At 64.0% G+C, this 57671-nt stretch carries 41 protein-coding genes and 2 riboswitches (1 of these 43 running past the window's edge); of the genes, 25 read left to right on the top strand and 16 right to left on the bottom strand.

Annotated features, from left to right (window positions below; all coding sequences use genetic code 11):
• Positions 1 to 611: 611 nt before the first annotated feature.
• From FHS03_RS14855 to FHS03_RS14885, 7 genes are all read right to left on the bottom strand, one after another.
• The gene (locus FHS03_RS14855) at positions 612 to 992 is read right to left on the bottom strand and encodes a DUF4279 domain-containing protein (protein WP_183441742.1); all 381 of its coding nucleotides are present in this window, start codon (positions 990 to 992) and stop codon (positions 612 to 614) included.
• A gap of 2 nt (positions 993 to 994) precedes the next feature.
• Positions 995 to 1369 (bottom strand): hypothetical protein, encoded by a 375-nt coding sequence (locus tag FHS03_RS14860; protein ID WP_183441743.1) that lies wholly within the window; start codon positions 1367 to 1369, stop codon positions 995 to 997.
• A gap of 451 nt (positions 1370 to 1820) precedes the next feature.
• A complete protein-coding gene (locus FHS03_RS14865; RefSeq protein ID WP_183441744.1) occupies positions 1821 to 6080 on the bottom strand; it encodes an RHS repeat-associated core domain-containing protein in 4260 nt (1419 codons plus the stop codon).
• Positions 6081 to 6322: 242 nt separating this feature from the next.
• The gene (locus FHS03_RS14870) at positions 6323 to 8368 is read right to left on the bottom strand and encodes a c-type cytochrome (RefSeq protein ID WP_183441745.1); all 2046 of its coding nucleotides are present in this window, start codon (positions 8366 to 8368) and stop codon (positions 6323 to 6325) included.
• A gap of 199 nt (positions 8369 to 8567) precedes the next feature.
• Positions 8568 to 9437 (bottom strand): hypothetical protein, encoded by an 870-nt coding sequence (locus FHS03_RS14875; RefSeq protein ID WP_183441746.1) that lies wholly within the window; start codon positions 9435 to 9437, stop codon positions 8568 to 8570.
• An 11-nt stretch (positions 9438 to 9448) separates the two neighbouring features.
• Positions 9449 to 9967: a transporter substrate-binding domain-containing protein gene (locus FHS03_RS14880; RefSeq protein WP_183441747.1), complete on the bottom strand. Its 519-nt coding sequence runs from the start codon at positions 9965 to 9967 to the stop codon at positions 9449 to 9451.
• A gap of 50 nt (positions 9968 to 10017) precedes the next feature.
• Entirely contained in the window at positions 10018 to 11154 is a 1137-nt protein-coding gene (locus tag FHS03_RS14885) for a YeiH family protein (protein WP_183441748.1), read from the bottom strand.
• Between the two features lie 96 nt (positions 11155 to 11250).
• On the opposite strand from FHS03_RS14885, the gene FHS03_RS14890 reads away from it, so the two are divergent.
• The 4 genes from FHS03_RS14890 to FHS03_RS14905 all read left to right on the top strand — a co-directional run bounded on the left by FHS03_RS14890 (position 11251) and on the right by FHS03_RS14905 (position 17520).
• Entirely contained in the window at positions 11251 to 12141 is an 891-nt protein-coding gene (locus FHS03_RS14890) for a LysR family transcriptional regulator (RefSeq protein WP_183441749.1), read from the top strand.
• A gap of 99 nt (positions 12142 to 12240) precedes the next feature.
• Complete coding sequence (locus tag FHS03_RS14895; protein WP_183441750.1) at positions 12241 to 13908, top strand: response regulator; 1668 nt, start codon at positions 12241 to 12243, stop codon at positions 13906 to 13908.
• Between the two features lie 18 nt (positions 13909 to 13926).
• Entirely contained in the window at positions 13927 to 14973 is a 1047-nt protein-coding gene (locus tag FHS03_RS14900) for an ABC transporter substrate-binding protein (RefSeq protein ID WP_183441751.1), read from the top strand.
• Positions 14974 to 14985: 12 nt separating this feature from the next.
• Positions 14986 to 17520, top strand: a complete 2535-nt coding sequence (locus tag FHS03_RS14905; RefSeq protein WP_183441752.1) for an ATP-binding protein — start codon at positions 14986 to 14988, stop codon at positions 17518 to 17520.
• A gap of 190 nt (positions 17521 to 17710) precedes the next feature.
• Here the strand turns inward: FHS03_RS14905 and FHS03_RS14910 are convergent, their stop codons facing one another.
• Positions 17711 to 19843, bottom strand: coding sequence for a hypothetical protein (locus FHS03_RS14910; protein ID WP_183441753.1), 2133 nt, complete (start codon positions 19841 to 19843; stop codon positions 17711 to 17713).
• 246 nt (positions 19844 to 20089) lie between these two features.
• Here FHS03_RS14910 and FHS03_RS14915 point away from each other — a divergent pair, with 246 nt between their 5' ends.
• From FHS03_RS14915 to FHS03_RS14925, 3 genes are read left to right on the top strand one after another with little or no spacing between them, the layout of a single operon-like run.
• Positions 20090 to 20548 (top strand): hypothetical protein, encoded by a 459-nt coding sequence (locus FHS03_RS14915; RefSeq protein WP_183441754.1) that lies wholly within the window; start codon positions 20090 to 20092, stop codon positions 20546 to 20548.
• A gap of 40 nt (positions 20549 to 20588) precedes the next feature.
• Positions 20589 to 21368, top strand: a complete 780-nt coding sequence (locus FHS03_RS14920) for a YdcF family protein (RefSeq protein WP_183441755.1) — start codon at positions 20589 to 20591, stop codon at positions 21366 to 21368.
• Complete coding sequence (locus FHS03_RS14925) at positions 21338 to 22897, top strand: chondroitinase-B domain-containing protein (RefSeq protein WP_229426229.1); 1560 nt, start codon at positions 21338 to 21340, stop codon at positions 22895 to 22897. Before FHS03_RS14920 ends, FHS03_RS14925 begins: the two co-directional genes overlap by 31 nt.
• On the opposite strand, the gene FHS03_RS14930 is transcribed toward FHS03_RS14925, so the two are convergent.
• Complete coding sequence (locus FHS03_RS14930; protein ID WP_183441756.1) at positions 22894 to 25188, bottom strand: PAS domain S-box protein; 2295 nt, start codon at positions 25186 to 25188, stop codon at positions 22894 to 22896. The two genes, FHS03_RS14925 and FHS03_RS14930, sit on opposite strands and share 4 nt — an antisense overlap.
• Positions 25189 to 25434: 246 nt before the next feature.
• Here FHS03_RS14930 and FHS03_RS14935 point away from each other — a divergent pair, with 246 nt between their 5' ends.
• From FHS03_RS14935 to FHS03_RS14960, 6 genes are all read left to right on the top strand, one after another.
• Positions 25435 to 26703: an alpha/beta hydrolase gene (locus FHS03_RS14935; RefSeq protein WP_229426230.1), complete on the top strand. Its 1269-nt coding sequence runs from the start codon at positions 25435 to 25437 to the stop codon at positions 26701 to 26703.
• Complete coding sequence (locus FHS03_RS14940; protein WP_183441757.1) at positions 26700 to 27101, top strand: Hpt domain-containing protein; 402 nt, start codon at positions 26700 to 26702, stop codon at positions 27099 to 27101. Before FHS03_RS14935 ends, FHS03_RS14940 begins: the two co-directional genes overlap by 4 nt.
• 266 nt (positions 27102 to 27367) lie before the next feature.
• Complete coding sequence (locus FHS03_RS14945; RefSeq protein WP_183441758.1) at positions 27368 to 27916, top strand: tetratricopeptide repeat protein; 549 nt, start codon at positions 27368 to 27370, stop codon at positions 27914 to 27916.
• Positions 27917 to 28028: 112 nt separating this feature from the next.
• A complete protein-coding gene (locus FHS03_RS14950) occupies positions 28029 to 28433 on the top strand; it encodes a response regulator (RefSeq protein WP_183441759.1) in 405 nt (134 codons plus the stop codon).
• A 67-nt stretch (positions 28434 to 28500) separates the two neighbouring features.
• Positions 28501 to 31266 (top strand): XrtA/PEP-CTERM system TPR-repeat protein PrsT, encoded by a 2766-nt coding sequence (gene prsT, locus FHS03_RS14955; RefSeq protein WP_183441760.1) that lies wholly within the window; start codon positions 28501 to 28503, stop codon positions 31264 to 31266.
• 127 nt (positions 31267 to 31393) lie between these two features.
• A complete protein-coding gene (locus tag FHS03_RS14960; RefSeq protein WP_183441761.1) occupies positions 31394 to 31594 on the top strand; it encodes a hypothetical protein in 201 nt (66 codons plus the stop codon).
• On the opposite strand, the gene FHS03_RS14965 is transcribed toward FHS03_RS14960, so the two are convergent.
• The gene (locus FHS03_RS14965) at positions 31591 to 32370 is read right to left on the bottom strand and encodes a nucleoside-diphosphate sugar epimerase/dehydratase (RefSeq protein ID WP_183441762.1); all 780 of its coding nucleotides are present in this window, start codon (positions 32368 to 32370) and stop codon (positions 31591 to 31593) included. The two genes, FHS03_RS14960 and FHS03_RS14965, sit on opposite strands and share 4 nt — an antisense overlap.
• A gap of 199 nt (positions 32371 to 32569) precedes the next feature.
• On the opposite strand from FHS03_RS14965, the gene nadB reads away from it, so the two are divergent.
• Positions 32570 to 34183 carry an L-aspartate oxidase gene (nadB, locus tag FHS03_RS14970; RefSeq protein WP_183441763.1) on the top strand — a complete coding sequence of 538 codons (1614 nt, stop codon included), beginning with the start codon at positions 32570 to 32572 and terminating at the stop codon, positions 34181 to 34183.
• Positions 34184 to 34192: 9 nt separating this feature from the next.
• On the opposite strand, the gene FHS03_RS14975 is transcribed toward nadB, so the two are convergent.
• Positions 34193 to 34999, bottom strand: a complete 807-nt coding sequence (locus tag FHS03_RS14975) for a substrate-binding periplasmic protein (RefSeq protein WP_229426231.1) — start codon at positions 34997 to 34999, stop codon at positions 34193 to 34195.
• 14 nt (positions 35000 to 35013) lie between these two features.
• Here FHS03_RS14975 and FHS03_RS14980 point away from each other — a divergent pair, with 14 nt between their 5' ends.
• Complete coding sequence (locus FHS03_RS14980) at positions 35014 to 35577, top strand: GNAT family N-acetyltransferase (protein ID WP_183441764.1); 564 nt, start codon at positions 35014 to 35016, stop codon at positions 35575 to 35577.
• 27 nt (positions 35578 to 35604) lie between these two features.
• Here FHS03_RS14980 and FHS03_RS14985 read toward each other — a convergent pair whose 3' ends face one another.
• Positions 35605 to 37695, bottom strand: coding sequence for a 3-hydroxyacyl-CoA dehydrogenase NAD-binding domain-containing protein (locus FHS03_RS14985; protein ID WP_183441765.1), 2091 nt, complete (start codon positions 37693 to 37695; stop codon positions 35605 to 35607).
• A 381-nt stretch (positions 37696 to 38076) separates the two neighbouring features.
• Positions 38077 to 38163, top strand: a riboswitch (cyclic di-GMP riboswitch).
• A gap of 121 nt (positions 38164 to 38284) precedes the next feature.
• Here FHS03_RS14985 and FHS03_RS14990 point away from each other — a divergent pair.
• Together FHS03_RS14990 and FHS03_RS14995 are read left to right on the top strand one after the other, a co-directional pair.
• Positions 38285 to 40057 carry a S8 family serine peptidase gene (locus FHS03_RS14990; protein WP_183441766.1) on the top strand — a complete coding sequence of 591 codons (1773 nt, stop codon included), beginning with the start codon at positions 38285 to 38287 and terminating at the stop codon, positions 40055 to 40057.
• A gap of 191 nt (positions 40058 to 40248) precedes the next feature.
• A riboswitch (cyclic di-GMP riboswitch) is annotated at positions 40249 to 40338 on the top strand.
• Between the two features lie 96 nt (positions 40339 to 40434).
• Entirely contained in the window at positions 40435 to 42264 is a 1830-nt protein-coding gene (locus FHS03_RS14995; RefSeq protein ID WP_183441767.1) for a S8 family serine peptidase, read from the top strand.
• A 66-nt stretch (positions 42265 to 42330) separates the two neighbouring features.
• Here the strand turns inward: FHS03_RS14995 and FHS03_RS15000 are convergent, their stop codons facing one another.
• Entirely contained in the window at positions 42331 to 43089 is a 759-nt protein-coding gene (locus tag FHS03_RS15000; protein ID WP_183441768.1) for a PEP-CTERM sorting domain-containing protein, read from the bottom strand.
• 139 nt (positions 43090 to 43228) lie between these two features.
• The gene (locus FHS03_RS15005; RefSeq protein WP_307729547.1) at positions 43229 to 44896 is read right to left on the bottom strand and encodes a 3-(methylthio)propionyl-CoA ligase; all 1668 of its coding nucleotides are present in this window, start codon (positions 44894 to 44896) and stop codon (positions 43229 to 43231) included.
• 277 nt (positions 44897 to 45173) lie between these two features.
• Here FHS03_RS15005 and FHS03_RS15010 point away from each other — a divergent pair, with 277 nt between their 5' ends.
• From FHS03_RS15010 to FHS03_RS15035, 6 genes are all read left to right on the top strand, one after another.
• Complete coding sequence (locus tag FHS03_RS15010) at positions 45174 to 46568, top strand: protein adenylyltransferase SelO (protein ID WP_229426232.1); 1395 nt, start codon at positions 45174 to 45176, stop codon at positions 46566 to 46568.
• 8 nt (positions 46569 to 46576) lie between these two features.
• Positions 46577 to 46975 carry a peptide-methionine (R)-S-oxide reductase MsrB gene (gene msrB, locus FHS03_RS15015; protein ID WP_183441769.1) on the top strand — a complete coding sequence of 133 codons (399 nt, stop codon included), beginning with the start codon at positions 46577 to 46579 and terminating at the stop codon, positions 46973 to 46975.
• A 7-nt stretch (positions 46976 to 46982) separates the two neighbouring features.
• Positions 46983 to 47612 carry a septation protein A gene (locus FHS03_RS15020; protein ID WP_183441770.1) on the top strand — a complete coding sequence of 210 codons (630 nt, stop codon included), beginning with the start codon at positions 46983 to 46985 and terminating at the stop codon, positions 47610 to 47612.
• A complete protein-coding gene (locus tag FHS03_RS15025) occupies positions 47609 to 47881 on the top strand; it encodes a BolA family protein (protein WP_183441771.1) in 273 nt (90 codons plus the stop codon). Before FHS03_RS15020 ends, FHS03_RS15025 begins: the two co-directional genes overlap by 4 nt.
• Before the next feature lie 134 nt (positions 47882 to 48015).
• Entirely contained in the window at positions 48016 to 48795 is a 780-nt protein-coding gene (locus tag FHS03_RS15030) for a peptidylprolyl isomerase (RefSeq protein ID WP_183441772.1), read from the top strand.
• A 70-nt stretch (positions 48796 to 48865) separates the two neighbouring features.
• Positions 48866 to 49642, top strand: coding sequence for a peptidylprolyl isomerase (locus FHS03_RS15035; protein ID WP_183441773.1), 777 nt, complete (start codon positions 48866 to 48868; stop codon positions 49640 to 49642).
• Between the two features lie 63 nt (positions 49643 to 49705).
• Here the strand turns inward: FHS03_RS15035 and FHS03_RS15040 are convergent, their stop codons facing one another.
• Together FHS03_RS15040 and FHS03_RS15045 are read right to left on the bottom strand one after the other, a co-directional pair.
• Entirely contained in the window at positions 49706 to 50392 is a 687-nt protein-coding gene (locus tag FHS03_RS15040; RefSeq protein ID WP_183441774.1) for an outer membrane protein, read from the bottom strand.
• Between the two features lie 14 nt (positions 50393 to 50406).
• On the bottom strand, positions 50407 to 55839 hold the full coding sequence (locus tag FHS03_RS15045; RefSeq protein WP_183441775.1) for a beta strand repeat-containing protein: 5433 nt from the start codon (positions 55837 to 55839) through the stop codon (positions 50407 to 50409).
• A gap of 265 nt (positions 55840 to 56104) precedes the next feature.
• Here FHS03_RS15045 and FHS03_RS15050 point away from each other — a divergent pair, with 265 nt between their 5' ends.
• Positions 56105 to 56767, top strand: a complete 663-nt coding sequence (locus FHS03_RS15050) for a DNA alkylation repair protein (protein WP_183441776.1) — start codon at positions 56105 to 56107, stop codon at positions 56765 to 56767.
• Between the two features lie 92 nt (positions 56768 to 56859).
• Positions 56860 to 57671 carry the 5' portion of a glycosyltransferase gene (locus FHS03_RS15055; protein ID WP_183441777.1) on the top strand. Its footprint extends 445 nt past the window's final position, so 812 of the gene's 1257 nt are visible here — the first part of the coding sequence; its start codon is at positions 56860 to 56862; its stop codon lies off the right edge, out of view.

Consider the following 57671-nt stretch of genomic DNA (forward strand, 5'->3'; position numbering starts at 1 on the left):
CGCGTCAAATCGAACGGAAATATGCTTGATCGGCTCATAGTTCCACCTTTTTTGCGCACCAATCTCGCTAAAAGGGTGAATTGATCAGCGCTTCCGTAGCTTTCCATAATTGCGACGAGTCCGAATCGCTCAAGTCTTCCCACGCTCGGATAGCCAACACCATCCGAGTACCTGTACTGATCTGGTGACCCACATTGGCCCGACCATATGGCGCCTCTTCAACACGTTGAATAAAAATCGATGCATTCTCGACAAGTAGGCACGTTATCGGAACCTTGGGAACGGGTTGATCCTTAGGAGCGCCAGCAGCCACAGATGCCGGGTATAACATGACTAGCATGACCACGAGCATCACTTTGATTTTTAATACAACTGGGAATGGCGTAATCATTATTTGTGCCTAACCGTACATTCCCATACCATTGATAGCACGTTGGTCTCTCGAAATCCTCAAGATGAAGGTGCACCGCATTGCCTTCAAGTTCCAGGTGTAAATAGTCAGCAGCCGTACCCGGATCCCGCGCGCGGAGCAGCGGGTGTGGGACGGCTTCTTTTACTTGACCAGGCAGATAGCCCGTAACGAGGGACTATCTGCAACTGCAGGAGCGGTGTCACTGTAGGTGATCGATGTCGATCACTGCATTTACGAAGCCAGCAAATTCCGCCATTGACGAGGGAATGATTATCGAAGGTAGCCTGTGTTGACTTTCGATTACAACGGTAAATTTTGCCGCCCCACTTTTTGCTATTTCTCTGATCGTGTCGCGCGCCCCATTCAGTACCGGCTTAAGCTTGTTCCAATGCTCGAGAACTTCATCAGACTCCAGGTCCGAATCTAATGCCCAGATATTTTGCCTAGGTAAATCCTTTGCTGCATTTCTTTCGCCGCGACGGAACTCTCGACTTGGCGAAATTCCGGTTTTTTGAGAAATTTCTGCTGGCAACATTTCTGTTCCGATCAGAACGAAACAAACTTTAATTATATGGTCCATACTTACAATCCCATTGTGTTCATAAAGTGCTGCTGATCGCCAGGCTGGAAAGCGGGCGTTAGCTGGCTTGCCGCGTCATATGAGAAGTCGGTAGAGAAGGCTGAATATATACCGTTTGCCAGGCTTTTCACGGTGTCGTCGGCGTAGTAGGCGAAGTCCAGCTTATGCGCGGTCGAGGCCGCCGTGCCGCCGGCCAACTGCGCAATACGGCCGTCGTTGTCCAAGGTCAACAGGCGAGACAAACCATTGCCGAAGCGCCAAGCGTAGAGCTTGCCGCTGGCGGGCTGGTACAGGAAACTGTTGGCCACCACCGCCGCACCCAGGCGAATATCGGCCAGTTTGCCGTTCGCATCGTAGACATTTTGTGCGACGCACAAAATACTTTTAAGATTTCCTTTGACCAGCCTCGCTGATCACGGCCACTTCATCGGCCGGGCCCGGCTCGTACGGCGCTCTGGCCCGGCTTATACTAGAAATTAACGTGCTTCAGCCATACATGCGAACTCCCCCCAAGATTAGGCCACCTAGGGAAAAGCTCGATTGCATGATCAGGTCTCGCGATTACGGAACCGCCATTGTGGCATCTTGTCATCGAGTTGCGGGAAAGAACCGGTGATTAAATCAGCGCTTCTTTAGGATAATTACCTATTACAAACCCCAAAATGCCTCAAAAAGATTGCGAATCCATTCTGAAAATGCCAGACGTTTAGATTCACCTTTTTTCAAACGATACATTAAAACCCATGTTGCATATACTATAATAAATAAAAATATAGTTATGCAGGCAAGAAAAAAAAGGATTTGAAATATAGTTACCATCATAAATAGTCAGAAATATCCAGATTCTTTGATGAACTGCCAAACTCCTCGGCTCTGAATATAGTCAATAGGCCCGTTGAACTCGTCAGGATCATCGTAGTGCGTTCCTCCAGGGAGCATTCCCATAAGGTTTTTCCAAGTTGCATCAGATTTTTTTTCGCACCCGGCCTCTTTCCACTGTTGACGAGCACGCTTCCATGCAGCTGAAGATGACTTCAGATTCCATGTTCCCCAAGCAGCAAGGGTTACAGAAGGCAAGGCTCCCACACCAGTAGCCGCCGCCGGAGAAAGACCAATAGCAATTGCAAGCTTTACGCCACCTGATCCTGCAGAGACGCCAGCGATTACGGTGTTGCCCAGCGCCGACACTCCTTTGGCAGGATTAAACAATCCTGTCGGGTCGGCATTGGTAACCGGATTTCCGTCAGCATAAAGATATGTGTTTACTCCGGCATTTAGACCTGCTGGATCAGATTGAATGTATCGCCCCAAGGATGCATCATAAAATCGATGCCAATTTTGCCACATCCCCGTTTCCTCGTCATAATACTGCCCTGGGAAGCCAATATTCATCCCACCCACGGCATCTGCAGCCAACGTCCGGTCAAAGGCCGTATTCACGGCACGCCAAGCCACCGTGCCATTCGGCGCCGTCAGTACTTCGGGTCGGCCCACTTGGTCGTTGTGGCTGGCATAGAAACTGCCCTGATGTAGTACACCCAGCAGCTCCCCGCTCAGCCAGGCAAAGTTCTTGTGCTGGCTAGTATCGGTTTCTGCAAGCAGTTCGCCTTGTGGGCCATAGATGAAGATTGTGGTTCTGCCCGAGGCTATCTTTAGCGCACGTTGGCCAAAAGCGTTGTAGCGGTAATCGCCAACCTGGCTGCCGTTGATGCTGACAGTCGCTAGACGGTTAAAACCATCGTAGGTATAGCTACGGCTACCGTCGTTGCGGCTTTCCGAACTGAGGTTACCGACTGCATCATAGCCAAAGTTTCGATATTTTCCGCCGCCGTTCCAGCTGACCAACTGGTTGCTGTCATTGTCCGCCGTGAATACATAACCGACATTTTGCCGGTTGTGCCCAGTGCGGTTACCCACGGCATCCCAGGAAAACAGCTGTACATCGCCGGTTTGGCTGGCGGCTGTGAGGCGTCCCGTCGTGTCATAGCCGAAATTGGCTGTGAGCGCGGGATATACGCCGTTGCTCAGGTTTTTCACCGTGTCGTCGGTGTAGTAGGCGAAGTCCAGCTTGTGCACGGTTGTAGCCGACGAGGCGCCCGCCAACTGCGCAGTACGGCCGTCGTTGTCCAGAGTCAGCAGGCGTGACAGGCCGTTGCCGAAGCGCCAGGCATACATCTGGCCGCTCGCTGGCTGGTACAGGAAGCTGTTGGCTACTACGGCAGCGCCCAGGCGGATATCGGCCAGTTTGCCGTTCGCATCGTAGTTGTAGTCCAGGCGGTTGCCGTTCGGGTAGGTCAGCGAGCGCAGCAAGCCGCTATTGTCATAGTTCCACACGGTGGTAAAGACGTGGCCGTACACCGTGTTGACTTGCTTGATCAACTCACCAGCGGGGTTGTATTCGAAGCCGGTATTGCCGGTGGCATCGGCGATGTTGGTCAAACGTCCCTTCGCCCAGTTACCCTGGTCGTAAGTGAATACCTCCGCCATCCCGGAGCCGCTGCGAACAGTACGGCGGCCGAGCTTATCCCAGGCATAGTTCAAGGACTTGCCATCCGCCCTGCTTTCGCGCGACAGCCAGCCCGCTGCATCGTACTCATAGCTGGTCAGGCCGGTATCGGGGCTGTTGATGCTGGTGACATCGCCAAAGCCGTTGTAGGTATAGGTGGTGCGCAGGCCACGCGGGTCGATCACGTATTGCAGATGGCCTTCGCTGTCGTACACGTTCTGTGTTATGCCATTGTCGGGCGCCGTCGTCTTGATGAGGCGGTTTTGCGCATCGTATTCAAAACTTGTGGTGTGACCCAACGCATCGCTGCGCGAGACCAGATTGCCGTTATTGTCGTAACGGTACTGCACAGCCTGGCCGTTATTGCCCTGCTCCGTGTAGGGTCGGCCCAAGCTGTCGAGCTGCGTGGTACGGGTAAAGTCGCTGGCAGCGCTGGGGCTGGTCGGCGTGCCGCTGTTCGGAACGTGGCGGCCGGAACTTTGCGTTACCGAATTGCCGCCAACATTGATATCGATACGTTCAAAGTTCGACTGTTTGTCACCCAGCATATACAGCCGTCCGCTGTCCTTGTAACGGAAGCGTTTGGCCGAGCCGTCGGCAAAGTTGATATCGCTCAGTTGACGATTGTGGTTGTAGCTGCGCGAAGTGACGCGCCAGCCGTTCGTCAAGGTCGTGCTGGTGGTCAGCAGATTGCCTTTCTCGTCATACGTCATATTGGTGTCGACACCGCTGGCATCCGTATATTTCTGCGGCAGACCCAGGCCGTTGAATTGCGCCCAGTTTTCCGTATGACCCAGCGCATTGATACGCTGCACGATATTGCCGGCCGTGTCGTAATTGACTGTGCTGGTCGCAGCGCCCTGGGGCAATGCCTGCGTCACCGTTTTGGATCTGATCGTGCCGTTGCTGTAGTAGCTATAGCCGTAGCTGATCGATTTCTGCTTGCCGGTTTTCAGATCGTCCCAGGTTTCGCTGGTCAGATTGCCCGAATCCAGGCCGGTGACAGGTGCATAGGTGTACTTCGCGCGCAGATACGTATTGTTGTAGGCATCGCGGTAATCGGTCTGAATAATCTGATTGCCGCTCCAGGCGTGGGCCGTGGTTAGCGCCGCCGGCGTACCGGCTGCCGTCGTCACTTGCTGCAGGCGGCCACCACCATCATAGCTATAGTCGGTGCGGTTGCCCTTCCAGTCTTGCGTGTAGTCAATATAGCCATTGCTGTCATAAGAGGTGAACGCGCTGGCGCCGGAACAGGTACTGGTGCCGGCACGCGAAATCGACGTGACCTTGAGCTCGCCCTGAATTGGCGTGAAGTTGTAGGTCGTAGTCTGACCGCGCGCCACGTCCGTTACCGTGGTCTGGTTCGCGCCATAGCTGAAGGTTTCGTTCTCCTCCAGGCCCGCCAGCGCGCTTCTACTGACGCGACGGTCGCCGTAATACTCGTAAGTGCTGTAACGGACGCCGTTGATCGAAATACCCGTCAGTAATGTCGGGTCGCTGTTCTCGTAATGGTATTCGCGTATATCCTGATTTGCGCCACTACCGGGGGATGTAACCCGGTTCAGCATGCCGTTCGCGTTATAGCCATAAGTCCAGATATTGCCCGCTGGGTCTTTCGCCGTCGCTACCCGGTTGTTGGCGCCCCAGGTGAAAGCAATCGACTGCCCGTTGCTGTTGCTGATGCTCGCAACGCGGTCGGAGGTGCCAATGTAGCTGTACATCACCGAGGACCCGGAGGCACGCGAAATCGCCTCGATGTAGCCGTACTGGTCGAAGCTGTAGGTGACGCCTTCCAGTCCCAGAACCCAGCCACCGTTCGCCTCATGGACCAAATGGCCGGTCGATGCCGCGGCACCGGACAGGTAAAGGTAATCGAATGGTTCTCCGGCCGTAGCCGCAGGCGCCGACCGCCGCGTTCTTTTCGCGCTGGCGCGTTTGGCATCTTCGCTAAAACCTTCCGGCACCAGCGCTTTGCTGAAGGAATTCGTCAGGGTATAGACATGCGCTTCGCCGCTGGGGTGCGTGATGGTTACCCCGCGCGGTATGCATTGGCCCGATGGGTTCATCGTGCAGGTCGGGTCGGTAATGCGAACGCGCGGCATATCGAGATTGGACAGCCAGTTAGGGCCGAAGAAACGGCCCGTCGCGTGTTTGCTGCGATATGTACGCTCCATACTGAGGCCATATTCACCGCGTCCGAAGAAATCCAGTTCGTCCTTGTATTTTTCGCCGGTAGCGATGATGACTGGATTTTTGGTCGAGCCGCCGCAGACGTCCTTATTGGAGTTGTCTTTCGTGGGAGGTGTCTCGGTATTCGCAGGAGCCGGACCACGATCTGGCGCCGGACTGGTGCCGCCGCCGCTGCCGCCGCCGCGGCTTCCACCGGATCCTTCTCCGCGCTCCTCGCGGGGTTGGCCTAAATCTCCCCAACCGCAACGAGCGGATAGTTTGCCGTAACAATCCGCTGTGCCGTGAATATACTCACGAGGCATTTCTGGGTATTCAACCGCCTTCTGGGCAAAAGCCGAACTCGCCCCCAAAAAACCAAGTGCCAGCGCTATCTTGCGTTTGATTCTGCTCATTTAAACTCCGCCATGTTGGCAATTCATTAAATATAAAATCATTGCAACAAGCGTAGCCCTGAATCATTTTATTTCATACCTGAGCATTTTTCCTTGTACCTAAAGGCGTTTCTTAGTATCAACAAAATAGTATGGTTGCCACACAGCACTTAGAACGGCGTTCCCTTGCCATAAAATCGCCGCCGGACCCACACGCATAAAACAGTGCGGGAATCCGGCGGCGTTGGCGCGGCACCTGATGATTAGTAGCGCGCGTCTTTCGGCTTGCCGCCTTTCGGCCAGTCCTTCACTTTTTCAGGGAAGTCCGGGCGCGGCATGTGGCTGAAGTATTCCGCCACGTCGACCGCCTCCTGGTCGCTCAGATTGCCTTGGCCCAGCGGGAACTTCTGGCCGTGGCCCATCACCATATTGGCCTTGACGAAGCCGGCGGCCGTGTAAGTCCGGGCCATGCCGGCGCCGATATTGAACGAGCGGTCGCCCCACAGCGGCGGGAAGACGGGCGTTTTATTGGCATCGGCGATGCCTTCGCCATTGGCGCCATGGCAAACCGCGCAATGCTCGCTATAGATCTTCTTGCCGTTTTCCGGATTCGGCACGATGCTGCGGTCGATCATCGCCACGCCACGTCCTGGCACCTTGTCGCCCGGACGATATTCGCCCTTCATCCAGTCCATATAGGCCACCATCGCCTTCATCTCGACACCCTCCAGAGGCAGCGGCGAACCGTTCATCGAACGCTTGAAGCAGCCATTGATCCGCTCGGCCAAGTTGATGACCCGGCCCGCGCGCGGCGCTTCCGCCGGGAAGAAGGCCGAGACGCCGAGGAAAGGCGAACCTTTGGCCACCGTGCCACCGTTCAGGTGGCAGCTGCTGCAGTTGATATCGTTGCCGACGTGCTTGGGCAGCAATTGCCGGGTTTCGGTCATCAGGCGCATGCCCTGCACTAGTTGCGGCGCGTTCTGCTCCTTGAGCAGCGCGGCGAAGCGCGGGGTCTTGGTGTCGCTGCCGGCCAGTTGCTGCAATTTCAGCTCTTCACGCACCTTGGCGATCTGTTTGGGCGTCACCGGCTCGCCGCGATTGCCCCACTGGGTGCGGACGAAAGTCAGGATCTCGGACAGCTCATTGTCCGACAGCGTCGCATAGGAAGGCATGCCGAACGAGCGCGGCGAGGTCTGCGTCACCGCCGATTGCCAGCCGCTAAGCGCGATGTGGATCACCGTGGTCGGATCTTTGGACTGCACGGAATCATTGCCCGCCAACGTGGGGAATATCTCGCCGACGCCACGGCCGTCGCGCCGGTGGCAGGTGGCGCAGAACTGCACGTAGCCAAGACCGCCACGGCTGTTGTACATGGCCTTGTCGGTGGCGGCGACCGGCGCGGGCGCCTGTTTGCGGGCCACGCGGTTTTTGTCGTCGGTCGGCAGCGCGTGCAGATATGCCGCCAGTGCCGCGAGGTCGCCGTCGGTAAAGTGCTGGGTGCTGTGGGTGATGACCTCGGTCATGCTGCCGGCGGCGGTGCCATATTGGCTGCGCCCGGTTTTCAGCAGGCTGACGATATCGGCCGGCGTCCACAGGCTGCGCAGATTGACTGCATGCCAGGCGTCGAAGGTGAAGCCGGCCAGGTATTTATCGCCATTGCCGCCAAGGTGGCCCATGGTTTTTTCCTGGAAGGCCATGCCGCGCGGCGTATGGCAGGAACCGCAATGTCCCAGGCCTTGGGCGATGTAGGCGCCGCGGTTGAATTCGGCCGATTTCTTGGTATCGGGCTGGAACGGTTTGTCGTCGAGGAAGACCGCATTCCACAGGCCCAGACCCCAGCGCATATTGAAGGGGAATTTCATATCGCTGGCGCGGTTCGGCTGCACGACCGGGGCAACGCCAGCGTTCAGGTAGGCGAACAGCGCCTGCATATCGTCCTTCGTCATCTTGGCGTAGGACGGGTAAGGCATGGCCGGATACAGATTGTGGCCGTCGGCCGCCACGCCCTTGCGCATGGCGCGGTCGAACTGTTCGAAGCTGTATTTGCCGATCCCGGTTTTCGGATCGGGCGTGATATTGGTACTGTAGATGGTGCCGAATGGCGTTTTCAGCTCCAGGCCGCCCGCCATGGGCGCGCCTTTCGGACTGGTATGGCAGGCAACGCAATCGCCAAGCCGGGCGACATATTCGCCACGCTTGACCAGGCTGGCTTTTGTGTCGGGAGAAACCACAGCCTGCGATAATGATGGCGCCGCTGCCTGCGCGCTAGTGCCGAAGAACGTGGCACTTAAGACAACAGCGGTGGCCATCCACTGGATTGCGCCGCCTGATCGGTTCCGCTCGGGGATCGGTGCGCATAAGCGTTTAAGGAAGGGACGGAGGGAGCGGCGTAAACCGGTTTCAACTACAGATGCGATGTTCATAATTACCCTTTGTGGATCCAGGGCAAGTTTACGCAGTCTGCTCCATCTCTGAAATCGGAAGAAATTGCAGGTGGTATAGGTAATTTTACCTATAGGAAATACCGGCGATGGCGTCGGCGTATTGTTTCACCAGCCCGTCATTTTGTCCGTTTATCAAGGAATCCAGCGTCCAGAGAAAGCCGCCGCCCACTGAAGGGTCTTGCCGGCAGCGGGCCATCAATTGGCCCACCTGTTGCGGACTGTCTTCCGTCCAGTCGCCCGTGATCAAAAAGCCATCCGTTGGAAACGATGGGCATGCCTGCTTGATTGCGGCGGCCCATGGACCAGGCTGATTTTCCCCACCGCCGTCGTAGCACTGCAAGTTAAACCATTTCAGGGCGCCAGGATTCGACGCATTTAGGGCGGCGAGCGCCCCGGTCCAGAATGTCGCCTTGATGTAAGGACAAAAAGTGATGCCGAAGCCAATGCTGGCCAGCAGCTGGCAGAACGCAATAAATGAGGGCGAATCGTAGGTTTCCTCGCAATCGAGGTCGATGATGCTGATGGCAGGCAGATAGCGGCGCAGCGCAGCCAGATTGGCAGCCAGGTTGGTCTGCTCGAAGGAATTGCCGTTTGCCTCATAGATTTTTTTCAGCGTCTGGAAGTCCATGACGCCGCCACCACCGATGGAGGCGCATACCTTTGCAACGCTGCCGCTCGGCAGCGAGGCGATCAAACTGGGCCAGGCGGCGTCGCCCACATATTCTCCCTGCGAAAACACCAAGGTCGTGTTGAAATACAAATCACCCAGGCGTTGCAGCGGGGAGACGTCGTAGTCGCGTCCGATGTGGAACAGGCTGAGAATGACGGTGGTAAAACCTGACTGCTGAACGACGCCTATCGTTTCGCTCACTGGGTAAGTGGCGGATGGGTACATGCAGCCTTCAGCATAAATGGCGATGTTTAAGCCCTGCATACCTGCCTCCCTTATCGGTAGTTGCGCGCACGCGCGCAGCGCGGCGGCGGCCTTAAAGTATAGCCATCTTTACCGGTTGGCTGGAGGTGGCGGAGCGGATCTGCATGGGCGATTTCCACCGCTATGCCGCCGCGCATGGCGCCGACCGCCTTGTCGCGCACCGCGCCCAGGCTGTCGATGACTTCTTCGGGATGTTTTTGCGTGATCAGCACGAACTCGTCTTCCAGCAGCACCACCCGCCATTGCGCATTCTTTTCGCGCGCCTTGCTGCGCCCCAGCGGCATGATCACATTGCTGCCCAGACGCACGGTTTCCAGCGCCCGGATAAAGGGCATCAACTCGATCTTGTGCGGATAGTGCATGCGGCGCGCCATTTCCGCCACCAGGGCGCAACTGGCGCCGCCGACGCCCTCGCCTTTCGCTTCGCAGAAGCCGGGAATGGTGCCGGCGATCAGGCGTACTTCCGCCGCCGGGGCCGCCGGCAAGGCCAGGACGGCGGCAAGAACAAGCAGCAGGCGGCGAATTTTCATGGGCGGGATGCGCTAAGCGGGCAGAAACTAGCATACCGCTACGACAGCACTTAGTTCAACAACAGCGCGACCCGGTTGAGTACGGCACCCCCGCCGATCAGCCAGATAAACAACAGACCGGCCAGCAGCAGCGGACGCCAGCCCGCCTGGCGCACGGCGCTCAAATGCGTGCTCAGTCCCAGGGCGGCCATGGCGGCGGCCAGCAGCAGCGTATCGGCCGCCAACAGGGCTTGCACCAGGGCGGCGGGCAGGATGCCGGCCGAGTTCAGCGCCGTGGCCGCCACAAAGACGAAGGCAAACCAGGGCACGGTGATGACTGGCGTGTCCGCCCCTTGCGCGCCACGCGCCGCGCCGCGGCGGCCCAGCCAGAAAGACAGGGCCAGCAGGAAAGGCGCCAGCATCATCACGCGCACCATCTTGGCGATCACGGCCAGATCGGCGGTTTCCGGACTGATGGCGCGGGCGGCGGCCACCACCTGCGCCACTTCATGGATGGTCGACCCAGCGTACACGCCGAATCCGGCGGCGCTGGACGGCAGCCAATGCAGCTGCTGCTGGTACAGCCAGGGATAGAGGAAGATGGTGACGGTGCCGAACAGCACCACGGTGGAGACGGCGACCGTGACCTGCTCCGCTTTCGCCTTCAGCACCGGCTGGGTGGCCAGCACGGCGGCCGCGCCGCAGATCGAACTGCCCGCGCCGATCAGCATGGCCGTGTTGCGTTCCAGGCCGAACAGGCGGCGGCCCAGCAGCAGCGCCAGCGCGAAGGTCGAGCACAGCACCAGCGCATCGCTGAGCACGCCGGGCCAGCCGATCTGGGCGATATCCTGCAAGGTCAGGCGGAAACCATACAGCACGATGCCGGCCCGCAGCAGCATGCCCTTGCTGAAGACGATGCCAGGCTGGGCTTTGCCCTGCAGATGGCGGCCGGCGGTATTGCCGAGCACGATACCGAGGCAGATGGCCAGGGTCAGCGCCGAAAAACCATGCTGTGCCAACCAGTCCAACTGGCCCAGCCCCATCGCCAGCCCGCCCAGCGCCGCCGACAGCAGCACGCCGGGCAGCACAGCACCCACCCACGCCGTCCAGACTGTGCTGAGAGCCGGCCCCGCAGCGTCCGACTGGCGCGGTGCGGCCCGCTGGCCAAGAGGGGATGCTGCGGCTGGGGGCGAGTGTTGCGGCTTCATAATCTTTCCTTGGTGAATCAGATACTGGAATGATAGGAAGCTTGCATCAATCTGAGAAACGAATTATTTTTCTATTTTCAAGTTAAAAAACAGCTTATGCGTCTCTCCCTCAAGCAATTGCAGGTCTTCGTGGCTGTGGCCGACAGCGGCAGCACGGCGGCCGGGGCCGATGCGGTCGCGCTGTCGCAATCGGCCGCCAGCGCGGCCTTGAACGAATTGGAACGCCAACTACGCGTGCAACTGTTCGACCGCGTCGGCAAGAAACTGCTGCTGAACGACAGCGGCCGCCAACTGCTGCCGCAGGCGCGCCAGATGCTCGACGCCGCCCTGCAGATCGAAGGCCAGTTCCAGCACGCCCATGGCGGCACGGTGCGCATCGCCGCCAGCACCACCATCGGCATTTATCTGCTGCCGCCCATCCTGGCGCGCATGCAGGCCGAGGGCGCCAGCGCCCTGCCCTCCGTGCGCATCGAAAACAGCATGGCGGCCGCCGCCGCCGTGGCAGCCTATCAGGCCGACTTCGGCCTGATCGAAGGCCCGTGCCGCGAGCCGGAGCTGCTGGTCGAACCGTGGCAGGAAGATGAATTGATCATCGTGTGCGCGCCGCGCCACCCGATCACGCGCCGTCTGCGCGACGGCAAGGCGCCGGTGGCGGCGCTGGAACAGGCGGGCTGGCTGCTGCGCGAAGCGGGCTCGGGCACGGCCGACGCCGTCGACAGCCTGCTGCTGCCGCACTTGCACCATCTGCGCGCGGCCGCGCAATTCGGCAACTCGGAAGCGATCAAGCATGCGGCGGCGGCCGGCCTGGGCCTGGCCTGCCTGCCGCGCCTGGTGGTCGCCGACCTGCTGGCCCTGGGCCGGCTGGTGGAATTGCATGCCGACCTGCCGCCGCTGCGGCGCCAGTTCTACCTGATACGCCAGCGCGGCAAGAGCCTCTCGCGCTCGCTCGAAGCGGTGCTGGACGCTTGCCGCGCACCACCGCTATGAGGGCGTCTGTTTTCGGCACAAACTGATAGTATTGGTGAGAATCTCGCGCATTCGCTTCGGCATAATCATGTAGGGAGTTCTACCTTGCAAGGAGATTGCATGATACAACCCGGATTGCGTCCCCGTATTCTGATCGTCGACGATCAGACGGCGCACATGGGGGCACTGTGCGATATCCTGCGCGAACACGGCTACGACACCACCGGCTTCGCTTCCGGCGAAGCGGCCCTGACCCGCCTGCGCAGGGAAAGCTTCGACCTGCTGCTGTCGGACTTGATGATGCCCGGCATCGACGGCATCGCCCTGGTGGAAGCGGCGCGCCAACTCGACCCCGAACTCGCTTGCGTCATCATGACCGGCGAAGGCAGCATCGCATCGGCCGTGAAAGCGATGAAGGTCGGCGCCCTCGACTACATCATCAAGCCGTTCAAGGCGTCCGCCCTGCTGCCGGTGCTGGCGCGGGCGCTGGAAACGCGCGACCTGCGCCTGGCCAACGCGCATCTGGAGCACCAGCTGCGCCAGCATGCCGAGGAACTGGCGGCGGCCAACCGGCATCTCGACCTGGCGCGGCGCGAAGCCGAACGCGCCAATCTGGAAAAGTCGGTCTTCCTGTCGAATATGAGCCACGAACTGCGCACGCCGCTCAATGGCATCCTCGGCTTCGCGCAAATCCTCGCCTCCGACGCGCTGCCCGCCACGCCGCAGGAAAAGCAGAAATTCGCCGGCCATATCGTGCAGTCGGGCCGTCATCTGCTGACCCTGATCAATGAAATCCTCGACCTGGCCAAGATCGAATCGGGCACCCTGAGCATGGCGCTGGAAGCGGTGCCGCTGGACCAAGTCTTCCTCGAATGCCACACCATGGTGGCGCCGCTGGCGCAGCAGCGCGGCGTGCAGCTGAACTTCCCGGCGCCGGCCGGCCTGCAACTGCAGGCGGACCGCACGCGCGTCAAGCAAGTGCTGCTGAACCTGCTCTCCAACGCCATCAAATACAACCGCGAGCACGGCAGCGTCTTCGTCGAATGCACGCCGCGCGCCAAGGACCGGCTGCGCATCGCCGTCAGCGACACCGGCCCCGGCCTGTCGGAAGAACAGCTCGGCGCCATCTTCCAACCCTTCAACCGCCTGGGCCGCGCCGACAACAGCGAGGAAGGCACGGGCCTGGGCCTGGCCCTGAGCAAGCGCGTGGTGGAAGCCATGCAGGCGCAGATGGGCGTGGACAGCACGGTCGGCGTCGGCAGCACCTTCTGGATCGAGGTGGCGCTGCAGGGCGGCGAGGCGGACGTCGGCGCCGCGCCGCCGCCGAGTGCCGCCAGTGTTCCCGCCACGGCGCCGCCCGCGGCGCCGGCGCCAACGCTGCGCACCGTGCTGTATGTGGAAGACAATACCACCAACCTGAAACTGGTCACCGAATTGATCCGCATCCGCGGCGACCTCGAATTGCTGTTCGCCACCGATGGCCAGCGCGGCCTGGAACTGGCGCGCCACCACCGGCCGGCGGTGATCCTGATGGACTTGCACCTGCCCGGCATGGACGGCTACGAAGCGCTGGCCCGCCTGCGCGCCGATCCGCAGACGGCCGGCATCCGCGTCATCGCCGTCACCGCCAATGCGATGAGTACCGATATCGCGCGCAGCGAAGCGAGCGATTTCTTCCGCTATCTCACCAAGCCGCTCGATATCGACCTGTTCAACCGGGCGCTGGACGATGCACTCGCCCCGTCCGCCCTGCGCCGCCAGACAGAAGCCCTCGGCCAACCGCATTAAGCCTTTCCCGGAGGATGAATGAGCAGCACACCGTCGCAACGCCTGATTCGCCGCGAAACCCTGCTCGCCATCGGCCTGGCCTGCGTGCTCGGCCTGTTGTTGGCCGCCTATGTCTGGGGCAAGCGCAGCACGCCGGCCACGGCGCCGGCCGGGCCGCTGGAAAAGCTCATCATCGCCACCAATACCGAGTACATCGGCGCCTGCCCCGTGATTGCCGCGCGCGACCGCGGCTATTTCGCGGCCCAGGGCATCCAGGCCCAGGTGCAGTCCCACTCCAGCGGCAAGGCTTCGCTCAACGCCGTGCTGCAGGGCCGCGCCGACTTCGCCACCGTGGCCGATCTGGCGCTGGCCCTGGCCATTCTCAACGAGCAGCCGATTTCCATCGTCACCACCATTTTCCGCACCGAGAAAGACCACGGCATCGTCGGCCGCAAGGACCACGCCGTGCTCAGTCCGGTCAGCCTGAAAGGCAAGCGCATCGGCGTCACCCTGGGCACCTCGGGCCATTTCACGCTCGACGTCTTCCTCAACCGCCAGCGCCTGCGTTCCAGTGAAGTGACCATGGTCAATTACCGGCCCGAGGAGCTCGGCGCGGCCCTGGACAAGGGCGAGGTCGACGCCATCGCCGGCTGGGAACCCTTCCTCAAGCAAAATGCCGCCAGCCAGGGCGGCAACGCCGTCACCTTCTACGGCGACGAGGTGTATGAGAGCATTTACAATATCGCCGGCATGCGCGCCTTCGTCACCGAGCATCCGCGCACGGTGACGCGGCTGCTGCGCGCGCTGGCCGAGGGCGCGCGCTTTTGCAGCGAACAGGTGGCCGAAGCGAGCCATCTGGTCGCGCCCTCGGTCAAGACCAGCGAGGCCGAGCTGCGCGCCGCCTGGCCGGCCTACCGCTTCGGCATCGACCTCGACCAGGGTTTGATCCTGGCGCTGGAAGACGAGTCGCGCTGGGCCATCAAGAACAAATTCAGCAACCGCAGCGACATCCCCAATTACCTCGACCATATCTATCTGGACGGCATGGTGGAGGTAAAACCGGGCAACGTCTCCATCATCCACTAGCGGACGGGCGCCGTGAAGATCACCACCCGACTCAAGCTGGCCGAACTGCTGTGCCTGGCCGTGGCCCTGATCATCGGCGCCATGCTGGTGGCCACCACCTTGCAGATGCGCCATGAGCTGCGCAAGAACGAGGCGGCCGGCAGCGTCCTGCAGGCGGTGACGTCGCTGCGCTACCTGTCGCTGGAATATGCGCTGCGCCATGAAAGCCGCACCCATGCCCAATGGCGCTTGCGCAAGGAGTCGCTGCAGCAAGAGCTGGAGACCACCCATGTGTTCGACGACGGCGCCGAGCTGGCCATCCAGCGCGGCCTGGAAGGCCAGCTCGAGGGCGTGGCCCACCATTTCGACGAGCTGCTCAGCATCCAGCGCGAGCTGCAGGGCGCGCCCGAGCGGCGCGACGTGCTGGGCGAGCTGGAGTCGCGCGTGCACGGCCAGATCGCCAACAAGACCCAGAATATGATCGCCGACGCCGAGGAACTGGCCGAGCGCAGCCGCCAGGGCGTGCTGGCGGCGCAGCAGGCGGCCAATATCGTCACCCTGGCCTTTGGCGGCCTGCTCTCGGCCATCGTGGTCGGCAGCATCGTGATGACCATCCGCAGCGTGGCCAAGCCGCTCGAGCGGCTACGCCAGGGCACCATCGTGGTCGGCGCCGGCCAGCTCGACTTCACGCTGGGCGTGACCACCGACGACGAAATCGGCGACCTGGCGCGCGCCTTCGACGGCATGACGGAAAAGCTGCGCCAGACCACGGTCTCGCGCGACGACCTGGCCCAGGCCAATGCCGCCCTGCAGGCCGAGGCCGGCGTGCGGCGCCAGGCCGAGCAAAAGGTCACGGCCCAGCTGGTGCGCCTCAACCTGCTGCACCAGATCACGCGCTCGATCGGCGAGCGGCAGGATTTGCGCAGCATCTTCCAGGTGCTGGTGCGCAGCCTGGAAGACCAGTTGCCGGCCGACTTCGGCTGCGTCTGCCTGTACGACAAGGAAAAGCGCGAGCTGATCGTCAGCAGCGTCGGCTTGCGCAGCGAGGCGCTGTCCCTGAGCCTGGCGATGACCGAAACCAGCCACGTGCCCATCGATGAAAACGGCTTGTCGCGCTGTCTGCGCGGCGAACTGGTGTACGAACCCGACATCACCAACGCCACCTTCCCCTTCCCCAAACGCCTGGCGCAGGGCGCGCTGTCCTCGCTGGTGCTGGCCCCGCTGCTGGTCGACAATACCGTGTTCGGCGTGCTGATCGTGGCGCGCCACGCGGTGCACAGCTTCAGCAGCGGCGAATGCGAATTCCTGCGCCAGCTCAGCGAACACGTCGGGCTGGCCGCCAAGCAGGCCCAGCTCTATAGCGATCTGCAAAAAACCTATGACGATTTGCGCCGGACCCAGCAATCGGTCACGCAGCAGGAAAGGCTGCGCGCCCTGGGCCAGATGGCCAGCGGCATCGCCCACGACATCAACAACGCCATCTCGCCGGTGGCGCTGTACACCGAATCGCTGCTGGAAACCGAGCGCAACCTCTCGCCCAATGGCCGCAACTGCCTGCAGATCATCGAACGCGCCATCGACGACGTGGCCGCCACCGTGGCGCGCATGCGCGAGTTCTACCGCCAGCGCGAGCCGCAACTGAGCCTGAGCACGGTCAATGTCAACACCCTGGTCCCGCATGTGGTGGACCTGACGCGCGCGCGCTGGAGCGATATGCCGCAGCAACGCGGCGTGGTGATCGAGATGCGCAAGGAGCTGGAAACGGACTTGCCCGCCATTCTCGGCGTGGACGGCGAAATCCGCGAAGCGCTGACCAATCTGATCTTCAACGCCGTCGACGCCATGCCCGAAGGCGGCACCCTGACCCTGCGCACGCGCAGCGTGGCCGCGGCGCCCGGCCAGGACAGCGGCCAGGTGCTGCTCGAAGTCAGCGACACCGGCATCGGCATGGACGAAGCGACGCAGCGGCGCTGCCTGGAACCCTTCTTCACCACCAAGGGCGACCGCGGCACCGGCCTGGGTCTGGCCGGCGTCTACGGCATGGTCGAGCGCCACGGCGGCAAGATCACCATAGAATCGGCGCCGCAGCGCGGCACCACGGTGCGCATCAGCTTCCGCAGTCCCGCCGTTGCGCCGCCGGCGCCGGTGGTGGCCGATCCCGACAGCGTGCCGCCGCGCTTCCGCATCCTCGTGGTTGACGACGACCCCACCGTGCTGGCCTCGGTGCGCGACATCCTGCTGCGCGACGGCCACGACGTGGTGGCGGCCGACGGCGGCCAGAAAGGCATCGAGCTGTTTACCGCGGCGCAAGGCAGCGAGGCCCCCTTCGCCCTCGTGATCACCGACCTCGGCATGCCCTATGTCGACGGCCGCCGCGTCGCCGAAGCCATCAAGACCCTGGCGCCCGCCACCCCGGTCCTGCTGCTGACCGGCTGGGGCCAGCGCCTGATTCCCGACAGCGACGCCAACCCCGTCAACGTCGACTACGTGCTCAGCAAGCCCCCCAAACTGCGCGAACTGCGCGAAGTCCTCAGCAAGATCAGCGCCACCCACCCCAGCACCGCCTGAACCGCCCCCAGGCTTTGCGTTAAATCAAACAATGTCCACCCTGGTGTCAGGCACGGGAACCGGACATTCTTTGATCCAGCGCAAACAATGTCCGACCGTGGTGCCTGACACCAGGGTGGACATTGTTTGCGCTGGATCAAAGGAAAACGGCGGCCCCGAAGGGCCGCCGTTGGGGCTGCTTGAGCCGGGATTACCAGGTCGTGACCAGGGTGTATTTGCCGCTGGTGGCGCCGGTGCCGCCGCTGTAGTAGACCACTTTGGCGTAGAAGGTGACGGCCGCGCTGGTGCTGTTGGCGCGGGTCACGGTGTCCACCGCACCCGTGCCGGCGGTGCTCGAAGTCAGCTTGGTGCCGGCCGCGTTGTACAGCTCCAGGTCGTAGTCGGACGTGGCGTTCGGCGTCAGCACGGCTTTCAGGGTCTTGCCGGCCGGGACCGTGATGGCGAAGTAGTCGGCGTCGGTGTTGCTGCCGATATTGCCGTTCACGGTGGTGTTGGTTTGCGTGACCGGGTTGGCGGTGGCAATGGTGTTATTGCTTTCCGTTTCGCTGATCACCGGACCCGGCGGCACCACCACGCTCAGGATGTTCTGCGCTTCGAACTTGGCCTGGAAGGTGCTGGCGTAGCTCAGGTCGGCCGGGTACAGGGCCTTGGCGGCGTTGACGATGGCCGTCGCCATGGCCGGCATTTTCACGCCGGAGCCGAGACCGAAGTGGGCTTCCAGGATGATCTTGTCGATGTTGGCGCGCGGTTTGCCGGCGGCCAGCAGGGCTTGGGCAGCGGCGTACAGCGGCGAGGACCACAGTTCGTCGGATTGGAAGGTGACGCCGGCTTCGGTGACCGAGCTGTGGGCGCCATAGGTGCGCGAGGCGTTGTACTTGGCGTCGGTGCGGTTCAGCGCGCGGCCGCCCCAGCAAGCGTTGTGGCCGTCCCAGCTGAAGGCCCACTCCGGATGGTAGGTCTGGCCGTTGGCGGTGCTCAGCGAATAGGAACCGGCCCAGTAGTCGCCGAAGCCTTCACCCATGGCGCCGGTGTCGCCGCCGCTCCAGTTGTTGTTGATGTTGCGGTGGATGGCGTGGCCGTATTCGTGCAGGATGACGTCGGCGTCTTCGCTGTCGTTGACGCAGCCGTGGCCGAAGGCCAGGTAATCGCTGCCGCCGCCGTAGCTGTAGTGGGAATTATCGTCGCCGTTCAAGCCGTCGGTGTCGACGTCGAGCGGACGGTTGATGATGGACTTGGTGCCGGTGAAGCCGAGCGACTGGATGTAGCGCTGGTTCTGGTCCAGGTGGAAGTAGACGTTGGTGTCGTCGAAAGCATTGTTGCCGCGCTTGGCCGTCCACACGCCATTGGTGGTGGTGCTGGGGCCGGTGGCCGGCGCTTCAATATCCTTCAGGTTGACGTACGGGCCGCTCAGCTTGTAGACGCCGCCGGTCACGGTCAGGTCTTTCAGTGGCTTGGTGACATAGGCCGGATCGAAGGCGGTGGCCGGCGAGCTGTCGCTCAGCGTATCGTTATTGAGCGCGGTGCGCGGGTCCGGATCGAAGACCAGGCCGCTGCCATCGATGCCCGAGGCGGCCACGGTCGCATTGGCGGTGACGGCGCGCGCGGTGGCGCGGTTTTGCTGGGCGGCCTTGAAGGCTTGGGTGGCGGCGCCGCGGTCCAGGGTGGCACCGCTGACTTCGCCGCGCGCGGCCAGCGTGCGTTCACCGCCCTTGCGTGGCAGCGAGGTGGTGTAGGAATCGATCAGGCTGCCGTCATGGGCGTTCAGGTATTGCACGAAGCCGCCGGTCGGCATCTGCGCTTCGATGGTCACTTTGCGCGCCAGTTGCACGCCGCCCTTGGTGGCCACCCACACCAGCTCGCTCGTTGGCAGCGCCACCAGCGGATGTTGCACTTTCAGGTTGGCCCAGCCTTTGTCGAGCGCCTGTTCGTCGCTGATCTGGCGCTGATTGTGCAGCTGGTTGACGGCGGCCGCGTCCACGGTCGACGAGATGTGGCGGGTTTCATTGAAAATCTTCAGCAGCTCGCCGCGCTTGCCGATCGAGACGACGATCTCGGCGCGGTCCACCGGCAGGCCGCGCAGGGTCTGCTGGTAGTAATAGTGGGTGCCGGTCAGCGATTCCTGGGTGCGTACCAGCACCAGGTTGTCCAGATTGGCGGGCAGGCCGAAACGCTCGGCGTTTTCGCGCAGGGTTTCCTGTGCCGATGCGGCCTTGGTACTGGTGAAGAAGGTCAGATTATCGACCCGGTTGGCGGCGGCATGGGCCACGCCAGAGTAGGCAAGGACGATAAGGGAGGCAAGGATGGTACGCGAGGTGTGCTTCATGCTTTTATCTCTCCTGAAAGTGGGATGCGTATAAAAATGGTGCGAAGCATCGGTCCCAGCTGGCCCCACTCCGGGGATGAGGCCAATGGCAAATCGACGTGAATCGAGTATAGCCAGAAAAGCAAACGTTGCAAAATAGTTCATTTTTTTAACAATATAAACTTTTTGTCTCATTTTGCACTTTCCGCGACTTCGCCATGACAAAGCGCTAATATGATTGGTTATGCCAGTTCTTTGGAGGTTAGGATGAGATCGCCTATTTCCCGTCGCCTGTCCCCACTGGCCGCCGCCGTTTTGCTGGCCGCCACCCTGCCCGCCTGCGGCATGGCGCGCGAGCCGGCCACGGCCGTGCAAGCCGCGCCAGCACTGGCTTCCGCCGCTCCCGCCAAACCCATTCCGGACGAGGAACCGGCCGTCACGCAGGAGGTCGCGGCGCTGCTCGGCGAACTCGCCGCAGGCCGTCCGCAAGGCCACCGTTTCACCGAGAAAGCCGCTACCACGGTGCTGGCTGATGTGGATCAAAATCTGGCGCCGCGCCTGCGCGAATGTGGTATTCCGGTCACATTGGAGCTGTTGGCGCGCACCGTCGATGGGGAGGACCGGCAATACCGTTACCGCCTGCGCTGCCGCGCGCAGCCGCTGCTGCTCGACATCGTCTACAACAAGGCGGCCCGCGTTAACCGCTTACAACTCCTAGCGGAATAAACGGCTGGCGCGGCCCGTAGCGAATTGCGATAATGCAACGATGACTGCCGATTTCGCAATATCCGTGCTTAGCCATGTGGTGCTGCTGCCGCCGATGAGCCTGTTCCTGCTGATGGCCATGGGCTGGCTGCTGGCGCGGCGCTGGCCGCGTCTGGGCCGGGGCGTGAGCGGCCTCGCCCTCGGCGTGCTGGTGCTGCTGTGCACCGACGCCGGCGCGCGGCTGCTGGCGGCGCCGCTGGAAAGCCGCACGCGCGCCCTGCCACCCGGCGCGGCCCAGCGCAGCGGCGCCCAGGCCATCGTGATCCTGGCCGCCGGCCGCATCGAGCGCGCGCCCGAATACGGCGGCGACATCCCCGACCGCATCGCCCTGGCCCGCCTGCGCTATGGCGCCCACCTGCAGCACGAAACCGGCTTGCCGCTGCTGGTCAGCGGCAGCAACGCCACGGTCGGCGGCAAGGTCGAAGCCAAGGCGTTCAGCATGGCGCGCGCGCTGCGCGAAGACTTCCGCACCCCGGTGCGCTGGATCGAGGCCGATTCGGCCACCACGGCGCAAAACGCCCAGTTCTCGGCGCCGCTGCTGCGCGCCGCCCACGTGCGCCGCGTCCTGCTGGTGACGGATGCCATGCACATGCCGCGCGCCCAAGCCTGTTTCGAGGCGGCCGGTTTCGAGGTGGTGGCCGCGCCCACCATGTTCGAAACGCTGGGCCAGCTCACGCCGCTGCAATTCCTGCCCAGCGCCAATGCGCTGCAGCGCTCTTATTACGCCACTTATGAATGGATGGGATTAGCATGGTATTGGCTTCGCGCCGCGCGCGCGTGAAAACCCGCGCTTACGCGCCCTGGCTGGCGGGCTTGCTGGCCGCCATGGCGGCGCTGGCCGCGCTGGCCAGCTATGGGCTGGAACGCAGCGGCATTCCGCCGCGCCGTCTGGCGCCCTATCTGGAACAGCGCGCCGACGGCCACAATCCGCTGATCGTCGGCATGGGTCGCGCCATGGCTGCCACTCTGCATACCCTCGACCGCGGCGACCCGCCGCTGCCCGACGCGCTGCGCCTGCGCATCGGCGCGCAGGTCGAGGACGCGCACAACGCGGGGCCATCTACAGCGCGCGATGTCGCCGCCAGCGCGGCTGTCGAGACGGCCGGCCGGGGCGCCAAGGCCAACGGCGCGCCGCCTGCCGCTGGCGCTCGTGACGTGACGGTCGCCTCGGCCGACGCGCTGCGCGCGGCCATCGCCCAAGCCATGCCGGGCGACCGCATCACCGTGCTGCCGGGCCGCTACCGCTTCCTGGCCAGTTCGTATATCGCCGTCGACCGGCCCGGCACGCGCGCGCAACCCATCGTGCTGCGCGCCGCGCGCGCCGGCAGCGTACTGCTGGAACTGGCGATGGCCGAAGGCTTCCTGGTCTCGGCGCCGTGGTGGACCTTCGAGAACCTGCAAATACAAGGCGTCTGCCCGGCGCAGGGGAATTGCGAGCACGCCTTCCACATCACCGGCGCGGCCCAGCATTTCACGGCGCGCAATAACACCATCCTCGACTTCAACTCGCATATCAAGATCAATGGCCAGCACGGCGTCCAGCCCGACCACGGCCTGCTCGAACACAATACCCTGAGCAATACGGCGGTGCGCCAGACCGGCACCCCGGTCACGCCGGTCGACCTGGTGGCGGCCAGCCACTGGACCATCCGCGCCAATCTGATCAGCGACTTCATCAAGGGTGGCGGCGACCAGATCAGTTACGGCGGCTTCGCCAAGGGCGCCGGCAGCGGCAATGTGTTCGAGCGCAATGTGGTGATCTGCGAGCAGCGCCTGCGCGGCCAGCCGGGCCAGCGCGTCGGCCTGTCGCTCGGCGGCGGCGGCACGGCCGCGCCGTATTGCCGCGACCAGCGCTGCATCACCGAGCAGGATGGCGGCGTGCTGCAAGCGAATCTGATCGCTGCGTGTTCCGACGAAGGCATTTACCTGAACCGCGCCGCCACCAGCCAGCTGCGCCACAACACCCTGATCGACACGGGCGGCATCGCGCTGCGCTTTCCCGAAACCAGCGCCGACGTCGAAGGCAATCTGGTCGATGGCCGCATCGCCGTGCGCGGCGGCGCCCTCTTGCGCGCGCAGGATAATCTGGACAGCGGCGTGACCCGCCTCTATCTGGGCTCGCATCCGCTGCGCGCCCTGTTCCGGGCGCCGCTCGCATTCGACCTGCGCTGGCGCGGCCCGGCGCCGCGCCGCGCAGCGGTCAGCGAAGATGCGCGTAGCGGCCCGGTGGCCGAGCTGTGCGGCGCGCCGCGTCCCAGCCAGCCAGCCTATGGCGCGTTCGAGGATTTCGCCGCCTGCCTGCGGCCCTAGGCGCGCCGGCTGCGCTGCTCGGCGGCCCAGGACAGGCCGGCCTGCACCGCCGCCGTAAACTCGCCGATGTCGATCGGCTTGGTCAGGTAGCGGTAGAAGCCCGCGTCCAGCGCCGCCTGGATATCCTGGCGCATGGCGTTGGCCGACAGCGCCAGCACGGGAATGCCGGCCGTGGCCGGGTCTTCGCTGAGCACCTTGTGCGCCTCGCGCCCGCTCATGCCGGGCAGGTTCATGTCCATCAGGATCAGGTCGGGCAGGTATTCGCGCGCCAGCGCCACGCCGGCCGCGCCGTCGCCGGCCGTCAGCAGCACCACTTCCATATGCAGCGACAGGATGTCGCTGACCAGGCGCAGATTGGCCGGATTGTCTTCCACATACAGCAGCAGCGGCTTGTCCTGCGGCCGGCGCTGCGGCGCCGGCACGGCCGCCAGCGCCGGTTCCGCCTCGTCCGCCGCCAGCGGCACGGCCGCCGCCAATTCCACTGTGAAGGCGCAGCCGGCGCCCGGCATGCTGGCCACGGCGATGTTGCCTTCCATCAGTTCGGCCAGGCGCTTGCTCAAGACCAGGCCGATGCCGGTGCCCTCTTCCGGCCCGCCCTCCTGGCCCAGGCGGTTGAAGGGCTGGAACAGCTCGGCGATCTGCTCGGGCCGCAGGCCGGGGCCGGTGTCCTGCACCGTGAGCCAGATGCGGCCCGTGTCGCGCTGGCCGAAATCGACCACCACCGCGCCGCCCTGGCGGTTGTACTTGATCGCATTCGACAGCAGGTTGAGCACGATCTGGCGCAGGCGCACGCGGTCGGCCTGCACCGTCAGCGGCGACGCCTCCGGCAGCATCAGGCGGATGCCGCGCCGCTCGGCCATGGCGTCCACCATATGGCGCGCCTCGTGCAGCAGCTCGTGCAGGCCGACCGCCTCCATCGATAGCGTGATGGCGCCCGACTCGATCTTGGCCAGGTCCAGGGTTTCGTTGATCAGATTGAGCAGGTGGCGCCCGGCCTGCACGATATTGCCGGAAAAACTGCGCCGCTGCGCCTCCGTCACCGGCAAGCTCTCGTTGTTCAAGAGCTGGCCGAAGCCGAGGATGGCGTTGAGCGGCGTGCGCAGTTCATGCGACATGCTGGCCAGGAAGCGGTCCTTGGCCTTGCTGGCGCGTTCCAGCTCGTGGCGCTGTTCTTCCAGCGCCTTTTCGATGCGCTTGCGCCCGCTGATATCGCGGATGGCGCTCGACACCAGCACCTCGTCTTCCATCTCCAGCGGGCTCAGGCTGATCTCCACCGGGAATTCGCTGCTGTCGCGGCGGCGGCCATACAGTTCCACGCCGGCACCCATGGCGCGCGGCTTGGGCTGGCCGAAAAAGCCGTCGCGCGCGCCCGGGTGGTGGGTGGCGAAGCGGGCCGGGATCAATACCTCGACCTTCTTGCCCAGCAGCTCCTGGCGCGGGTAGCCGAACAGCTGCTCGGTCTGCGAATTGACCAGCACGATCTCGCCGCGGCTGTTGACGATCACCATCGCGTCCGGCGCCGATTCGAGCAGGCCGCGGAATTTCTGTTCAGCCTTCTTGCGGTCGCTGATATCGCGTACCGCGCTCATCACCAGCGGCCCTTCTTCGGTGGCCATCATGCTCAAGCTGATTTCAACGGGGAACTCGCTGCGGTTCTTGCGCACGCCGTACAGCTCCAGGCCGGCGCCCATGGTGCGCGTGCGCGGCTGCACGAAGTAATTCGCGCGGTGCATCACATGGCCATGACGGAAGCGTTCCGGCAACAGGATCTCGATTGACAGGCCGCGCAGCTCGCCGGGCGCGTAACCGAACAGGCTCTCGGCCTGGCTGTTGACCAGCACCACGCGGCCGCTGGCATTGGCCATCACCACCGCGTCAGGCAGCGATTCGAGCAGCTCGCGGTAACGGCCTTCGGCCAGCTTGGCGTCGCGCAAAGTGCGCGCGGCCGTCACATCCTTCTGGCTGAAGACGATGCGCTCGATCTTGGTATGGTCGTCGTAAATCGCCTTGCAACTGGCATCGATGAAAACCGGCGAGCCGTCCTTGCGGTGGCGCAGGCATTCGATGTCGACCTGGGGCTGGGCCGGCGAGAAGCCGGCCAGCAAGTCTTGCCAGCTCTGCCCGCTCATGCCGATCAGATCGAGCAGGTGGCGGCCCTGGGCCTCGTCGGACGGGTAGCCGTAGATTTCCTCGGCGCCGCGCGACCAGTAATTGACCATGCCGCGCGAACAGGTGGCAATCACCCCGCCCGGCGCCTCGTCCAGAATTTGCGCATTCACTTCGGCTGCCATATGGTCTCCCCAGCAGCCCGGCCGGCGCCCTGCGTTATAGGCGGCTTGCGAGAAGGAAGCGGACGCTGCGGCACGGGTTCCGACGAGTATGAGCCATTGCCTGGGCTTAGACAAGCGGCGCCGCGCCCGGGCCGCCGCCGTCGCCCGTATGCCGTCGCCCGTATGCCGCACTGCATGCAATCATGCTGGACTTGCCACATTTACTGTGGTCAGATATGCATTACCGCAGCTCCTAGAGAGGTTGGAATGGACATCATCACCAGCGCCCTCACCGCAGCGATTGAAGACGGCGCCAGCAGCCCCGCCTACCAGATGCTCAAAGCCCGCCTCGCGGCCCAGGCGCCGGCGGTGGAGGACGCCGTCGCCACCCTGGAAGAAGACGCCGGCTCGAAGTCGCGCCAGTTCGCCCTGTCCGATGCGCTGGCCGCGGCCGGCCTGGCCGGCGACCGCTACCTGCGCGCCGCCGCGCGAAACCTGCTCGACGAGATCGACCGGCGCCGCCCGCCACCGGCCGCCGGCGGCGCTTCCGCCAACGCGGCCGTGCTCAAGGTCTGGTTCGGCACCGACCGCCAGCAAAGCGGCGACCGCCATCCGGCGCGCCAGTTCGGCAGCCAGCGCGCGCCGCTGAGCTACGGTTATTGCGAGGTCAGCGTGCCGCGCGGTCCGCGCGATCCCGATTCGCCGGCCCTGCTGCGGCTGGAACTGCGCGACGATCCCAACCACCATGTGCGCCTGCTGCAAACCGAGCTGGCCGGCCATGACCAGTTCTTCACCGCGCTGGCGGCCCAGATCGCCGCCGCGCCCGAGTCCAGCGCCCTGCTCTTCGTGCATGGCTATAAGGTCTCGTTCGAGGACGCGGCGCGGCGCAGCGCCCAACTGGCCTATGGGCTGGGCTTTCGCGGCGCGCCGCTCTTCTATAGCTGGCCCTCGCAGGGCAAGCCGGCCGGCTATCCGGCCGACGAGGCCAGCGTCGAATGGAGCCAGGCCAATCTGCAGCGCTTCCTGCTCGACTTGCTGGAGAGCTGCCAGGTCGAGCGCATCTACCTGATCGGCCATGGCCTGGGCGGACGCGCGCTGGCCGGCGCCTGCGCCGCCCTGCTGCGCGGGCGGCCCGAGCTGGCCGCGCGCCTGCACCAGATCCTGCTGGCCGCACCCGATATCGACGCCGGCCTGTTCCAGCGCGAACTGGCGCCGGCCTTCGCCGCCAGCGCCCGGCCGCTGACCCTGTACGCCTCGAGCGCCGACGCGGCCCTGGCCGCCGGCCACAAAGCGCACGCGGCGGCGCGCGCCGGCGACGCCGGTCCCGGTCTGCTGGTGCTGCCCGGCGTGGAAACCATCGACGCCAGCGGCGCCGATATCGGCTTTCTCGGCCACGCCGCCGCCGTGCCGGCGCCGGTCTTGTCCGATATGCAGGAATTGATCGGCCAGGACCGCGGCGCCGCCCAGCGCCAGGGCTTGCGGCCGGCGCAGCAGGCCGGCGGACGCTACTGGATCATGGCGGCGGAGGGCGTATGAGCAATTACGGCTCGGCATCGGACGAAGCCATCTTCTGCGTGGACAAGCTGCTGGCGCTGATGGGCGCGGACGAGCATGGCGTGGAAGGCGTGAGCAAGATCGTGCGCCGCAGCATCGGCCCGGGCGTCGATCCGCTCAACCTGGCCGGCGAGGCGATCCGCGATGCGCGCCTGACCGAGGCGTGCCGCATCCTGCATAACCAGCGCAGCGCCCTGGCGGGCCTGGGCGCCAAGCGCTTCGTGGCCGCTAGCCTGGCGCTGGAATTGGCGCTCAATGAAAGCCGTCTGATGGAAGTGCCGGTGCTGTTCGCGGCCGTCGAGGGCGAATTGAAGCTGGTGCTGGAACACGCCGGCGCGTGGCTGGACCGCCACAACGGCCGCAATGCCAGCCGTTTCTAACGAATGGTTACAATTGTTGCGACTTTCACGATTTTGTACCAAACCCAACATGCTAAGATCGCCAACACTGTTTGACTAGCATTGCCGTCACCGATCGGGACAGAGCACCCGGCAATGCCGAAGCATTTCTATTGCTGACGCCAAACTACCTGGGCAGTTCTTGACTGGAAATCACAGGTCTTTATTGATTTTTGGCAACGAACTGGTATATTGGCGCCCCCGCCCGGAACCCGCGGGGGCCGAATAAAAATAAGGTAAAAGCGGAAATGGAATTATTTAACAAGTCCGGCGCGCTCTTGGCGTCGGTACTGGTGATGGTGGGCGCCCTGATCGCCTGCCAGGCGAAAGAAGATAGCGTGCCGCCGGCCCAGGTGATCGAGGCGGCGGCGCAGGCGCTGAGCGTGCATGGCGGCGCCGCCGCCGAACGCCGCCTGCGCGAATGGGCCGAGCAAGGCTCGGCCGTGGCCCGGCGCGAACTGGGCCTGTTCTACCAGACCAAGCAGGCGCGCCGCGCCGAAGCCGTCACACTGCTGGAGCAGGCCGCCCTGGCCGGCGACTCCGAAGCGGCTTTCCAACTGGCGGAAATCTACCGCGCCGGCCAGCCCTTCAACGCCAAAGCGGCCGAGAAAGCCCATCCCTGGTATTTGCAGGCGGCGCGCCACAACCATCCCAAAGCCGCCCTGACCCTGGCGTCCCTGGCCAGCAGCGGCAAAGGCGTGGCCCGCGACGAAGAAGAGGCCGCCAAGTGGGCCGACATCGCCGCCAGCCTGAAAGCCGGCAGCACGAGCGCCGCCCATGGCTGGAGCGGCTACTGAGCCGCCACCCGCCGCGTATTGCCGGCACCATCTTGCCATAAGAGCATTGCCAGTTCATCATGGCAGCAGCGCCGCCGGGATGCCCGTCCCGGCCGCTTCCGGAGAAGCGTCCATGCCGCTGCGCCAGATCAGCTTCCACATCCTGCATGCCGAGCCGGTGCTGGCCGCCGGCCTGCACGCCCTGCTGGACGGCCAGAGCGGCCTGCGGCCGGGGCCGCTGGCCGGGGCCAATGTCCTGCTCACCGACTACGACCATGCGCTGCGCCAGGCCGGCCACGTGGCCGCGCGCATCCTGCTGCTGACCCAGCGCGACAGCGAATGCGCGCTGCGCCGCGCCCTCGACGGCGGCGTGCACGGCTATCTGCTGCAAAGCTGCAGCGCCGATGTGAAAGGCGTGCTGAGCAAGCTCGACGCCACGGCGCGCACCCACGCGGTCGTGGTGGCGGCGCAACGCGGCCTGATTGCGGTGTGCCCGCCGGACAGCCGGCCGGCGCTGGGCGGCAGCGCCGGAGCTTGAGCCGGCGCAAGGGGAGCGGGCGCGCTTGTTCTTACTCTGGGCCTAAGTCCGCTCCGGAGATTGCGCCATGTCCCGCCTTGCCCTCCCCCTTCCGCCCCGCCTGCGGCCGCTGCTGCTGGCCACCCTGCTCAGCGCGCTGACGCTCGGCGCCTGCGAGCGCCATCCCGGCAGCGCCCAGCAACTGGCGGCCGCGCGCCAAGCCCGCCAGCAAGGCGACCACCGTAGTGCCATGATCGAGCTCAAGGACTTGCTGCAGCAAAACCCGCGCCAAGCCAGCGCCCGCCTGCTGCTGGGCGAAGTCTATCTCGACACCGGCGACGCCGCGTCGGCCGAAAAAGAGCTGCGCCGCGCCCGGCAGCTGGGCCTCGCGGCAGCCGAGGTTCTGCCCGCGCTCGGCCGCGCTCTGCTGATGCAAGGCCAGTACGACCAGCTGCTGGCCGAAATCGCGCTCGATCCGGCCCAGCCCTTGAGCGCCGTGCTGCGCGGCCATGCCTTGCTGGCGCAAAAACAGCCGGAGCAGGCGGCCGCCCTGTACGCCCAGGCCTTGCGGCGCCAGCCGGATTTGCCGGAAGCCTTGCTGGGCCAGGCCCGCCTGGCGCTCTGGCGCCAGGATGCCGAGGCCGCGCTGCGTCTGGTCGAACAAGCCCTGCGCCACCATCCCGAACACCTCGAGAGCCTGCGCTTCCAGGGCGACCTGCTGCGCGACGCCGGGCGGCTGGCGGCGGCGCGCCGCAGCCATGAGCGCATTCTGGCGCTGCGCCCGCGCGACGCCCAGGCGCGCATCGATATCGCCCACCTGCAATTGCAGGCCGGCCAGCTGGAGGCGGCGCGCGCCAGCATCGCCGCCGCGCGCACCATCGCGCCCAACAGCCTGCTGGTCTTGTACGCGCAAGCCTTGCTTGACTACCGCAACGGCCAGCACAAGGCCGCGCTGGAACGCTTGCAGCAAATCCTGCGCGCCGCGCCCGAGCACCCGCCCAGCCTGCTGCTATGCGGCGCGGTGCAGGCGGCGCTGGGCGCGCCGGTGCTGGCCGAACAGCACTTGCGCAAATTCCTCGACGCCGCGCCCGGCCAGCCTTACGCGAGCAAGCTGCTGGCCAGCGTGCTGCTGATGCAGGACAAGCCGGCCGCCGTCGTCGCGCTGCTGCAGCCGCTGCAGGCCGCCACGGCGCCCGATGCTGAACTGCTGGCCCTGCTGGGCGAGGCGCGCATGCGTCTGCGCCAGTTCCGCCAGGCGGCCGAGGATTTCCGCCAGGCCAGCGAGCTGGCGCCCGCCACCCCGGCGCTGCACCTGGCGCTGGGCATCAGCCGCCTGGGCAGCGGCGACCACGCCCGCGCCATCGGCGAGCTGGAGCGGGCCGCCGCCGCGCGTCTGCCGCGCGCCGGCGTGCTGCTCGTAATGAGCCATCTGCGCGCGCGCGATTTCGATGCCGCCCTGGCCGCCGTGCAGGCGCTGGAACGCCAGGGCGCCAATCCGCTGGTGCACAATCTGCGCGGCGGGGTGCAGGTGGCCAGCCAGGACCTGGCCGGCGCGCGCCGCAGCTTCGACCAGGCGCTGGCCATGGATGCGCTGTACCAGCCGGCCCTCGACAACCTGGCCCAGCTCGACCTGCTCGAAGGCAAGCCGGCTCAGGCGCGCCAGCGCTATCTGGCCGCGCTGGCGCGCCAGCGCAACAGCCTGGCACTGCAGCTGGCGCTGGCCCAGCTCGCCGTCCGGCGCGGGCAGCGCGCCGAGGCCCTCGACTGGGCCGCGCAAGCCTATCGCGACCATCCCGAAACGCCGGCGCCGGCCCTGTTGCTGGCCCGCCTGCGCCTGGCCGGCGGCGAAGTCGAGAAAGCGCTCAACCTGGCGCAAAAGCTGCAGGCGGCCCAGGGCGGCAATGCCGATGCCTTGAGCCTGCTGGCCGAGGCGCAGAATGCCGCCCGGCAGCCGGCGGCCGCACTGGAGAGCCTGAGCCAGCTGGCCCGGTTACAGCCGGCCTCGGCCCTGGTGCAGGTGCAAGTGGCGCGCCAGCACCTGCTGCTGCGCCAGCTCGACGCGGCCTTGCTGGCCGTGCGCAAGGCCCTGAGCCTGCAGGCGCAGCAGCCCGAGGCGCTGACCCTGGCCGTGGCCCTGCTGCTGGACAAACAAGCCTATGCCGAGGCGCTCAAGCTGGCGCGCCAGGCACAGCAGGCCGAGCCGGCGCAACCCATCGGCTACAAGCTCGAGGGCGATATCCTGCTGAGCCAGCAGCAGGCCGGCGCCGCCCTGCCCCTGTATGGCAAGGCCCACGCCCTGGCCCCGTCCGGTCCGCTGGCCATTGCCCTGCACCGCGCGCGGCTGGCCGCCGGCCGGCGCGCCGAAGCGGCGCAGCAGATGCAAGCCTGGTTGCGCCAGCACGAGCGCGACGCGCCCACCCGCTTGTATTACGCCAGCAGCCTGATGCAGGAACAGGATTACCGCGCCGCCGCCGCCCAGCTGGAGCGGCTGGCGGCCGCCGACGGCCACAATGTGATCGTCCTCAACGACCTGGCCTGGGCGTACCAGCAACTCGGCGATGCGCGCGCGCTGGACCTGGCCGAGCGCGCCTACCGGCTGACGCCGGACAATCCGGCCGTGGCCGATACGCTGGGCTGGATTTTGCAACAGCGCGGCCAGACCGCGCGCGCGCTCGCCCTGCTCAAGCGGGCCGTCGAGCAGGCGCCGACCTCGACCGACATCCGTTACCACCTGGTGCAAAGCCTGGCCCAGGCCGGCGACCGCGCGGCGCTGCGCCGCCATGCCGAACAATTGCTGGCCAGCCGCGACTTCCCCCAGCGCGAGCAAGTGCGCGCCTTGCTGGCCCAGCCCTGAGCGCGGCGTCGGCAGCCCTTACAGTCGCCGCGCCCGGCAGGATGGCCGCGCCGGCGCCTCCAGGCACAGCGCCCCCTGGCACGGGATTTGCTCACCGCTAGCAGGAGACATCGACCGGGAGCCCGACATGAATACGCAAGCCCAACTCTGCACCCTGCTGCTGGCCCTGCCCTGCTGGGCGCCACTGCCCGCTGCCGCCCAGCCGCTGGCGCCCTTCCTGCTCCACCATAGCGGGCCGGCCGAATTGAAATACACCGGTTACCTGGCGCGCAGCAGTGACCGCAGCGCGCCGGACCAGATGCAGGAAGCGTTTTTCGGCGCCGGCTAACTGGGTTGCAGGGAGTCGACGCGGATCTGGCTGGCTTCGCGCTCGAAGAACTGGGCCGCATCCGTCACCTGCACGCCGCCCAGGGCGCATTCCAGCAATTCGCGCACCGGATAGGCGCCGTTGCGGCGGTCGATAACGGAAACAATCACCTCATCGGCCTCGTACGCCCGCGCCAGCGTCAGCAGGGGCTGGCCGCTGGGCAGCACGCTGCCGGCCGGCACGCAGGAATTTTCGCCCGGCACCGGCACGCAGCCGATCACATGAAACTGGCGCAAGCCTTGGGGAGCGGCCGCCAGTTGCAGGCATTCCAGCGCCAGCATGCCGTCGCCCACCAGGATCACGCGCGACGACAACAGGCGCGACTGGCGCGAGCCGAACAGCAGCATACGCGTCAGCAGCACGCCGCCGGCGCCCAACAGGAAGGCCAGCCAGGCCGCGTCGCCCGCCGCCCCTTTCAGACCGGAACGCAGGGCGGCGGCCGGCGACAGCAGCACCAGCCAGCGATGCAGCAGATAGGCCAGCACCAGCGCCGGCAGCAGGCGCGCCAGCAGCGCTTTCGCATCCTCGCAGCGCTGCTGGCCATACATGCCCAGCGCCGCCATGCAGGCCGCCACCGGCGCCACAAAGAGCGCCGCCGCCAGATACATCTGGCCCGGCCGCCGCTCCGGCAGCCAGACCAGGGACACCAGCACCGCCGCCGTCAGTAGCGCCAGCACCTCCAGCAACAGCAGGATGATGCCCGCGCGGGACACATAATGATTGAAGATCCTGACCATGGCCCGACTCCTTTGCCGCCGGATGACGGCTCAGCCATGATGCCGGACGCCCCGCCGAGCAGCCTTGCGCCGCCACAAGCAAACACCAGAGCCAGATCAAAGCCGCCGCGAAAAGCCGAGCGGCCAGCAGGGCCAAATATGACGCGGGCATGACAAATGGTCTATAGTCATGCTTCTTGACAGAAAAATTCGAATCGCCATGAAATTTGATGTAGCCATCGTGGGCAGCGGCCTGGCCGGCCTGTCGGTCGCCCTGCACCTCGCCGAAACACGTAAAGTCGCCATCATTTCCAAACGCGCCCTGCTGGACGGCGCCAGCAACTGGGCCCAGGGCGGCATCGCCGCCGTGCTCGACTCAGGCGACAGCCATGACCAGCATATCGCCGATACCCTGGTGGCCGGCGGCGGCCTATGCGACGAAGGCGCCACCCGCTTCATCGTCGAAAACGGCCGCAGCGCCATCGAGTGGCTGATCGCCCAAGGCGTCCCTTTCACCCGCGACGACAGTGCGGAGCTGGGTTTCCACCTGACGCGCGAGGGCGGCCATAGCCAGCGCCGCATCATCCACGCCGCCGACGCCACCGGCCACGCGGTCCAGGTGACGCTGGAAGAAAAAGTGCGCGCCCACCCGAATATCAGCCTGTTCGAGCACCACTGCGCGATCGACCTGATCACCTCGGACAAGCTGGGGCCGCGTCCCGGCCACTCCCAGCCCAAATGCCATGGCCTGTACGTGCAGGATACGAAGACCGGCCAGGTGCTGACCTTCGCCGCCGAACACACGGTGATGGCCACCGGCGGCGCCGGCAAGGTCTATCTGTACACCACCAATCCCGACACCGCCAGCGGCGACGGCATCGCCATGGCCTGGCGCGCCGGCTGCCGCGTGTCGAATATGGAATTCATCCAGTTCCATCCAACCTGCCTGTACCACCCCTATGCCAAGTCCTTCCTGATCACGGAAGCGATCCGCGGCGAAGGCGGCCTGCTCAAGCTGCCGCCGGAAGCCGGCGCCGCCGCCGGCCAGCGCTTCATGCTGGCCCACGACGAGCGCGCCGAACTGGCCCCGCGCGACGTGGTGGCGCGCGCCATCGACTTCGAGATCAAAAAGCGCGGCCTGGATTACGTCCACCTGGATATCAGCCACAAGCCCGCCGCATTCCTGATCGAGCATTTCCCGACGATTTATGCGCGCTGCCTGGAACTGGGCATCGACATCACCAAGGAACCGATCCCCATCGTGCCGGCCGCGCATTACACCTGCGGCGGCGTGGTGACCGACCTGCTTGGCCGCACCGACCTGCACGGCCTGTATGCCGTGGGCGAAACCGCCTGCACCGGCCTGCACGGCGCGAACCGCCTGGCCAGCAATTCCCTGCTCGAATGCGTGGTGGTCGGCCGCGCCTGCGCCGACGACATCCTGTCCAAGGAAAAAGTCGACGCGCCCTATCTGCCGGATTGGGACGAAAGCCGGGTCAGCGACGCCGACGAGGAAGTGGTCATCGCCCACAACTGGGACGAGCTGCGCCGCTTCATGTGGAATTACGTGGGCATCGTGCGCACCACCAAGCGCCTGGAGCGCGCCCAGCACCGCATCGCGCTGCTGAAAGAGGAAATCGACGAGTACTACCGCAACTTCCGCATCACGCATGATTTGCTGGAGTTGCGCAACCTGGTCGATGTAGCCTCGATGATCGTCAACAGCGCCTTGCAGCGCCGCGAAAGCCGGGGCCTGCACTTCAGCCGCGACTATCCGGACACCCTGCCCAAGGCTCTGCCTAGTGTCCTGACGCCTTCGCGCCGCCGCAACTAAGGCGCGTCATCAAGGCACGCTGACGTCGAAGCGCTGTCCCAGGCGCTTCAACTCCCCGCTTTCGACCAGGCCCGTAAAAGCCTGGTCGAACTCGCGCCGCAAAGCCTCATGCAGCTGGCGCTTGGGGAAGGCGAAATAGCCGTCCTGCACCTGGATCACATGGGCCAGTGGCGCCATCTGCCCCGTCAAACCCAGTTTCGCCAATACCGGCTCGGTATTGCGCCGGTTGCTGGCAAACAGGGCCACATGCTGCGCTTCCACCATTTTCACCCCGCTTTCCACGCTGTTCGCCACGCTCACCTTGAGCATGGGGCGGGCCTGCTCGAACTGCTCGCCATAGGCCCAGCCATTCATGATGACGATGCGGTGGTCGGCCAAGGTGGCAAAATCGCCATGCCAGACGATGCCGGAAGTATTCAGCGCATAGAACACCATCTGGTCCTGATAGAAGGGGCGGCGCGAAAACGCCATGCGTTGCACGCGCTCGAAGGATTTGTAGGGGCCGACCAGGATGTCGGCCTTGCCTTGGGACAGGATGGCCTGGGCGCGCGCCCAGGGATAGATTTCGAAGCGCACCGTGTGGCCCAGCTGAGTGGCCAGGATACGCACGATTTCGGGACCGAGGCCGGTAAAACCGCCTTCCGGCGTGCGCTCGAAGACGCGTTCGAAATGCGCGCCGACCACCAGCAGCTCGCGCGCCCCGGCCGGGCCGCTAAGCAGCAGCAAGACCAGCGCCAGCAGCAGCACAGCTGCGATATGGAAGAGATGACGAAACCGCTTGCCGCGCATGGTGCCCTCCACCGTTATGCGCCTCATGATACCATTTTCGCATGAGCCAATCGCCCCCCGCCCCAGCCCCGCGCAGCGTGCTGCGCACCGCCACCGAAGCCGATATCCCGCGCATGGAGGCGCTGATTACCCGCTCCGGCATAGGCTTGAGCAAGGGTTTTTACAGCGACGAGCAGGCGGCGGCCGTCACCCACCATGTCTTCGGCGTGGACAGCCAGCTGGTGGCCGATGGCACTTACTTTATTATTGAACGCGAGGGCGAGGCGGTGGCCTGCGGCGGCTGGAGCAAGCGCGCCACCCTGTTCGGCGGCGACCGCACCAAGAGCGGCCCCGATCCCCTGCTCGATCCGGCCACGCAGCCGGGACGCATCCGCGCCTTCTTTGTCGATCCGGCGGTGCCGCGCCAAGGCCTGGGCAGCATGCTGATGCGCCATTGCGAAGCCGAGGCGGTGGCGCAGGGTTTCCAGGCGCTGGAACTGGCCGCCACCATGCCGGGCGTGCCGCTGTACCTGGCCAGCGGCTTCGAAGTGACGGAAGATTTCGAACTGAGCCTGCCGGGCGGGATTCAGCTGCCGCTCTCGCGCATGCGCAAGCGGATCGCCTGAACCCCTCCGGACGGCTTAAGGAGGCGCCTAGCGGCTGTTGAAGCCCTTGCCTTCGGCGGCCAGCTTGACCAGCAGCGGGGCCGGCGTCCAGGCTTCGCCGTGGTAGCCCTTGGCCAGCTTCTCGATGGTCGCCAGCACATTCGGCAGACCGACCGTATCGGCATAGAACATCGGGCCGCCGCGGTGCAGCGGGAAGCCGTAGCCGGTCAGGTAGACCATATCGATGTCCGAAGCGCGCAAGGCGATGCCCTCTTCCAGGATCAGGGCCGCTTCGTTCACCAACGCGTAGACCAGGCGCTGCACGATCTCCTCGTCGCTGATGGCGCGGCGCTGCACGCCGATATCGGCCGAGTGGCGCGCGATCATGGCGTTGACTTCCTCGTTCGGATAGGCCTTGCGGTCGCCCGGCTTGTAGTCGTACCAGCCGCCGCCCGTCTTCTGGCCGAAACGGCCTATCTCGCACAGCAGGTCGGCCGTTTTCGAATAGCTGATCTCCGGCTTCTCGACATAGCGGCGCTTGCGAATAGCCCAGCCGATGTCGTTGCCGGCCAAATCGCCCATACGGAACGGTCCCATGGCGAAACCGAACTTCTCAACCGCCTTGTCAACCTGCTCCGGCAGGCAGCCTTCCTCCAGCAAGAAGCCGGCCTGGCGGCTGTACTGCTCGATCATGCGGTTGCCGATAAAGCCATCGCAAACGCCCGAGACCACGCCGGTCTTCTTGAGTTTTTTGGACAGCGCCAGCGCCGTCGCCAGCACATCCTTGCCGGTCTGCTTGCCGCGCACGATCTCCAGCAACTTCATGACATTGGCGGGGCTGAAGAAGTGGGTGCCGATCACGTCCTGCGGACGCCGCGTGAAGGCGGCAATCCGGTCCACGTCCAGCGTCGAGGTATTGCTGGCCAGGATGGCGCCCGGCTTCATCACCTCATCGAGTTTGCGGAACACGGTCTCCTTCACGCCCAACTCCTCGAACACGGCCTCGATCACGATATCGGCGTCGGCAATCTCCTCATACGCCAGCGTGCCGCCGACCAGGGCCAGGCGCTGGTCCATCTTTTCCTGGGTCAGCTTGCCCTTCTTCAGCGTGCTCTCGTAGTTCTTGCGGATGGTGGCCAAGCCCTTGTCCAGCGCCTCCTGCTTCGTCTCCAGCAGGGTGACGGGGATGCCGGCGTTGGCGAAGTTCATGGCGATGCCGCCGCCCATGGTGCCGGCGCCGATGATGGCCGCCTTGCGGATGTCGCGTATCGGCGTGTCGGACGGCACGTCCGGTACCTTACTGGCCTCGCGCTCGGCGAAGAAGGCGTGGCGCAGCGATTTCGATTCCGATGTCTGGATCAGGTGCATGAAACGCTCGCGCTCGAACTTCAGGCCATCCTCGAATTTCATGGTGACGGCGGCGGCCACGGTTTCCACGCATTCCAGCGGCGCCGGGAACGGTCCGGCCACGGTTTTTACGGTATTGCGCGTGAACTGCAGGAAGGCTTCGTGGTTGGGGTAATCCACCTTGCGCTCGCGCACCTTGGGCAGCGGACGCACATCGGCGATCTTCTCGGCAAAGGCGACGGCCGCCTCGATCAGATTGGTCCCGGCCGGGAAGACTGCATCGAACAGCGCGCTGTCCGCCAGTTTTTCCGACGGCACGGGATTGCCCGAGACGATCATATTCAGCGCCCGCTCCAGGCCCAGCACGCGCGGCAGGCGCTGGGTGCCGCCGGCGCCCGGCAGCAAGCCCAGTTTCACTTCCGGCAAGGCGATCTGGGCGCCGGGCAAGGCCACGCGGTAATTGCATCCCAAGGACAGTTCCAGGCCGCCGCCCATGCACACGCTATGGATGGCCGCCACCACCGGCTTGACCGAGTCTTCCGCCGTGCGGATCAGGGTGTGCAGGGTGGGTTCGGTCAGCGCCTTGGGCGAATTGAATTCCTTGATGTCGGCGCCGCCGGAAAAGGCCTTGCCGGCGCCGGTGATGACAATGGCCTTCACGGCCGGATCTTCCTGGGCCTGGCGCAGACCGGCGACGGCGGCGGTGCGCGTCACCAGGCCCATGCCGTTGACCGGCGGGTTGTTCAGTGTAATCACAGCAACAGAACCGTGGACTGCGTAGTCGGCACTCATGTCTCTTCCTTATTGTGGTGTGAACTGGTGAATTCCGGAAGCCTACTATACCCCACAAAAGAACGATCGTTTTCTTTTTTTGGCGTGCGTAGAATAGCTACCGAAAGTATGACTTTTCATAGAGAAGCCATGGATTTAGTTTAATGAATTTTCAATGAAAGATGATTATCTCAGATAATCAGTTTTCAACACTTCCATGTATTAATTTTTGTTTCTCAAATGGAATATCACTTTCAAATTGATATCCAATCTAAGTCTTTGATTGTGCTGAATTTTTTAAACATTTCTATTCCATCTAGATTATTTTCACACGGCATCAAAAAATATTCAGAAAATACTTGCCACACGGCATTTCATGACATAAGATTCCATCCAGCAACTAACTGACAAGGGCAAACCAGGCGAAAGCCTGGGACGCAAAGTCATCGGTCTAAGGGGCTTCGGCTCTATGACGGCAGGACTGCCAGACTTAGTACATCGTACACACGATAGGTGTTGGTATACCTGCGTGGCGTCTCCAATCTGTCCCTCATCGGGCAGGCGGCAGTCCTTACTTTTTCAGAACTTTGGAAATATAGGACTCGCTACCATGAAATTCATCACCACCTCGGCCTTCTCCGCAGCAATCGCAACCGCCCTGGCAACCCTGGCCGCACCCGCCTTCGCAGCTAACGATAACGCGGAATTTGCCCGTGGCCGCCTCCTGGTAGAAGCCCGCGCCGGCCTGACCGCCACCGAATTCGAAACCATGCTCAAGCCGCACGGCGGCAAGCGCCGCAAGCTGGGCCAGAGCAATCTGCACGTCGTCGAACTGCCAGCCAACGCCAATGAACAAGCCGTGCTGGCCCAGCTGAAAAAGCACCCCGGCGTGAAATTCGCTGAGCTGGACAAGCGCGTCAAAGTCAGCATGGCCGTCAATGACCCCTACATGGGCAGCGAATGGCACCAGGCCAAGATCAACGCCCCGGCCGCCTGGGACGCTTCGCAGGGCGCCGGCGTGGTCATCGCCATCCTGGACTCCGGCGTGAACGGCGCCCACCCCGACCTGGCCCCGAATCTGGTCGCCGGCTACAACATCTACGGCAGCAACACCGACACCTCCGACGTCTGCGGCCACGGCACCCCGGTGGCGGGCAGCGCCGCCGCCGCCACCAACAACGGCGCCGGTGTGGCTGGCGTGGCCGGCCAGGCCAAGATCATGCCGGTACGTATCGCCTACCTCGATACCGCCACCAACAGCTGCTACGCCTACTACAGCACCATCGCCAGCGGCATCACCTGGGCCGCCGACCACGGCGCCCGCATCGCTAACGTCAGCTTCGACGGCGCGGCAGGCAGCTCGGCCATCCAGAGCGCATCGCAGTATATGAAGAACAAGGGCGGCCTGGTCTTCATCGCCGCCGGCAACAACAACCGCGACGAGGGCTTCGCCGCCAGCACCAGCCTGATCGCCGTGTCGGCCACCGACAGCAGCGACGCGCGCTCCAGCTTCTCCAGCTACGGCAACTTCGTTTCGCTGGCCGCGCCTGGCTCCTATATCTACACCACCAACAACAGCCTCGGCTACAGCGCCTGGAATGGCACCTCCTTTGCCAGTCCGATCGCCGCCGGCGTGGCCGCCCTGATGATGGCCGCCAACCCGGCCCTCGACAGCGGCAAGATCGAAAGCCTGCTGTTCTCCACCGCCGCCGACCTGGGCGCCGCCGGCCGCGACCCGATCTTCGGCTACGGCCGCGTGGACGCCGGCGCCGCCGTGCAAGCCGCCAAGAACTATGCGCCGCCAGCCGATACCGTGGCGCCAACCGTTGCCCTGGCCGCGCCGCTGGCCAACAGCACCGTCTCCGGCACCGTGACCGTCACCACCAGCAGCAGCGACAACGTCGGCGTCACCCGCGTCGACCTGAAAGTGAACGGCACCGTGGTTGCCACCGATACCGCCGGCCCCTTCTCCTTCGCCTGGGATTCCAACGGCGTCGTGAACGGCATGGCGCAACTGGTTGCCGTAGCATATGACGCGGCCGGCAATGCCGCCTCCTCCACCCCGATTTCGGTCAACGTGGCCAACGGCGTGCCCGCTCCGGCGATAGACACCACGCCACCGACCGTCGCCATCACCAACCCGACTTCCGGCGCGGTCAGCGGCACCGTCAACGTGGGCATCAGCGCGGCCGACAACAATGGTGCGGCCGGCATCTCGCTGACCCTGTACATCGATGGCGCAAAGAAAGCTTCCGGCACCGGCAGCAGCCTGGGTTACAGCTGGAACACCCGCAAGGAAAGCAGTGGCGCGCATACCATCCAGATCGTGGCCAAGGATGCGGCCGGCAACACGACCAGCACCAGCGTGCAAGTTACCCGCTGATCACCGCCCACTCTAAAAACCGGGCAATTGCCCGGTTTTTTATTTGTTCCGGATTAATGCTGCTTAATACTATTAAATTCAACTATTACATTGATAGTTGCTGCGCATAATTGACGTAAGTCATTGATTTAGCTCAGCCTTATGCTTTGCTAGAATGCACCCACCAACTTTGCATACTCAGCAGTTCAACAAGCTGATAAAGGCAAACCGCGCGAAAGCGCGGGACGCAAAGTCAACGGTCTAAGGGGCGAACACTCCCCCATGACGGCAGGACTGCCAGACTCTGAGCGCCAGCGATGGTGCGTGTCTTCAATCGCTCATGCAGATGGGCGGCCGGCAGTCCTCTTTTCGGTATTTTTTGAAAACTGGACTACTCCATGAAGAAGCGCACGACTATTTTTCTGCAAGACAAAACCTTCCTGTCCGCCTCCCTCCTCGTGGCGGCAGCCGCCCTGGCAGCCGTCACGCCGCCCGCGCACGGCGCCAAACCGCAGCATGTCCAGCAGGACGACGATCTGGCCGACAGCGAATACGCCCATGGCCGCATCCTGGTCGAGCCGCGCGAAGGCGTGAGCGAGGCCGGGTTCGACGAGGCCATCCGTCCACACAAGGGCAAGCGCCGCAAGATGGGGCAAAGCAATATCCACATGATCGACCTGCCGCCTGGTTCGGAAAAGGCCGCGCTCGCCAAGCTGCGCAAGGATCCGCAATTCAAATACGTGGAGCTGGACCGTCGCGTCAAGCTCAGCGCCACCACGAACGACCCTTACCTGGGCAGCGAATGGCATATCGGCAAGATCGGCGCGCCTGCCGCCTGGGATCTGGCCCAAGGCGCCGGCGTGACCATCGCCATCCTCGACAGCGGCATTTACAGCGCCCATCCGGATCTGGCGCCGCGCCTGGTGGCCGGCTGGAATGTCGACGGCAATAATGCCGACACCAGCGATGTCTGCGGCCACGGTACGGCCGTGGCCGGCGTCGCCGCCGCGGCCATGGACAATGGCGCCGGCGTGGCTGGTGTGGCGGGCAACGCCAAAATCATGCCGGTGCGCATTGCCTTCAAGGATGCCTCCGGCTCCTGCTACGCTTACTACTCGACCATGGCCAGTGGCGTGACTTACGCCGCCGACCACGGCGCGCGCGTGGTGAACCTGAGCTACGACAGCGCTCCCGCCAGCGCGGCCGTCCAGAGCGCGGCCAATTACCTGAAGAGCAAGGGCGGCCTGCTGTTCGTCGCGGCCGGCAATAACAACCGCGATGAGGGCTACGCGCCGACCAGCAGCATGATCGCGGTGTCGGCCACCGACAGCGCCGACGCCCGCTCCAGCTTCTCCAGCTATGGCAGCTTCGTTTCGCTGTCGGCGCCCGGCTCCTATATTTACACCACCAATATGAGCGGCGGCTACAGCGCCTGGAACGGCACCTCCTTCGCCAGCCCGGTCGCGGCCGGCGTGGCGGCGCTGATGATGTCCGCCAATCCCGCCCTGGACGGCGCCAAGATCGAAAGCCTGCTGTACTCGACCGCCGTCGACCTCGGCACGCCGGGCCGCGATATCTATTTCGGCAACGGCCGCGTGAACGCCGCCGCCGCCGTGGCCGCCGCCCGCAACGCCAGCGCCACCGTGAGCAAGGACACCAGCGCGCCCACCGTCGCCATCGCCTCGCCCTCGGCCAGCAGCTCGGTCACGGGCACAGTGAGCGTGGGTGTCAATGCCGCCGATAACGTCGGCGTGGCGCGGGTCGACCTGAAGGTCAACAATACTGTGGTGGCCAGCGACAGCAGCGCCCCTTACGCCTTCTCCTGGGATTCGAAAGGCGTGGCGAACGGCATGGCCGCCCTGGTCGCCGTGGCTTACGATGCGGCGGGCAATGTGGCTTCTTCCACCCCTGTGTCGGTCAACGTCGCCAACAGCACCACGGTCGTGAGCGCCGACACGCAAGCGCCGACAGTGAAGATCACCAATCCGGTATCGGGCAGGGTCAGCGGCAACGTCAATGTGAAGGTGAGCGCTGCCGACAATAGTGGCGCCGCCGGCATTGCGCTGGCGCTGTATATCGACGGCCAGCTCAAAGCCACCGGCAGCGGCAGCAGCCTGTCCTATGCCTGGAAAACGGGCGGCCTGAGCGCCGGCCAGCACACGCTCCAGAGCATCGCAACGGATAAGGCCGGCAACCGTTCCAGCAGTTCCGTGCAAGTGACGAAGTAATCTGCCTGCAAAAAAAATCAGCCCCGCATGTGCGGGGCTGATTCTTTTGAGAAGAGGGAGCGGCCTTCACTCCGTCTTCGAACCTAGGTGCAGCTTGCGGCCCAGACCGAGGGACAGCAGGCCAAGGCCGACCAGCAGCAAGCTGCCCGGTTCCGGCACCTCGCCCCCCGAACCGCCGCCGCCTCCACCGCCACCACCACCGGTGCTGCCGCTGCCGGCGACCCAGACGCTGCTCGAATAGCCCTGCACATGCACGGCGCTAATATAACTGCCGTCATCGGAATTCTGCGGCACGGACAGGAAATTGAAGGAATTGGCAGTCAAACCGGTGCCGGTAATGGTGTACTTCGAAGTGTTGCCGCGCGCTAGCTCACCGGGGTTGGCTTGGGGGAAGGCGAACCAGATATCATAGTCGCCACCGGTACCGTCCGCCTTGCAGCAGTTCGGGAAGCCATTCGGGTTTTTGTCGAGTGTGATCGAGTCGGCCGCCACGAAGCCCGCCACCGGCGTAAAAGTCGGCGCGTCGGCCAGATTCATGATGGTCGGATCAAGATTGAAATACCAGTCGCTGACATAGGCGCCAACAAGCAGGTTGGTCAACACGTTCATGGTGAGCGTGACGCTCCCCGTACCGCCGCCATCGTCGAAAACGGCGCGGGCGAAAACGGCGTTCGGATCTACCGGGTCGCTAGGTGGCGTACCAGAGAATGCGCCTTTCATGGCGAAATCTATGGTCAGCACGGTCGCTTGCGATACTGGGGTGATGCCTGCCAATAGGGCCAGCGCCAAGCCGCTTGCCAAGACAGTCTTTTTCAGGTTTTTCATATTTCCCTCCGCTCGTGAATTGCAGGCTGGAAGTGTGCATATCCCATGCCAGCGGAGGGAATGTGAGAAAAATCAATAACTTGCATTGAGCAAGCTTAAATAATGGCTTGCGGATGTAAAGTTTCCCGACAGGATGCGCTTATGTTGTCGGGGTTTCTGACGTTGCCAGCTGGTAATTGCGGAATTGCTCGCGCAGCTTGTTCTTCTGGATCTTGCCCGTGCCGCCCACCGGCAGCGCCTCGGCAAAGACCACGTCGTCCGGCAACCACCATTTGGCGACCTTGCCGTCGTAAAACTGCAGCAAGTCCTCGCGGCTCACGCTTTGCCCTGGTTTACAGACCACGACCAGCAAGGGACGTTCATCCCATTTCGGATGGCGCACGCCGATGCAGGCCGCCTGCGACACCGCCGGATGCGACATCGCAATATTTTCCAGGTCGATGGTGCCGATCCACTCGCCGCCGGACTTGATCACATCCTTGCTGCGGTCGGTGATCTGCATATAGCCGTCGGCGTCGATGGTGGCCACGTCGCCGGTGGGGAACCAGCCATCCTCCAACACCTGGCCGCCCTCGTCCTTGAAATAGGAATGGATGATCCACGGCCCGCGCACCTGCAAATGGCCGTAGCTGCTGCCATCCCAAGGCAAGAGCTTGCCCTCGTCGTCGACGATGCGCATATCGACGCCGAAGATGGCATGGCCCTGTTTCAGCAGCACCTTGCGCTGCTCGGCGCGCGGCAGTTCCAAATGGCGCGCCAGCAGGCCGCCCGCCGTGCCCAGCGGCGACATCTCGGTCATGCCCCACGCATGGATCACCTCCACGTCCAGCTCGTCGATCAGGGTATTCATCAGCGTCGGCGAACAGGCCGCGCCGCCGATCACGGTGCGGCGGAAGGTCGAGAACTTCAAGCCATGCTGCAGCACATAGTTGACCAGGCCCAGCCAGACCGTCGGCACGCCCGCCGAGAAGCTGACTTTTTCGCTTTCGAACAATTCGTACAGCGATTTGCCGTCCAGCGCGCAGCCGGGAAAGACCAGCTTGGCGCCCGACAGCGGCACCGAGTACGGCAAGCCCCAGGCGTTCACATGGAACATCGGCACCACCGGCAGCACGGTGTCGCGCGAGGACACGTTGAGCGCGTTCGGCACGGCCGAACCGTAGGCGTGCAGCACGGTCGAGCGGTGCGAATACAGCGCGCCTTTCGGATTACCGGTGGTGCCCGAGGTGTAGCACAGCGAGGCGGCCGCGTTCTCATCGAATTTGGGCCAGGCGAAATCGTCGGAATGGGTGGCGATCAGCGCCTCGTAGCTCATCAGCTCTGGAATCTTCGTCTCGGCCGGCAGGTGCTCCGGGCCGGCCAGCAGGATATAGCCTTTGACGCCCTTGCAATGCGGCGCCACCGCTTCCACCAGGGGCAGCAGGTTGAGGTCGAACAGCAGGTACTGGTCTTCGGCGTGGTTGATGATGTAGGCCAGCTGGTCCGGATGCAGGCGCGGATTGATCGTGTGCAGCACGGCGCCCGAGCCGGACACGGCGTAATACGCTTCCAGGTGGCGGTAACCGTTCCAGGCCAGGGTCGCCACCCGCTCGCCCATGCGCACGCCCAGCCAGTGCAGGGCATTGGCCAGGCGGCAGGCGCGCTGGCGGCACTCGCGGTATGTGTAGCGGTGAAGATCGCCCTCAACCCGGCGCGAAACGATTTCGCTGGCGCCGTAATGGCGGGCGGCGAATTCGATAATGCTGGAGATGAGCAGCGGCTCATCCATCATTTGCCCCATCAGGGGGCTGGAAGGCAAGGCTGGCATGCGGGCTCCTGTGTGCTGGATTTGTTTTTTTCATAACGAGTGTCGGTTGCGGCGCGGGCCGCCGTCAACCGATTTCCATGCTGCAATGCAGTATAGAAAGGGCGGCTTTTGTCAGCAGATGTAAAGCCCCTCTTGCAATCCGGGGCGGCCGCAATAAAATCGCTTCTATGCGTTAAAATCCGCGCTTTACCAGCCCTTACCGATCGGAACTGCCATTTTCTCCCTGCCTCTGGACAATTCCTTCGCCAGCCTGCCGCCGGCCTTCTACACGCGTCTGATGCCGACGCCGCTGCCGGCGCCCTATCTGGTGGCGCTCAGTCCGGCCGCCGCCCAGCTGGCCGGCCTCGATGCCCAGGCGCTGGCCGGCGCCGATGGCTTGGACCTGCTGATCGGCAACCGCGTGCCCGACCGCTCCCAGCCGCTCGCCGCCGTGTATTCCGGCCACCAGTTCGGCGTCTGGGCCGGCCAGCTCGGCGACGGCCGCGCCATCTTGCTGGGCGATGTCGCCAGCGCCGAGGGGCCGCTGGAGCTGCAATGGAAAGGCAGCGGCCTGACGCCCTACTCGCGCATGGGCGACGGCCGCGCCGTGCTGCGCTCCTCGATCCGCGAATTCCTGTGCTCGGAAGCCATGCACGCACTCGGCATCCCGACTTCGCGCGCCCTCTCGGTGGCCGGTTCGGACCAGGGCGTGGTGCGCGAAAGCATCGAAACGGCGGCCGTGGTGATCCGCATGGCACCCAGCTTCGTGCGCTTCGGCTCCTTCGAGCATTGGTTCTACAAGAACAAGCCGGATGAGCTGAAAATCCTGGCCGACTATGTGATCGGCCGCTTCTATCCAGACTTGCTGGCGGCGGCCAATCCCTATGCCGCCCTGCTGGAGGAAGTGGCGCGGCGCACGGCGCGCCTGATCGCCCAGTGGCAGGCGGTCGGCTTCATGCACGGCGTGATGAACACCGACAATATGTCCATCCTCGGCCAGACCCTCGACTACGGTCCCTTCGGCTTCATGGAAGCCTTCGACCCGCAGCACATCTGTAACCACAGCGACCAGCAGGGCCGCTATTCCTACGCCATGCAGCCGCAGATCGGCCACTGGAATTGCTATGCGCTGGCGCAAGCCCTGCTGCCGCTGATCGGCGAAGTCGACACCGCCCAGGCCGCGCTCGACGTCTACCAACCCGAGTTCGCCGCCGCCATCGACCGCCTGCTGCACGCCAAGCTGGGTCTGAAAGAAGAACGCGCGGAAGACCGCGCCCTGTTCGACGCCATGTTCGAGCTGTTGCAGGCCAATCATGCCGATTTCACCCTGTTCTTCCGCCGCCTGGGCGGCTTGCAGGCGGCTTCGGCCGCGGGCGACGAGCCGCTGCGCGACCTGTTCATCGACCGGCCCGCCTTCGACGCCTGGGCCGAGCAGTACCGCGCCCGTCTGCGCGCAGAGAACAGCGAGGACGGCGCGCGCCGCGCGGCGATGAATCTGGTCAACCCCAAGTATGTCTTACGCAACTATCTGGCGCAGCAAGCCATTGAAAAGGCGCAGAATAAGGACTTTACTGAAGTGGCGCGCCTGCTCGCGGTGTTGCAGCGCCCCTATGAGGAACAGCCGGAAAACGAACACTACGCCGCCTTGCCGCCCGACTGGGCAAGCCATCTGGAAGTCAGCTGCTCATCCTGAAAGCAACCATGAACGACAAAGTACAAAAAAGCGATGCCGAGTGGCGCGCCCAGCTCGATCCGCTGGAATACCAGGTGACGCGCCATGCCGCCACCGAACGCGCCTTCACCGGCAAATACTGGGACCATCACGCGCACGGCATTTACACCTGCGTCTGCTGTGACACGCCGCTATTCGCCTCGGACGCCAAATTCGACTCAGGCTGCGGCTGGCCCAGCTATTTCCAGGCGCTGGACCCGGCCAAGGTAATCGAGAAAGTTGACCGCTCGCATGGTATGCTGCGCACCGAAATTATTTGCGCAGTCTGCGACGCCCATCTGGGCCATGTCTTCCCGGACGGGCCGCCGCCGACCGGATTGCGTTATTGCATCAATTCGGCGTCCCTGCGTTTTGCCCCTCAAGACTGAATACAATATGAAATTCCTGTTTGATTTATTCCCGCTGCTGGTGTTTTTCGGCAGTTATAAATGGGCCGGTTCGAATGAAGCCGTGGCCCAGGCTTTTATCAACGACCATTTCAGCGCCATCATTTCCGGTGGCGTCGTCACGGCCAGCCAGGCGCCGATTATCATTGCCAGCCTGTCCGGCATCGTGGCCACCGCGATTCAAATTGCCTCGCTGCTGCTGCGCCGGCTCAAGGTCGACGGCATTCTCTGGCTCTCCCTGCTGATTTTCGTGATGTTCGGCGGCCTGACGATTTATTTCCATGATGATAACTTCATCAAATGGAAGCCGACCATTATCTACTGGTGCTTTGCCGTCGGCATGATGGTGGCCCATTGGGGTTTCCGCAAAAACCTGATGCGCGCCGCAATGGAAAAACAATTCGCCCTGCCCGAGGAAATCTGGCACCGCCTGAACCTGGCCTGGATGACGTTCTGGGTGATCCTGGGCTTCCTGAACCTGTTCGTGGCCTTTGTGTTGTTCCGCACCGACACCGGCGCCTGGGTCAGTTTCAAGGTCTTTGGCGTGACCGGCATCATGTTTGTGTTCATTATTGCGCAGACGATTTATCTGACTAAACATATCAAGGACGAGGCATGAACGACGCGCGCATCGCAGAAATCCGGGCGCGCCTGCAAGCCGCCTTCAGCCCGCTGGAAATGGTGCTGGACGATGAATCGGCCCTGCATGCCGGCCATGCCGGCGCCGCCTCCGGCGGGGGCCATTACCGCCTGAAAATCGTTTCGGCGCAATTCGAAGGTCATAAACTCGTCACAAGGCATCGTCTGGTGTATGATTCCGTGCACGATATGATGCATAAAGAAATTCATGCATTGGCCATTACCGCATTGGCACCATCGGAAGTATGATATGCGCGGCAATTTGGGACTAACATCAAAGAAGCTCATCACATAGACTATTCAAGTTGAAGCGCTGAGTCTGCTCCGCGATCCAAATCCCGTTTTACCGCGATTTTCAAGAACTTTTCCCCTAGGAATTAATAATGACTTTCAAGCCAGCTCGTCTGCTGCTCGCACTTCTCGCCGTAGCGTCGGCACCTGTATTTGCACAGAACATTGCTGTGGTTAACGGCAAAGCGATTCCTACCTCGCGCGTGGAAGCAGCAGTCAAACAACTGGTGGCCCAAGGCCAGCAGACCGACTCCCCACAACTGCGCGAGGCGATCAAGCGTGAACTGATCGGCCGCGAAGTGCTGATGCAAGAAGCGGTGAAGCAGAACTTCGACAAGGATGCCGCCGTCAAACAGCAACTGGAAAATGCCCGTCAAGCCATCATCATCAACGCCTTCATCACCGAGTACCTGAAGAAGAACCCGGTCAAGGACACCGAGATCAAGGCTGAATACGACCGCTTCGTAGCCCAGACCGGCGACAAGGAATACCACGTACGCCACATCCTGCTGGAAACCGAAGCCCAGGCCAATGAAGTCATCGCCAAACTGAAGGGCGGCGCCAAGTTCGAAGACCTGGCCAAGACCTCGAAAGACACCGGCACCGCCAGCAGCGGCGGCGACCTGGACTGGGCAGTGCCATCGGCCTTCCCGAAAGTCTTCTCGGACGCCTTCGTCGGCCTGCAAAAAGGCCAGATCACCGAGAAAGCCGTGCAAACCCCGAACGGTTTCCACGTGATCAAGGTCGATGATGTGCGCGCCGCCAAGCTGCCGACCCTGGACGAGCTGAAGCCGCAAATCGGCGAAGCCCTGACCCAGAAGAAAGTACAGGCGTATCAGGAAGAGCTGACCAAGAAAGCCAAAGTACAGTAATTAGCAAAACGATGCCGGCGCCCCAGAGGCGCCGGTCTTCTTTCCACCCTACCCTTCATAGGAATAGACAATGATTTTGAAGCCCGCCCGTCTGTTGATCGCCCTGACCGCTATCGCCGCCGCGCCCGTCATGGCGCAAACCCTGGCGACCGTCAATGGCAAAGCGATTCCCCAAGCGCGCCTGGACGCCGCGGTCAAGCAAGTGGTAGCCCAGAGCCGCCAGCCCGATTCGCCGCAGCTGCGCGAGATGATCAAGAAAGACTTGATCGCCCGCGAAGTGCTGATCCAGGAAGCGGACAAGCAAGGCTTCGGCACCAAGCCTGAAGTGAAGGCAGCCCTGGACAATGCGCGCCAGAGCATCATCATCAACGCCATGTGGCAGGAATACCTGAAAAAGAATCCGGTCAAGGAAGCCGACGTGAAAGCCGAGTACGAGAAGTTCAAGGCTTCGCGCAACGAGAAGGAATACCACGCCCGCCACATCCTGGTCGGCACCGAGAAAGAAGCCACCGACATCATCGCCAAACTGAAAGCCGGCGGCAAGTTCGAAGAACTGGCCAAGGTGTCGAAAGACGGTTCCGCCAACAACGGCGGCGACCTGGGCTGGGCGACGCCTTCGACCTATGTGCAGCCTTTCTCCGAGGCCATGGTGGCCCTGAAAGACGGCCAGGTCACCGACAAGCCGGTGCAGTCGCAGTTCGGCTTCCACGTGATCAAGCTGGAAGGCAGCCGCGCCGGCAAAGTGCCGTCCTACGAGGAACTGAAGGAGCGCGTGGAAGAAGCCCTGACCCAGCGCAAGATCGCGACCTACCGCGAAGAGCTGATGAAGAAAGCCAAGATTCAATAAGGCTTTCCACCCCGTTCTGGCCCGCAAAAGCACTCCACGGAGTGCTTTTGTCGTTTACGGGCCTCAGAACAGGTAGCGGTAGCCGAGGCTGGCGGCGTTGAAATGCTGGGCGCGGTAGCTGGCGGAAGGCGTGCCGTCGGCATGCGGGCCGGGCAAGCGCAAGCGGGTCCAGGCCAGGAACACGGCGTGTTGCGGCGCCAGCCGGTACTCGGCACCCAGGCGCCATTGCCAGGCGCTGCCGCGCTTGCGTGCCGGCCCAAAACAGTGGCAGCCATTGCTGAAGCTGGCCTCTGGCAGCGTTACCGAGGCCCAGCCCACGCCCAGGCCGGCGAAGGCCGACAACTCGCCCGTCAGTCTGGGCTGCCAGTAGGCGTTCAACATCGCCGTCGCGTAATGGCTGCTGGCCGAACTGGTTTCGCTGATGGCGGCCAGGGTGATCCGCTCCAGTTTGATCCGGCCGCGCTGGTATTCCAGTTCCAGCCGCGTGGACTCGCCCTGGCGTCCCAGTATCGCGCCGCCATGGCCGGCGCGCGCCAGCTCCAGCGCGCCATCCGCGCGCGCGCCGCCGAAATCGACGCTGGCCGGCCAGGTTTCGCGGCTGTGCTGGCCCAGATGCAGGCCGGTGTAATACTGCGCACCCGGCGTTTGCCCCCGCGCCGGCGGCGCCGTCAATGCGGCCCCGGCCGTGAGCGCGGCCAGGATGGCGAGCGCGCCGGAAATCTGCCTTGTCTGCCGCGTCCTTGCCCTCATTCGTCCCCCTTTGCTTACGCGTTGAAATGGGTGCCGAAGGCGGCATTCAATTCCGCCGCCCCGGCCGCTCCGCCATGCGGCAAACCGACCAATTGCACCTGGCCGAGATAATGCTGCTCCACCGCCTCGATGAAGCCCGCCGCCGAACTCGATGAAAAACGCTGGGCCAGGCTGCCGACCAGGGCCACGATGCCCGCATTTTCCCGGTTCGCCACCAGATACCCTTCGGCGTCGAAAGCGAAGGCGCTGGCCGTGCCGCTGCTGAACTGCGCACCGCGGTCCCCATAACCTTGGGCGGCCAGGCCCAAGCTGGCGGCCTGGGCCGCCGAGAGCAGCTGGGTCTGGCCAAGCTGGTTCTGGTACAGATGGAAGTCGGTCAAGCCCGCCGCGCCGGCCGCAGCCGCCAGGAAGCCCGCTCCCGGCTGCGCGATATAGCAGGCATAGGGCAGGCTTTGGCCGGCCGCCGCGAAATACCAGTCGCTGGTGAAGGGCTGGAAGCTGGGCAGCATGGCGCGGCCACCGGCTTCAATACTCAGCGAATCGAAGTAAGCGCCTTCCAGGCGCGCGCTCTCGCCCTGTGCCATGCGCGCCGCCTCGGCCGCGTCGGCGCTGTAGTAGCGGTCGCCGTTCGCCAGCAGGACGGCGAACACCGGCTTGGCGGCCGGCGGTTCGGGCGGCTTGGGTGCGCTCTGGAAGGCCAGCATGCCGGGGTCCACGATAACCCCATTCGCCACGCCATCCTCGTCGCCGGCACCACCATCGGTCAGCGTCAGCACGACGCGGTCGGCCTTGCCGTCGCCGTTCAGGTCGAGCAAGGTGGCGCCGTCATCGAAGGTGTCGAGACGCTGGTCGTCGACGAAATTAAACCAGCTCTGGCTCTGCGCATTCCATTTCAGATAGGCGTTCGCCTGCACGCCGCCCGGCGCCAGGTCCAGCACCACCCGGGTCTGCAGGCCGGGACGGCTGCTGTCCAGATCCGGCAACGGTCCGCTGTCCGGGCGCGCCCGCACCGAGAAATTGAACATGGCGCTGGCGGCCTGGGTATTCGTGGGCAGGGGCGCCGGCGCCGCGCTCATGCTGAGATCGGCCAACTGCGCGTTGCCGGTCAGTTGCACCGCCCCGGCCGCGTTGGCCGCGCCCACCGAGCCGGCCAGAATCGCGCCAAAGCTGCTGGCCGCTGCGGCGCGCCCGGCCTCGAATTCGGCCAGCGAAGCCAGCGGCAGTTGCGCCACATTATGCTGCTGCCAGTCGGCGATGCCGTCGCGGTTGAAGTCGCCGCCATTGGCCGCCAGCTCGACCGAGGGTGCGATGCCGTCGACGTCCGTCACCACCGTCACCTTCACCGGCGCGCTGCCCAGCAGCTTGCCGCTGGCATCATAGATTTCGGCGCGGAAGGTATAGACGCCGTCATCGAGCTGGCCGGTCTGCACATTGATCGTGCCGGCACTGGCGTCGGCCGCGCTGATGGCATTGCTGCCCACCTGCTTGCCGGACGGGTCCACCAGGCGGATACTGCCGCCCTGCTGCAAATAGCCTTCCGCGCGCACCGTGAACTCCGGCGTGATGACGCTGGTGACGGTATCGTTACTGCTGGAGCCATTGTCCGAGGTCGGGTCCAGACCGGCGTCGATGGGGCCGGTCGGCGGTTTGGGCGGCGTCGTCGGCACCTGGTCATTGTCTTCGATGGCGCCCGCCGCGCTGACGCCACCCACGGTCAGAATCAGGCTTTCCGCGCTTTCCACGACGCTGTCGTCCACGGTCGGCACCGTGATGGTAAAGCCGCTGACATTGGCCGGCACCACCAGGATGCCGCTGCTCGGATTGCCGCCCTGCCAGGCTACGCCATTGCTGAAACTGAAGCTGCCATAATCGGCCGTCGCCGCCGCGGTCCCATGCACGCTGACCGTATGCGTGGTGGCTGCCGGGCTGGCGCTGTTCAGCAATACCGTGTAGAGCAGCGCGCCGCCCTCTTCTACCGTATTGTCGTTGGCGCCCAGGTGGCCGGCATCCTGCACCGTCACCGAACTGACGCTCTGGCTATCGTTGTCGGTAATGGTGGCGCTGGCGTCCACACCGCCCACGGCCAAGGTCAAGCTCTCCGCCAATTCGATGGCGCTGTCGTCCACGGTCGGGACGGTCACGGTAAAGCTGAGCACATTGGCCGGCACCACCAGGATGCCGCTGGCCGGGCTGCCGTTTTTCCAGCCCACGCCATTGCTGAAACTGAAGCTGCCGTAATCGGCGGCAGCGGCCGTGCCGCTGACGCTCACGGCATACTCCGTGGCCACCGGACTGGCCTGGGTCAAGGCTACGCTGTAGCGCAGGCTGGCGCCTTCCACCACGCTATTGTCGGGCGGGTTGGCGCCCGTATTGGCGGCGTCTTCGGCCAGCACACTGGCCACGTTCTGACTATCGTTATCGGTCAACGTGCCGCTGGCCGACAAACCACCCACATTCAGCACCAGGCTTTCCGCCACCTCGATCTGGCTGTCGTCGGTGCTCGGCACCGTAATGGTGAAGCTGCCAACATTGGCCGGCACCACGATCACGCCGCTCAGCGGATCCCCGTTCTTCCACGCCACACCATTGCTGAAGCTAAAACTGCCATAGTCGGCCGCCGCTGCGGTGCCGCTCACGGCCAGACTGAACTCCACGGCCTGCGCGCTGCTGCCGTTGAGCACCACGGAGTACAGCAGGCTGGCGCCTTCCACCACGCTGTCGTCGACAGGAATGGCGCCGACATGCGCCGCGTCCTCGGCCACTACGCTGCTCACGCTCAGGCTGTCGTTATCGGTAATGGTGCCGGTGGCGGCCACGCCGCCTACCGTCAAGGTCAAGCTTTCCGCCACCTCGATCGCGGCGTCGTCGGCCGTCGTCACCGTGATGGCAAAGCCGCCCACGCCGGCCGGCACCACAATGATGCCGCTGGCGGGATTGCCATTCTTCCAGGCCACCCCATCGCTAAAGCTGATGTTGCTGTAATCGGCGGCGGAAGCCGTGCCTCCTATGCCCAAGGTGTACTCGGTGGCCGATGGCGCAGCCGCGTTCAACGCCACCGTATAGCGCAGACTGCCGCCTTCGATTACGCTGCTGTCGACTGGATTGCCGCCGGTATTGGCGGCATCTTCCGCCACCACGCCGCTCACGCTCTGGCTGTCGTTATCGGTGATGGTGCCGGTGGCCGCCACGCCGCCCACCGTCAAGCTCAGGCTTTCTGTGCTTTCGATCAGCGCATCGTCGCTGGTGACGACGGTGATGCCAAAACTGGCCACGCCAGCCGGTACAACGATGATGCCACTGGCGGGATTGCCGTTCTTCCAGGCCACGCCATCGCTGAAACTGATGCCGGCGTAATCTGCGGCGGAGGCCGTGCCGCCCAGGCTCAGAGTATATTCGGTTGCGCTAACACCGGCCGCGTTCAGTGTTACCGCATAACGTAGGCTGCCGCCTTCGACCACGCTGCTATCGACCGGGTTGGCGCCGGCATTGGCCGCATCCTCGGCCAGCACGCTGCTCACGCTCTGGCTATCGTTATCCGTAATGGTGCCGCTCGCCGCCACACCGCCCACGGTCAGGGTCAGGGTCAGGCTCTCCGCACTTTCGATTGCCGCGTCGTCGGTGGTGGCGACCGTGATGCGGAAGCTGCCGACACCGGCCGGAACGACAATGATGCCGCTCAGCGGATCACCGTTCTTCCACGCCACGCCATCGCTGAAACTGATGCTGCCGTAGTCGGCCACCGCTGCCGTGCCGCCGATGGCCAAGCTGTATTCGCTGGCGGCAATGCCCACAGCACTGAGCGCGACCGTGTATGCCAGGCTGCCGCCTTCGACCACGCTGCTGTCGACCGGGTTGGCGCCGGTATTGGCCGCATCCTCGGCCAGCACGCTGCTCACGCTTTGGCTATCGTTGTCCGTGATGGTACCCGTCGCCGCGACGCCGCCCACGGTCAAGGTCAGGCTCTCGGCGCTTTCGATTGCCGCGTCGTCGGCGGTAGCGACCGTGATGCGGAAGCTGCCGACACCGGCCGGAACGACAATAATGCCGGTCAGCGGATCACCATTCTTCCACGCCACGCCATCGCTGAAACTGAAGCTGACGTAGTCGGCCGCCGCTGCCGTGCCGCCGACGGCCAGGCTGTATTCGCTGGCGGCAATCCCCACAGCGCTGAGCACGACCGTGTACGCCAGGCTGCCGCCTTCGACCACGCTGCTGTCGACCGGGTTGGCGCCCGTATTGGCAGCATCCTCGGCCAGCACGCCGCTCACGCTCTGGCTATCGTTATCAATGATGCTGCCGGTCGCGGCCACGCCGCCCACGGTCAGCGTCAGACTCTCCGTATTTTCGATAAGCGCGTCGTCGCTGGTCGGCACCGTGATGGTGAAGCTGGCGACTCCGGCCGGCACCACGATCACGCCTGTGGCTGGATTCCCATTCTTCCAGGCCACGCCATTGCTGAAGCTGAAAGCGCCGTAGTCGCCGGCGCCGCTGCTGCCGCCGATGGCCAGGCTGAACTCCGTGGCACTACCGCCCGCCGCGCTCAGACCCACGGTGTACCGCAGGCTCGCGCCTTCCGTCACGGTGCTGTCGGTAGGCGTCGCGCCGGTATTAGCCGCATCCTCAGCCAGCACACTGCTGACCGTGACCGCCACCGCGTCGTTATCTGTGATCTGCACAGTGGCGCTGTTGTCGGTGATGGCGGCAAAGCGGCTGTCGCTCAGCGTGATGCCGAAGTTTTCGGCCGACTCGAGCGCCGTATCGTTCAGGATGCTGATCTGGATGGTCTTGCTGGTTTCGCCGGGATTGAAGGTCAGCGTGCCGTTGACGCCGGTGTAATCAGAGCCGGCGCTGGCGCTACCGTCGGCACTCGCATACTTCACCGTCACCGTATCGCTGCTGACCTTGCTCATGGTGACGGTCACCGTGGCAATGCCCGCGCCTTCGTCCACCACCACATCGCCGACGGTCAACTGGGGCTGAGCTCCCAGATACGTATTCAGCGAGGACAACAGGCCGGAAGTGGCGGCATTGCCGTTGACCTGGCCGCCGCTGATATTCAGCGTCTGCCCATTGAAAGTCAGGCCGATGAACGTACGCGGGTCGCCATTGGCGCCACTGAAAGGATCGATCAGATACGTGCCGCTATTGGTGGCCAGGGTCTGGCTGGCGCCCGTGGCGTAGAACACGATCGTGCTGACGGTGCCGCTCGGCGCGCGCCAGTTGATCACGCCGTCGATGGCATGCTGCACGCCGTTCGAGTCCGTAATCAGGATCGTGCCGGAATAATCATTGCCCTGGCTGCCGCCGAACTGGCCGTTGTCCGTGCTCTGGCGGAACTGGAAATTCGACCAGCCGTAGGTGGTCAGGTAGTTGGCATTGATCGCTTCGTTATTCTTGGAGTAGTCCCCAACAAAACCGTTGCCGAATGAGACAGTAATTATCGCCATCGCCGCCCCTTGCAGAATATGGTCACAACCATGCGCATACAAGCAAACCGTGCGATTGATCTTATCCCAGCTAAAAGCAGCGCGGTGCACTAAACCGCTGTCACGCAAAGCGAGCGGCGTCTTGCATCAAAATCCTTGTGCGCACAAAAACTTCCAAGATAAAAGTTGTTGCATTTTCCGCCTTCAAACGGCTGAAACATGCTTCATTCCTGCTAGTCGAAAGGCACTGCTATAGTCGCCATCTACCTTGTTTTGGGGAGTTGCCATGAACACTGCCGCGCTGGAGCCTTTATATGCCGCCTTGCGTGCCGCCGCCCGGCACGACAAGGCGCCGGCAATGCGCGCCTATATGCGCAACCAGTTCGACTTCCTGGGTCTGCCCACGCCTTTGCGCCGCGCCACCGCCAAGCCCTGGTTGAAAGCACAGAAAGGCGCGGGCGCCGCCGCCTTGCTGCACCTGGCCCACACGCTGTGGCAGCTGCCGCAGCGCGAGTACCAATACCTCGCCATCGACCTGCTGGCCATGCACTGGAAAGAGCTGCCGCTCCAGGAACTGCCCGCACTGCTGGCACTGGCAAGGCAGAAAGCCTGGTGGGACACGGTCGACGGCCTTGCCAGCCTGGTCGGCCAGGTGCTGCGCGGCAGCCATGAGGGCATGGATGAAGCGCTGGCCCACGAAGACTTCTGGCTGCGCCGCATCGCGCTGCTGCACCAGCTCGGCTGGCGCGACGCGGTCGACGAAGCGCGCCTGTTCCGCTATTGTCTGAGCCAGGCCCATGAAGAGGAGTTTTTCATCCGCAAAGCCATCGGCTGGGCCTTGCGCGACTATGCCCACCACCGGCCGCAAGCCGTGCGCGCCTTCCTCGACACGGCCGGCGCGCAACTCTCGCCGCTCAGCTACCGCGAAGCGGCACGCCATCTGGGCTGAAACGGCAGCGCACGGTAGGGCAACGGTTTTTTGCTAAAGAATCAAGCTCTTTGATAAAATCGCTGCCGATTCCGACTTTCATCTCCATCCCCATGAGCAATTCCGCTGGCGCCGCCGCGCGACGCCTGAAACTCCTGCAACTGGTTCCCGAACCCCTGCCCACCTTCCGCGCCGATGTCGCCACCCTGTTCGGCAAATATCTGCCGCGTTATGGCATTGACTGCCATGTGGTGGGGTCGGCCTCCGCCGCGCCGCTAGGCGAGCACAGCTTTGCCTCGGCGCGCCGGCCGGCGCATGGCGGTGGCCGCTTGCAGCGCGAACTGAATTTCCTGCGCTTGTGCGCGCGCAGCCTGTTCCAGGCCCGCCGCGGCGAATACGATGTGATCCAGGTGCGCGATATGGTGTCGATCGGCCTGCTCGGCTGCCTGGCGGCCCGCCTGAAGGGCAGCCGCTTCGCCTATTGGATGTCCTATCCCATGTGCGAAGGCCGCATTGAGAGGGCGCGCCGCGAACTGAGGGCGGGCGGCGGTCTGCGCTTCCGCTTCGTGCTGCTCAAAGGCCTGGCCGAACAGTTCCTGCTGAACCGTATCGTCCTGCCAAACGCCGACCATATCTTTGTGCAAAGCGACGCCATGCTGGCCAAGCTGGCGTCCGAAGGCGTGCCCGCGCATAAGATGACCCCGGTGCCCATGGGCGTCGACGGCGACGCCGTGGCCGCCAAGCCTCAAGCGCGCCGTCCGGAAGGCTGGGAAAACCGTCCTTTGCTGGCCTATCTGGGCACGCTCGATCATTCGCGCGATATGAACCGGGTCTTGGATGCCCTGCATCTGGTGCGCCAAACGGTGCCCGATGCCGTTCTGCTGCTGATCGGGGATTCGCCGGCGCCGCGCGATGTGCCACGCCT

This window comes from Pseudoduganella violacea, from assembly GCF_014191875.1.
In the GTDB taxonomy this organism is placed as follows: domain Bacteria; phylum Pseudomonadota; class Gammaproteobacteria; order Burkholderiales; family Burkholderiaceae_D; genus Rugamonas; species Rugamonas violacea_A.

Bases quoted from the DNA above. Each gene is read 5' to 3' on its own strand.
- FHS03_RS14855 (WP_183441742.1), bottom strand. From the start codon at position 992: ATGGACCATATAATTAAAGTTTGTTTCGTTCTGATCGGAACAGAAATG.
- FHS03_RS14865 (WP_183441744.1), bottom strand. From the start codon at position 6,080: ATGAGCAGAATCAAACGCAAGATAGCGCTGGCACTTGGTTTTTTGGGG.
- FHS03_RS14870 (WP_183441745.1), bottom strand. From the start codon at position 8,368: ATGGCCACCGCTGTTGTCTTAAGTGCCACGTTCTTCGGCACTAGCGCG.
- FHS03_RS14875 (WP_183441746.1), bottom strand. From the start codon at position 9,437: ATGCAGGGCTTAAACATCGCCATTTATGCTGAAGGCTGCATGTACCCA.
- FHS03_RS14880 (WP_183441747.1), bottom strand. From the start codon at position 9,967: ATGAAAATTCGCCGCCTGCTGCTTGTTCTTGCCGCCGTCCTGGCCTTG.
- FHS03_RS14885 (WP_183441748.1), bottom strand. From the start codon at position 11,154: ATGAAGCCGCAACACTCGCCCCCAGCCGCAGCATCCCCTCTTGGCCAG.
- FHS03_RS14890 (WP_183441749.1), top strand. From the start codon at position 11,251: ATGCGTCTCTCCCTCAAGCAATTGCAGGTCTTCGTGGCTGTGGCCGAC.
- FHS03_RS14895 (WP_183441750.1), top strand. From the start codon at position 12,241: ATGATACAACCCGGATTGCGTCCCCGTATTCTGATCGTCGACGATCAG.
- FHS03_RS14900 (WP_183441751.1), top strand. From the start codon at position 13,927: ATGAGCAGCACACCGTCGCAACGCCTGATTCGCCGCGAAACCCTGCTC.
- FHS03_RS14910 (WP_183441753.1), bottom strand. From the start codon at position 19,843: ATGAAGCACACCTCGCGTACCATCCTTGCCTCCCTTATCGTCCTTGCC.
- FHS03_RS14915 (WP_183441754.1), top strand. From the start codon at position 20,090: ATGAGATCGCCTATTTCCCGTCGCCTGTCCCCACTGGCCGCCGCCGTT.
- FHS03_RS14920 (WP_183441755.1), top strand. From the start codon at position 20,589: ATGACTGCCGATTTCGCAATATCCGTGCTTAGCCATGTGGTGCTGCTG.
- FHS03_RS14925 (WP_229426229.1), top strand. From the start codon at position 21,338: ATGGTATTGGCTTCGCGCCGCGCGCGCGTGAAAACCCGCGCTTACGCG.
- FHS03_RS14930 (WP_183441756.1), bottom strand. From the start codon at position 25,188: ATGGCAGCCGAAGTGAATGCGCAAATTCTGGACGAGGCGCCGGGCGGG.
- FHS03_RS14935 (WP_229426230.1), top strand. From the start codon at position 25,435: ATGGACATCATCACCAGCGCCCTCACCGCAGCGATTGAAGACGGCGCC.
- FHS03_RS14940 (WP_183441757.1), top strand. From the start codon at position 26,700: ATGAGCAATTACGGCTCGGCATCGGACGAAGCCATCTTCTGCGTGGAC.
- FHS03_RS14945 (WP_183441758.1), top strand. From the start codon at position 27,368: ATGGAATTATTTAACAAGTCCGGCGCGCTCTTGGCGTCGGTACTGGTG.
- FHS03_RS14950 (WP_183441759.1), top strand. From the start codon at position 28,029: ATGCCGCTGCGCCAGATCAGCTTCCACATCCTGCATGCCGAGCCGGTG.
- prsT (WP_183441760.1), top strand. From the start codon at position 28,501: ATGTCCCGCCTTGCCCTCCCCCTTCCGCCCCGCCTGCGGCCGCTGCTG.
- FHS03_RS14960 (WP_183441761.1), top strand. From the start codon at position 31,394: ATGAATACGCAAGCCCAACTCTGCACCCTGCTGCTGGCCCTGCCCTGC.
- FHS03_RS14965 (WP_183441762.1), bottom strand. From the start codon at position 32,370: ATGGTCAGGATCTTCAATCATTATGTGTCCCGCGCGGGCATCATCCTG.
- nadB (WP_183441763.1), top strand. From the start codon at position 32,570: ATGAAATTTGATGTAGCCATCGTGGGCAGCGGCCTGGCCGGCCTGTCG.
- FHS03_RS14975 (WP_229426231.1), bottom strand. From the start codon at position 34,999: ATGAGGCGCATAACGGTGGAGGGCACCATGCGCGGCAAGCGGTTTCGT.
- FHS03_RS14980 (WP_183441764.1), top strand. From the start codon at position 35,014: ATGAGCCAATCGCCCCCCGCCCCAGCCCCGCGCAGCGTGCTGCGCACC.
- FHS03_RS14985 (WP_183441765.1), bottom strand. From the start codon at position 37,695: ATGAGTGCCGACTACGCAGTCCACGGTTCTGTTGCTGTGATTACACTG.
- FHS03_RS14990 (WP_183441766.1), top strand. From the start codon at position 38,285: ATGAAATTCATCACCACCTCGGCCTTCTCCGCAGCAATCGCAACCGCC.
- FHS03_RS14995 (WP_183441767.1), top strand. From the start codon at position 40,435: ATGAAGAAGCGCACGACTATTTTTCTGCAAGACAAAACCTTCCTGTCC.
- FHS03_RS15000 (WP_183441768.1), bottom strand. From the start codon at position 43,089: ATGAAAAACCTGAAAAAGACTGTCTTGGCAAGCGGCTTGGCGCTGGCC.
- FHS03_RS15005 (WP_307729547.1), bottom strand. From the start codon at position 44,896: ATGCCAGCCTTGCCTTCCAGCCCCCTGATGGGGCAAATGATGGATGAG.
- FHS03_RS15010 (WP_229426232.1), top strand. From the start codon at position 45,174: ATGCCGACGCCGCTGCCGGCGCCCTATCTGGTGGCGCTCAGTCCGGCC.
- msrB (WP_183441769.1), top strand. From the start codon at position 46,577: ATGAACGACAAAGTACAAAAAAGCGATGCCGAGTGGCGCGCCCAGCTC.
- FHS03_RS15020 (WP_183441770.1), top strand. From the start codon at position 46,983: ATGAAATTCCTGTTTGATTTATTCCCGCTGCTGGTGTTTTTCGGCAGT.
- FHS03_RS15025 (WP_183441771.1), top strand. From the start codon at position 47,609: ATGAACGACGCGCGCATCGCAGAAATCCGGGCGCGCCTGCAAGCCGCC.
- FHS03_RS15030 (WP_183441772.1), top strand. From the start codon at position 48,016: ATGACTTTCAAGCCAGCTCGTCTGCTGCTCGCACTTCTCGCCGTAGCG.
- FHS03_RS15035 (WP_183441773.1), top strand. From the start codon at position 48,866: ATGATTTTGAAGCCCGCCCGTCTGTTGATCGCCCTGACCGCTATCGCC.
- FHS03_RS15040 (WP_183441774.1), bottom strand. From the start codon at position 50,392: ATGAGGGCAAGGACGCGGCAGACAAGGCAGATTTCCGGCGCGCTCGCC.
- FHS03_RS15045 (WP_183441775.1), bottom strand. From the start codon at position 55,839: ATGGCGATAATTACTGTCTCATTCGGCAACGGTTTTGTTGGGGACTAC.
- FHS03_RS15050 (WP_183441776.1), top strand. From the start codon at position 56,105: ATGAACACTGCCGCGCTGGAGCCTTTATATGCCGCCTTGCGTGCCGCC.